The sequence below is a fragment of the Burkholderia latens genome, assembly GCF_902499045.1.
In the GTDB taxonomy this organism is placed as follows: Bacteria; Pseudomonadota; Gammaproteobacteria; order Burkholderiales; family Burkholderiaceae; genus Burkholderia; species Burkholderia latens.
On record NZ_CABVPL010000054.1, the window covers coordinates 1 to 55,011 of the forward strand.

The window sequence follows — 55,011 nt, forward strand, 5'->3', positions numbered from 1 at the left end:
TAAAGGATGGAAAGACCGATGAAACATGCGACATCTGTATTTAGCTGGCGCTACGACGTCTGAATCCGGGTATGACAAATGATTGTAGTAGCTAGATTGAAATGTCCGCTTTTGGCTACATAGAAATGTCCGCTTTCGGGCCGCGTAAGCTGTTCGTCCGCCGGGTGTCCGGCGCCGGAGGCTGCGATGGCTGCAACGGAGCGGATCACGATGACGATGCGCGAGCTGGACAGGTTCAAGGTCATTCAGGACGTGGCCGACGGCAAGCTCAAGCCGTGGCGTGCAGCGGAACGGCTGGAGTTGACGACACGGCAGATTCGCCGGCTGGTCGCCCGGCTGCGGGAGCACGGCCCGGCGGGATTGGTGTCGGGACATCGGGCAAAGCCTGGCAACCGCCGTCTGGACCCAGGCGCCGCCGACCGGGCGCTGTCGATCATCCGCGATCGTTACGCCGATTTTGGGCCGACGCTGGCCTGCGAGAAGCTGTGGGAATGCCACGGCATCCGGCTGGCCAAGGAGACCGTCCGGAAGCTGATGACAGACGCTGGCTTGTGGATTCCGCGTCGGCAACGACCGCCGAAGATCTACCAGCCGCGAGCGCGCCGGGCCTGCCTCGGCGAATTGATCCAGATCGACGGCTGCGACCATCGGTGGTTCGAGGAACGGGCGCCGGCCCGCACGCTGCTGGTGTACGTCGACGACGCGACAAGCCTGTTGATGCATCTGGCGACCGAATCGGACTTCAGCAACCCCACTCCGCGCTATGTGCGAACGCAGGATCGGGCGCGTTTTCATAGCAACGAGTTTCGGTAAATAACAAAGCTATTGTGATAAGAAAAGTTATCCGGATGTCTCCAGTTCAAAGCGAAAATCGCTGCATAAAACCAGCGCGGCGTTCGAAGTGTTCCGTTCGTCCGACGACTTATACGGTCAACCGGCCGTAATCGACGCCGCATCCGGCTGTTCGCCGCGGGCTGGGCGACCGGGCCGGACACGTGCGCCCGGCCTTTTCCCAACGTCAGCTGCCGGCCGACGCGGCCGTGATCCTGATCGTGATCGCCGAAATCCGTCCGGCGTAACCGGATGGCCGTCGCCTATTGGAGCGCCGGCCACGACGCCGTCACGACGTGCGGCTACCCTGCCCGCGGCCGGCATTTCCGCTACACGCCATCTTTCGACGTGTGACGGATAGATCGAGCGTGCGCCTTGTCCGGCAAGGCTGAGCACGATCCAGATACATTGAAATACAAAATATCGCATGCGATTTAATCGAATACGCTTGACGAAAGAGTTCGCGTCGACCAAACTGCGTCGCATGCGATCGAATCGCATCTGATAGAAACCTTCCTACCTGACGGAGTGAACGATGAGCAAGATCGACAAAGTGCTGTACACGGGCAAGACGCATACGACTTCCGGCGGCCGCGACGGTGCGGCGCGCAGTTCGGATGGCCGCCTGGACATTCAACTGTCGTCGCCGGGCAGCGCCGGCACGGGCACGAATCCGGAGCAACTGTTCGCGGCCGGCTGGTCGGCCTGCTTCATCGGCGCGATGCAGCTTGCGGCGCGCGCGGCGAAGGTCACGCTGCCGGCCGATCTCGCGGTCGACGCCGAAGTGGACCTCGGCACGGGCGGCAACGCGTACTTCCTGCAGGCTCGCCTGAACGTGAGCGTGCCGGGCCTGGAGCGCGACGTCGCACAGCACATCGTCGACACCGCGCATCAGACCTGCCCGTATTCGAAGGCGACGCGCGGCAACATCGACGTCGAGATCCGCATCGTCTGAATGCCGTATCGGGCGGCCTGGCGCCGCCTTCCCGAATGTTGCGCCCCTTTTCTGTCGAGGTGAATGATGAAAACCCAACTGATCGCTGCCCTTCTCGTTGCCGTGTCTGCCGCTGTTGCCGCGCCGGCCTTTGCCGGCAGTGAAACCACCGTGACGCGTGCGCAGGTGCGTGCGGAACTCGTCCAACTGCAGCAAGCCGGCTACGTTCCGGGGCGTGCGAACGATCCGCACTATCCGGACGACCTGCAGGCCGCGCTCACGCGCATCCGCACGAACGACGCCGTCGCGGCCGATATGGCGACGTCCGGTTATGGCAACGACGCGGCAGCCTCCACGCAGTCGGGCCACCGTCCTGCCACGCGCATCGCCGAGCGCTCGATCTACTTCGGTCATTGAGCGCCGCGCCGACGCCGATTGACGGCGTGCGGTACGCAACCCTGAATGCTTTCCTTTCCATCTGAGGTGAATGATGAAGACCCAACTGATTGCAGCACTGCTCGTCGCCGTATCGGCGTCCGTTACCGCACCGGCCTTCGCCGCCGAAAGCACCGTGACGCGCGCACAGGTGCGCGCGGAGCTGGCCGCGCTCCAGCGGGCCGGCTATCTGCCGAATCGCCCGAACGACCCGAACTATCCGGACAACCTGCAGGCCGCGCTGAAGCGCGTTCGCGACGGCGGCACGGTAGTGGCCGATACCGAGGTATCCGGCTACGGCAGCAACGTCGACGGCGCAACGCAATCCGGCAGCCGCGCCGGGATCCGCATGGCCGAGCGCTCGATCTATTTCGGCCATTGAGCCCTGTCCCGGCGCCGCCGCTCCGGTCCGCCAAATAAAGCGCATGCGATTTAATCGCATGCGCTTTTTGTTTGCGTGCCACACGTATCGGCGATCGCGTCTATGCTGTGCGGCGGATGGTGTTCAGCCAAGGAGCAGGCAATGCGGGAAGCGACGACGGGGCCCGGGGACAGCGGATCGCATCCGCTCGACAACGCGATCTGGCATGCACTCGCCGGCGAACAGCATCGTTTCGCGCTCGGCAACGAACACGCGCGGCGGTTTCCTCCGGCGCTCGCGCCGTTTGCCGGCCTTGCAGACCGCAGCCCGGCCGCGTTCGACGCGTTGCGCGAACTGATCGGCGCACATGGGCCGGCGGCGCTGGTCACGCCGGACGAACTCCCGACGCCGCCGCGTTTGTCCGCGGTCTGGCGGGCGGTGCTGCACCAGATGATCTGGCAGGGAACGCTCGACGATGCGCAGGCACGCGCGTTCGAGCATGTGCGGCTCACGGAAGCGAACGTGCCGGAGATGCTCGAACTGATCGCAACGACGGAGCCGGGCCCGTTCGGCCCGCGCACGGTCGAGTTCGGCGGCTTTATCGGCGTACGCCGGCAAGGCCGGCTCGTGGCGATGGCCGGTCAGCGGCTGAGGGCCGGCGGCCATACCGAGATCAGCGCGGTGTGCGTCGATACCGCGTTTCGCGGTCAGGGGCTCGCGGCAGGACTCATCCGGGCGCTGATCGCGACGATCCGCGCGCGCGGGGAAACGCCGTTCCTGCACGTGCTCACGTCGAATCACGTCGCGATCGACCGCTATCGCGCACTCGGTTTCGTGTTGCGCCGCGACATGCATCTGCTGGCGCTGGGGCGCGAGGATGCCGGCGCTGGTCGGCCGCACGGCGGCCCGTGACGGGCGTGCCAAAGCCATGCGGCGGTGCTGTCGGCAACGAAGGCAAAAAACGGGAAGGGACTGAAGTCGCGGACACGACCTACGACGACCCCGTCGCCGCCCCGATATCGACGCTGCGCCTACTCGGCTACTCGTCGATCGAATCGAGCAGGTTGCCGCGCAGCGTGACGATCGCCTTCTGCATTTTCGCGAATTCGTCGGGCTTGAGCCCGGTGGCTTCGACGAGATTCATGTCGAGCCCCTTCTCGCGCACGCGGCGACCGCTTTTCGTCAGGCTCACGCGCACCTGGCGCTCGTCCGACGGATCGCGGTGCCGCTCCAGATAGCCCATCGCCTCGAGTTTCTTCAGGATCGGCGTCAGCGTGTTCGATTCGAGGAACAGCTTCTCGCCGAGCTGCCCGACCGTCTGGCTGCCCTCCTCCCACAGCGCAATGATCGTGATGTATTGCGTGTACGTGAGGCCGAGCTCCTCGAGGATCGGCTTGTATGCCTTGCCGAACGCGAGGTTCGTCGAGTAGATCGCAAAACACAGGAACTCGGACAGCTTCGGCGTGGCCGGCGATTGCGCTTCGGTCGGTTTCATCAGCATTCCTCCATCGACCCCGGATCGGCCGCAGATGAACGCATTATATATCGCGTGCGATCTTATCGGAAGCATGATTATCGTTTCCGATCAACACCATGGGCTGCACGTGACGCCGACTCCTCGTTATTCACGTTCAGCCGCGACGGTCGCCGTCCCGGCCGCGGCGCTCGCCATTGCGCTGCTGGCTGACCGACAGCAGCGAACATTGCACCGGGTGCGCGATTTCGGTCGCGAGGCCGCCGGCTGCGAACAGCAGGATCATCAGCCAGCGTTTCATGCGTCCTCCACGACGGAAAGGCTCGCGCCGTCGGCGACCGACGCATCGAGCGCGTATGGATCGACGCCATCGAGGCAGCCGAGATTGACGCGCCAGCACGCGGGATCCTTGCGCGTCTGATGAAACGGATAGATGCCGCACCGGCTGCAGAAATAGTGACGGGCCGTGTGCGTGTTGAAACGGTAGGTCGTCAGCGTGTCCTCGCCTGCGACGATCTTCAGGTCGGCGGCGGCGAACATCGGGCTCATCAGCGCGCCGCGACGGCGGCACATGCTGCAGTTGCAGCGGGTCGCCGGGGTGAGCGCGGTGCGCACCTCGAATTTGACGGCCCCGCAATGGCAGGACCCGGTGAACCATGTAGCAGACATGTCGTGCTCCTCGAGAGATCATGCCTGCTTTATAGCGGGTTCGGCCCGGCGCCACGTATCGCACTGTATCCGCGCGGTGCGCGGATAAGGAGCGTTGCAATTTTCGGGCCGGGCGATGCGCGCGGCGCCGGTCCGTAATCAGTCCAGCGCGCGCTGCAACCGCGCGATGGCCGCCCGCGTCTCGTGCTCGAGCGCCGCGACGAGTTCGGCCGCCGGCAGCGGCCGGACGAGCGGCGCCGCCTGCCCGGCCCATTGCGCGCCGTAGCCGAACTCCCCTTTCGCCTTCGCGGCCGCATGCAGCGCCTTGCCCGCGTCATACGCGATCGGATAGGCCGGCGTGGCCGGTGCGTGCGGATCGTCGCCGAGCGCGGTCAGCCGGTTAGCAAGACCGCGCGCGAGCCGGCCCGAGATCGCGGTCGTGAACGTGGTGCGGCGCGCTGCGTCGCCGAGGATCGCGCGGCGGTAGCCGTCGTCGATCGACGTTTCCGGACACGCGACGAACGCCGTGCCGAGCTGCGCGGCCTGCGCGCCGAGCGCGAGCGCCGCGGCGATGCCGTCGCCGTCCATGATCCCGCCGGTCGCGATCACCGGGAGCGGGAATTCGCGCACGAGCAGGCGCGTCAGCGCGAACGTGCCGAGCCGGTCGTCGTGTGCCGTCGAATCGAATACGCCGCGGTGGCCGCCTGCCTCGATGCCCTGCGCGACGATCGCGTCGACGCCGGCGGCGGCGATCTGCCGGGCTTCGTCGGGATGTGTCGCGGTCGCGAACAGCGTGATCCCGGCGCGCTTGAGCATCGCGATCGCATCGTCGGACGGCAACCCGAAATGAAAGCTGACGACGGCCGGCTTTTCGTCGATCAGCATCGCGAGCATCGCATCGTCTTCGACGAAGCTCGTGTAGATCTCCGACAGCGACGCGGGCGGCGTCGCGCCGTATTCGCGGAACGCGGGTGCGAGCCAGTCGAGCCACGCGCGCTCGACGGCGGCGTCCGCGCGCGCGGGCTGGTGGCAGAACACATTGATGTTGAACGGCCGGTCGGTGAGCGCGCGCGTGTCGCGGATCATCTTGCGCGCGCCGTCGGCGTTCGTCGCGCCGACGCCGAGCGAGCCGAGCCCGCCGGCGTTCGACACGGCGGCCGCCAGCGCGGGTGTGCTCACGCCGGCCATCGGCGCCTGGATGATCGGGGTGCGGATGCCGAGCGTGCGCAACAGCGTCCGGTTGTCGGTCGGTCGGTTCATGTCGTTGCCTCCTGCAACGTCCGGGATAGGGTCACCGCGGCCGGCCGGCCGCCGCAGCGGCTGCGGCCGGCACGCGCGCGGTCGTGCTCATTGTGCCGTCGCGGCGGCAGCGACGTCGACCGCGAGCGCGACCAGCAGCGCGGCGGCGCCAACCGCGAACAGCGTTTCGTAACGGCCGCCGCTCGATGCGAACAGATACGACAGGCCGTAGGCGGCGACCGCCTGCATGATCGCGAAGCTCGTCGTCGCGCTGCGCCAGGCACGTTTCGCGACCGACGGATGATGCGCGAGCAGCTCGTTCACACGGCCGAGCGCGAGCGGCACGATGCCGGGCGTGAACGCGCCGACCAGCACGCTCGATACGATCAGCGCGGCCGGTCCCATCCCAAGCAGCGGCAGCACGACCGCGACGGCCTCGATCGCGAACGCGATGCGCAGCGCGCGGCCGAAGCCCGCGCGATCGGCCAGATGTCCGCATGCAAGCGGCCCGACGATCGCGCCGAGGCCGTACAGCACCCAGAACTGCGCGCCCGCGTCGACGCCCTTGCCGAGTCCGCGTGCGACGTAGTCGACGAGAAAGATCATGTGCGGGACGAGCCCGACCGCGTTGAGCCCGTATTCGACGTACAGCGCGCGCAGGCCGCGGGTCGGCACATTGCGGATATGTTCGGCACGCGGCGCGACAGCCGCAGGCGACGCATCGTCGGCCGGCCAGCCGCGCCATGCGACGGCGGTCAGCAACAGCGACACCACCGCGAGGCCCAGCCACGTCACGGTGAGGCCCTGCCGCAGCAGAATCGGCACGATCGTGCCCGACGCCGCGATGCCGAGGCCGATCCCGGTGAAGATGCCGCCGCTCGCGAAACCGCGGCGCGCCGGCGGCACGTGCGCGAGGATCGCGGGCGCGGCGAGCACCATCAGCGCACCGCCCGACAGGCCGGACGCGAAGCGCCACACGAAGAACCACAGGAATGACACGGGCGCCGCGCACGCGACGAACGCGAGCGTCGCGAGCAGCATCATCGCGCGCAGCACGGCGGTCGCGCCGGTGCGGCGCGCGAGCCAGCCGGCGACGAGCGCGCCGGCCAGATAGCCGCCGAGGTTCGCCGCGCCGAGATAGGCGGCCGTCGACGCGGGAAACCAGTGCGCGCCGATGATCGCGGGCAGCAGCGGCGTGTACGCAAAACGCGCGAGGCCGATGCCGATCAGGCTCGCGCTGGCGCCGGACACCGTGCCGCGCCACACGTTGAACGCGGGCGCGTGCGGCCGGTCGAGAACCACTTGTTGCATGAGAACCTCCATTCGCTGCGCGGACGCACGTACGTCCGTCGATCGAACGAAGTCTAGATTGAACCGGAAGTCGGGAGAATCCACGCAATGCGGAAGTCATTCTTCCGCATTGCGATTCAATCCTGATCGGTGATGGCGGCCAGTCGCGCGAAGTGTTCGCGCAATCGCGGCGCGGCGAAATCGACGAACGTGCGCACCTTCGGCACCGACAGCCGGCCGTAAGGCGTGACGAGGTGGATCGGCAGCGGCGCATGCTCGCTGTCGCGCAGCACGATTTGCAGCGCGCCGTCGCGGATCTGCTCGGCGACGTGATACGAGAAGAGCCGCGTGACGCCGTGCCCGGCGAGCGCCGACGCCAGCGCGCCGCGGATCGTGTTGACGATGAGGCGCGGCGCGAACTGCACGACCTGCGGCAGCGCCGACTGCCCGGACGGCGGGAAGCTCCACGAATCGAGCCCGAAGTGCGTCATCGAGATGATCCGGTGCTGCGCGAGATCGGCCGGCGCGACGATCGGCGGATGGGCCGCGAGATAGCCGGGGGAAGCGACGACGACGCGCCGCACCGCGCCGACCGGAATCGCGACGAGCGTCGAATCGCTCAGGTGCGCGATGCGCAGCGCGACGTCGATCCCTTCGTCGACCAGGCTCACGGGACGGTCGAGCAGTTGCAGGCGAATCGACACGGCCGGATGGCGGTCGATGAATTCGTCGATCAGCGCGCGCAGCACGTCCTCGCCCGCGGCAACCGGTGCGGTGATCGTCAGCAGCCCGCGCGGCGCGGAGTGCTCGTCGGCGATCAGCATGTCGGCTTCCTCGAGATCCGCGAGGATGCGACGGCACGCGGCGGCGTAGCGCTCGCCGGCTTCGCTCAGGCGAATCGTGCGGGTGGTCCGGTACAGCAGCGCGGTGCCCGTATGTTCCTCGAGAAACGCGATCGCGCGGCTGACTGCCGCCGGCGAGCGGCCGAGACGGCGGCTCGCGCCCGCGAGACTGCCCTCGTCCAGCGTGGCGACGAACACCTTCATCGCATCGATTCGGTCCATGGCGTGTGAGTGGGCGCGAGTGGTCGTGTCATTGGGGCGGGAAACGCAGCGAGCAGTCTACCGTACGCGCACGCCGGTGCCTGACCGGCGGTGCCGCGGCGCTTCGTGAAATACTTCGGCCATGCGCCGTTACGGAGCCCCCTGCGATGACTGACAAGCCTGCCGACCCGCCGTTTCGTTGCGTCGTCGCGCGTCGCGCGCTGACATGCGTCGCCGCGTTGCTGATCGCCGCGCCGGCGAGCGCCGGTTCCGCAGACGATTTGCCGCGCGCGCCGCAACGCATCCTGTTCGTCGGCGACAGCCTCACGCATGGCCGTTACACGCCCGTGCGTTCGTACGGCGCGATGCGCGCCGGCAGCGGCGCGCGCGGCGACACCGCCCAGGTAGTTGACGAAAACTTCGGACAGACCGGCGCGCGCGCGGAACGCGAGCCGGGCCCGTGGGGCGGAATTCCGGGCATCTTCGCGCGCTTCGCCGTCGAAGCCGGGCTCGACTACGACGTTCATCTCGAAGCGATGTCGGCGACGAGTCTCGCGAAACATGCCCGCGTCGCGTCGGACGTGATCGACCGGCCCGTCTGGGACGCGGTCGTGCTGCAGGAACTGAGCGCAACGCCGCTGCCGTTCGCACTCACGCACAGCCGCGCCAGCGATCCGGCCGGTTTCTGTACGAGCGTCGCGAAGCTCGCGCGCGGCATTCGCGCCGCGGCGCCGCGAGCGCGCATCTACCTGTACGAGACCTGGCCGAGCGCCGATCGCGCGAAAGCGCTCGCCGGCGAGCCCGGCAGCGACGGTTTCCGCGTGCGCTACCTCGATCGCCTCGCCGACATCGCCGCCGCGTATCGCGATGCATTCGAACGCGCACGCCGGACCGATCCGTCGATCGTCGCCGTCGCGCCGGTCGGCCGTGCGTGGCAGCGGGCGTGGGCAGCCGGTGTCGCCGATCCCGATCCGTATGCGCCGTCCGGCGCGCCGCTGCTGTGGTACGGGATGCACGCGCACGGCGACCCGCCGATGACGCGGCCCGATTATCTGCATCCGAGCGTGTTCGGCGCTTACCTCAGCGCGCTCGTGCTGTTCCAGCAGATCGCGGGCGTCGATGTGCGCACGTTCGGCCCGCGCGAGCGGGCAGCCGCGCGGCTCGGCATCGCGCCGCAGATGGCCGAGCGATTGCAGGCCGTTGCGTCGGATACGGTCCGGCACGAGCGAGGTGCGGCCAACGGCGCCGATGCCGGCTCAGGCGCGGCGCCGCAGGCCGGACATTCCGGTCCTTGCGCGCAGTAACGACGGGCGCGCGATTCGTCACGTCGCCGAGCAGATGCAGGCAGACAACGCGCGTCGCGGCCCCGCTCGGCCACCGTGGGATGCCGGCCAGCCCGGCTGACCCCGACGACGCCACACGCCGTCTCCACCGCCGGTCGCGCGCGACGTCGCGCCCCATCGTTTTGCCCGCCGTGACGCTCCCGCATCGGCCGACGCGTCGTCCAACGCCCTTCCGGCGGGCATTCCACAGCCTTTCTGCTCGGGAAAGGAGGCTTGAAGCATCCGCAATTATCGCGGCGCGCGAATTCGCCGACCATGTTTCGCACGATCGGCGCCGCCCGCGCCTGCGGCCGCTTCGCGGACGTTGCGGGCGTCGCCGTCGCATCGCGCGACCGCGCCCGTGACGGCGGCCGCGAACGGCCGGGCATCGCGCCACGGCAATTCGATAATCTGGAGACACGATGAACAGCCAATCCCTCGATCTTGGCGGCGCGGCGGGCCGGCCCGCGTCCGCGCTACCGGCTTCCGCACGCCCCGAAGCCGAGCCGCCCACCGTTGCCGCCCGCGGCGTCACACTCGGCGAATTCATGGACGACCTGCCGGTCGGTGCACTGCACCGGTTCGTCGTCTGGGTGATCGGCATCGGGTTGTTCTTCGACATGTACGAGATCTTCCTCGTCAGCACGATCGGCTCCGCACTGCAGAACGAATACGGGCTGAGCCGGCAAAGCCCCGATTTCAAGCTGCTGCTCGCATCGGCCTTCATCGGGATGTTCGTCGGCGCGATGTGTCTCGGCAGCCTCGCCGACAGGATCGGCCGTCGCAAGGCGTTCCTGATGACGCTCGTGTGGTACAGCGCGTTCTCGCTGATCGGCGCGTTCTCCGTGAGCGCCGACATGCTGGTTGCGTGCCGGTTCCTGACGGGGATCGGCGTCGGCGCGATCTATCCGGTCGCCGACAGCTTCCTGTCCGAAATCCTGCCGAAGGACAAGCGCGGGCGGCTCGCCGCGTGGGACTACACGACTTCGTACGTCGCGGTGCCGCTGGTCGGCTTCCTGGCGCTGTGGCTGAATCCGCTGCATGTCGCGGGCGTGGCCGGCTGGCGCATCATTCTCGCGATCGGCAGCCTCGGCGCCGTGTACGTGCTGCTGGTCCAGCACCGGTTGCCGGAAAGCCCGCGCTGGCTGCTCGCGCAGGGCCGCACCGCGGACGCGCATGCGGCCGCGCAGCGCTTTGCGGACGGCGCCGGCGTGCGCGTGCCCGGGCAGTTCGCCGCGTCGGCCGAGCCGCAGCGGCCGTCGGGCTTCGGCGAACGCATCGCGCTGCTGCGCCGCCGGCCTTACGGCGCGCGCTACCTGATGCTGGTGGTGTTCCACCTGCTCCAGGGGTTCGGCTACTACGGCTTCGGCACGCTCGCGGGCACGGTCGTCAAGAGCCGCGGCTTCGACGTGACGGACAGCACGCTGTTCATCGCACTGTCGTTCATCGGCTATCCGATCGGCTCGCTGCTGTCGATTCCGCTGCTGAACTGGATCGAGCGCCGCACGCTCGTGATCGCGTCGATCCTGTCGATCGCCGCGTTCGGGCTGTGCTTCGCGTATTCGGGCAATACGGTGCTGATCGTGTGTTTCGGCTTTCTGACGACCTGCGCGTCGAACGTGTTCAGCAACGCGTATCACGTGTATCAGGCGGAAATTTTCCCGGCGCGCGTGCGCTCGACCGCGATCGGCAGCACGTACGCGCTGTCGCGCATCGTCAGCGGCGCGCTGCCGTTCGTGCTGCTGCCGGTGCTGGTCCAACACGGCGCGGGGGCGATGTTCGGCGTGATCTCGGTTGCGCTCGGCATCGTCGCCGTCACGCTGCGCGTGCTCGGGCCGCTGACCACGCGGCGCAGCCAGGACGACATCAATCCGGTATGACGCTTCGGTATGACGCATCGGCCGGCGCGCGGCTTGCGAGTGCGCGCGTCGTGCTCTGCGCGCGAGGAACGCATTCAGCGCATACAGCGCATTCAGCCCGTTCAGCGCGCCGACATGAAATCGAACAGCTTCGCGATGTCGGTGGTCAGCACTGCGCCGGCCTTCACGCCGACCCACAGCGTGCGCGTCGCCCACGCGTCGTCGAGCTTCACGACGCCGAGCCGGGCCGCGCGCTCGCCCGTCACCGCATCGCGCGGCAGCACACCGATCCCGAGCCCGGCCTCGATCATACGGCTCACGCCGTCGAAATTCGATACCTGGATGCGCAGCTTCAGCGAGCGCTCGGCCGCGAATGCGGCATCCGTCATTCGAACGAGCAGCGAGCTGCCGTCGCTCAGGCCGACGTAGTCTTCATCGAGCGTATCCGCGAAGCGGATGCTGTCGTGCGCGGCGAAGCGATGGCCGCGCGGTACGAGCAGCACGAGCTCGTCGCGCCGGTACAGCCGGCGTTCGATGCCGGGCGCGGGCACGTTGTCCGCGAACACGCCGAGATCGGCCTTGCCTGACGCGAGCGCATCGACGATCTCGTGGCTCAGCCGCTCCTCGAGACTGATCTTGATGCCCGGATTGTCGGTGAGGAACGCGGCGAGATCGGCCGGCAGGAACTGCACGATCGCGGACGTGTTCGTCCAGACGTGAATGTGGCCGCGCACGCCGGCGACGTAATCGCTCATCTCGTGCGCCATCCGGTTGACCTGCTCGATCACCTTCGCCGCATGGTCGAGCAGCGCGCGGCCCGCGGGCGTCAGCTCGACGCCGCGCGCGTGACGGACGAACAGCGCGCTGCCGGTCACGCTCTCGAGTTCGGCGATCCGCTTGCTGACCGCCGACAGCGTCAGCTGGCCGTGTTCGGCCGCCTTGGTCAGGCTGCCGTGCTCGGCGACGAGCGCGAACACGCGCAGCGATTGCAGATCGAAATGAAGCGGGTTCACCATGATGAAGGTCCTGGGGATGGCCATGCGCCGGGGATGGCCATGCGCCGGGGATGGCGATGGGGCGCGAGCGGACGGCGCCGGATCGGCCTGATGCCGATCATACGCGCGGCCGCTCGACTGGCGTACACGCGCAATACGATGCGCGACCGCGCAAAGTGGCGTGTTCAGCGCGGCGGCCGAGCACGCGAAGCGTGCACGACGGCCGCCGCGCCGCGCAATGCAACGCGACGCAACTCAGATCAGCTCGGCGATCTCGATCAGGTTGAGGTCGGGATCGCGCACGTACACCGAGCGGATCTTCTGCGTCGCGCCGGTGCGCTCGACCGGCCCCTCGACGATCGGCCAGCCAACGCGCTGCAGATGCGCGATCACGTCGCCGAGCGGCACAGAAGCGATGAAGCACAGATCGAGCGCGCCGGGCACCGGCACGTGCGCCTTCGGTTCGAACTCCGCGCCGCGCACATGCAGATTGATCTTCTGGTTGCCGAAGCGGAACGCGAGCCGGCCCGCGCCGAAGGTGTCGAGCTGCATCTGCAGCACTTCCGTATAGAAGTGCTTGGTCCGCTCCGGATCGACGCAGGTCAGCACGAGGTGGTCGAGATGGTCAATCAGCGCCATGCGATTCGCTCCTGTTCACGAGAAAGTGCGCTGCGCCGGCATGCCGCCGCCTTCGGCGCGCGGCGGCGGATGAAGGTCCGAGCGGCGCCCGGCCTTCAGGATCTGGCTCGGCACGTCGTGCCCGATCAGCGCAGGCAGCCGTGCGGCCGCGGCGAGCACGGCCGCAAGATCGATGCCCGTGTCGTAGCCGTCGAGCGCGAGCATGTGCACGAGCTCCTCGGTGCATGCGTTGCCCGTCGCGCCCGGCGCGTACGGACAGCCGCCGAGGCCGCCGAGCGAGGCGTCGAAGCGGTCGATGCCGGCGTCGAGCGCGGCGAGCGTGTTCGCGAGCGCCATCCCGCGCGTGTTGTGAAAGTGCAGCGTGAGCTGGAGCGTGCCGAAGCGCTCGCGCGCGCGTTCGGCGAGGTCGCGCACCTGCGACGGATACGCCATCCCGGTCGTGTCGCACAGTGTGAAGCCGTGCACGCCGAGATCCGCGAAGCGCTGCATCCACGCGAGCACGGTTTCCGCGTGCACGTCGCCTTCCATCGGACAGCCCAGCGCGGTCGACAGCGACACGTTGATCGCGACGCCGGTGCCGCGCACCGCGTCGATCACGTCGCGCAGCTGCGCGAACGACTGTTCGCGCGTCATCCGCAGGTTCGCGCGATTGTGGCTCTCGCTCATCGACATCACGAGGTTTGCTTCGTCGACGCCGCACGACAACGCGCGCTCGGCGCCGCGCACGTTCGGCACGAGCGCCGTATAGACGACGCCCGGCGCGCGCACGATCCCGTGCATCACGGCCTCCGCGTCGCGCAATGCGGGAATCGCCTTCGGCGACGTGAAGGACGTGACCTCGATCTTCGCGTAGCCGCACGCGCTCAGTGCGTCGACGAGCGCGATCTTGTCGTCGGTATCGACGAACGCCGCTTCATTCTGGAAACCGTCGCGCGTCGCGACTTCGTGGATGTGGATCCGCCTCGTCTGCTGTTTCATGTCGTCCCCTTCGTGCTCGCCTCAGATCACGCCGCGCGCGTGCCAGTCGGCGCGGGTGGCCGCGTCGATGCCGATCGATTCGAGCACCGCGCCGGTGTCGGCGCCGAGTGCCGGCGCCGGACGCTCGATGGCGCCCGGCGTCGCGCCGAGCTTCGGCACGATGCCCGGCACGAGCACGGGCGTGCCGTCGGGCAGCGCGGCATCGACGATCATGTCGCGCGCGCGGTAATGCGGGTCGGCCGCGATGTCCGCGACGTCGTAGATGCGCCCGGACGGAATGCGCGCGTCGTTCAGCGCGGCCAGCACGTCGTCGAGGTCGTGCCGCGCGCTCCATTCGCCGATCGCCGCATCGATGCGCGCGACCTGCGCGACACGCCCGTCGTTGTGCGCAAGCGCCGGGTCGTTGCCGAGATCGGGACGCCCGATCAACTCCATCAGGCGGCGGAAGATGCTGTCGCCGTTGCCGGCGATCAGCGCGTACTTCCCGTCGCGACAGCGGTACGCGTTGGTCGGCGCGATGCCTGGCAGGCTGCTGCCGGCCGGTTCGCGCACCGCGCCGAACGCCGAGTATTCGGGCAGCAGGCTTTCCATCATGTTGAAGACCGATTCGTACAGCGCGACGTCGACGACCTGCCCGTTGCCGCCCTGCTGCTCGCGATGCCGCAGCGCGAGCAGGATGCCGATCACGCCGTGCAGCGCAGACAGCGAATCGCCGAGCGACACGCCGACGCGCACCGGCGTGCGGCCCGGTTCGCCGGTCAGATGCCGCAGGCCGCCCATCGCCTCGGCGATCACGCCGAAGCCGGGCCGGTCGCGATACGGGCCGGTCTGGCCGAAACCCGACACGCGCAGCATCACGAGGCGCGGATTGATGCCGGACAGCACGTCCCAGCCGAGCCCCCAGCCCTCGAGCGTGCCGGGGCGAAAATTCTCGATCAGCACGTCGGTTTCGGCGACGAGGCGGCGCACGACGTCCTGCCCTTCGGGCGTGCGCAGGTCGAGTGCGACCGACCGCTTGTTGCGCGACTGCACGGCCCACCAGACCGACGTGCCGTCGTGCAGCAGCCGCCATTTGCGCAGCGGGTCGCCTACACCCGGCGGCTCGACCTTGATCACGTCCGCGCCGAACTCGGCGAGCATCCGGCCCGCGAACGGCCCGGCGATCAATTGGCCAAGCTCCAGTACGCGGATGCCGTCCAGCGGTCTCGTCATGACTGTCTCCGATGAATGAATCGTGGTGTCGATGACGGCGATCATGACGGCGTTCGCATCACGCGAAAATCGATCGATGCTCAACCAGCCTTTCCCGGACGGAAAGGCAACGCGTGCGCAACGATGATGAGAGGCGGCGGGAATGCCGCGCCGCGGTATTCGCGATCGCGACGCCTTTCCGAGCGGGAAAGCGCGCTCGCGCGACGAGCAAACCGGCGGATGCGCGCGCCCGGCCGCATCGTTGCCGTTGGCGCCCGCCGGGCGCCCGTCGCCGAGCCCCGCGATGTTTTCTGCTCGTCGCCCGCGAAGAGGTCCGCGTCGCCGATGCGCGCGGCCACTTCGTGCGCCCCCGTCCGTTCGAAGGTGCGGACCGCGTGCGGAAACGAGCCATTCGGCACGGGCTGCGCCGACAACGTCGCACGGTCGAGAAACACGATCGGGAAGACGTGAGCGGGCGGCGGCACGCGGGCCCGCAACGCGTCCAGGCATGACGGCGCGCCGACGCGACAACACGCTGCGGGCAAGACGCCACAGCGGAATGGAAGAACAGGAGGAAACGGTATTCGGGCGATGCGCAACCGTAACCGGTGCGCGCCCCGCGCGGGCGGCCGTCGGCCGCCCACGGGTGGGAATCAGCGGTGAGTGATCGGCGCGCCGGCAGGACTCAGTAAGCGGACATCTCGACGCAAGGATCGACCTTGGACGGCGAACAGATGGCCGAGTACTTGGCGCTTTCGCGCATCAGCGCTTCGCCTTCGTGCAGTGCGATCTTGATTTCCGGGTGACGCTCGTACGCGAGGAACGCGGAGCACACGACGGCAGACATCACGACCAGGGAAAACACAAATTTTTCAAGGGATTGGAAACGTTCGGGCATGATTCGACCTTTCTTCTACCCGCGCATTATATCTCGATTAAGGGTTTTCCCTATATTCGAGCCAACATACCGAAGATTGCGTCGATCGCCAGCCGGGCGATGTTTGCGCCCTTTTTTGCGTTAATCCGCGCTTAAGCGCCGATCGAACAAGATGGCTTCATCGTTTGCGGCGCACGCCGTGCCGGTGGTCTGGGCCCGTTCGGCGGTTCGAACATGAAACCTGCCCTTTTCGTCGTCGTTCTCGCCGGCGCGCCGTCGGCGCCTGTCGTGTCGTTCGCGCAGTCGAACGCGGCCCCGTCCACGCGTGCCGAAGTCGTCGCGCAACTGGGTCAGCTCGAACGGGCCGGCTACCAGCCGTTGAAGAATCGGTATCCGGACGATATCCGCGCCGCCGAAGCGCGGCTCGAGCGCGCGTCGGGCATCGGCGCGGATGCCGGCGCAGCAAGCGCGTCCGGGCGCCCGGCGGCCGCCGCGCCGGGCGGCGGCACGGCCGCCACACGCGGTCGCTGACTGGCGCGGGATCCGCGCAGTCGCGCTACCCGGGCGGCGGTGCGGGCGGCAATCGTCATCGAAAACGTGCGCTCAACGGAACGCGCGTGATCGCGCATACGTATCGTGCCGTAGCGCGTTTCGCAAAAGAAAGGACGACGCAGCCCGTCGTCGGCGCGTCACTGAGGCGCCGACGCGCTCTTTGCCGCATTCCCCGGCCACGCGTTGCCGATCTTGTCGATCAGCGACTTGGCCGCGCCGGTCGCGATGGCGGCGTCGACGCCCGACGTCTGCCACGAGCCGTCGGCCGCCTGCACGAACGTGAGGTTCGCGCGCGACGGCGCGTAGTCGGTATTGCGCCACGTGACCACGACGTCGCACGTGTACGTGCGTTCGCGGGTCTTCCTGCAGTCGCCGTCGGGTTTCGCCGAGATCACGTCGGCCGACACGGGCAGCGGCTGGCCGAACAGCGCGTTCAGGCCGCCGTGGTTTTCCGCGTCGAGCGCGCGGCGCACCGCGGCATCGACGTCGCTCGATCCGGGCCCGTCGTGGATCAGGTTACAGGCGGCGAGCAGCGTGGCGGCACAGCCGAGCGTCAGCAGCGTTTGAAGCTTCATGGAATCCGTGAATCGGTGAACGTCGGGCGGCATGCGGCGACGCCTGTGAACGCATCGCCGAGCCGGTACGCCGCGTAGTCTGCAACGTCCACGCGCCGTTCGCGGTATCCATTTGTAACCAATTGCACCCCGGCGCGGGCGCGCCGGGTAGCGCCTACTGCCGCTCCTGCTTCACGCGGCTGACGAGCTGCGTCGGGCTCACGAACTGCAGCGCGATCACGACCCACACGAGCGTGATGGCCATGTAGATCATCGCCATCGCATCGATCGATTGCGGTGCGCGCACGCCGGTCGAGAACACCGCGTAATACAGCGCGACGACGAGCGTCTGCGTGCTCGGGCCCGCAGTGAAGAAGGTCAGCTCGAACATCCCGATCGTACGCACGAGCACGAGCAGCCCCGCCGCGAGCATGCCGGGCACCAGCAGCGGCAGCAGCACGTAGCGGAAATAGCGCCACGTGTTCGCGCCGAAAATCCGCGCGGCGGCTTCGAGATTCGGATCGATCTGCTCGATGAACGGCGTCATCACGAGGATCACGAACGGCAGCGCCGGCACGAGGTTCGCGAGAATCACGCCCGGCAGCGTGCCCGCGAGCCCGACCTTGTACATCACGGTCGCCATCGGAATCCCGTACGTGACGGGCGGCACCATCAGCGGCAGCAGGAACACCAGCAGCGCCAAGCGCTTGCCGCGGAACTGCACGCGCGCAAGCGCATACGCGGCCGGCACGCCGAGCGCGACCGACAGCAGCACGACGGCGCCGACCACCTCGACCGTCACCCACAGTACGCTCGCGAGCTGGAAGTCTTCCCACGCTTTCGCATACCAGTGCAGCGTGAAGCCCTGCGGCAGCGGTGTGCCGAACCAGCGCGTCGCGATCGAGTTCACCGCGACGGTGGCGATCAGCAGCATCACATTCAGCAGGAAGAACGCCATCAGCCCCCACACGAGCGCCTTCCACGCACGGTCGGCGAGATTGCCGCGCATCTTCCGCGGCTTCATCGCGTTGACGGGCTGCACGCCGGGCGGGCTGTGCTTCGGCGGCCATGCCGGCGCCGCATGATTGTCGGTCGCCATCAGCCCTTGCCTCCCGTGACCGGACCGGTATAGAAGAAGCGGCGCGCGCCGAGCATCGACGCGACCACCAGCAGCTGCACGAAGCCCATCACGATCGCGATCGCCGACGCGAGCGAATAGTCGTAACTCTCGAACGCGGCTTCGGCGGCCGCGATCGAGATCACGCGCGTCGGCCCGGCCGGCGCGCCGAGCAGTACGGCGGACGGAAACACCGAGAACGCCTGCACGAACGACAGGCACGCGGCCATCGTGAGCCCCGGCACGAGCAGCGGCAGGTAGATCTGCCGGAACTGCTGCCACGGATTCGCGCCGAGCGTCGCCGCGGCGCGAGCGAGCGTCGGGTCGATGCCGCTGATGTACGACAGCATCAGCAGGAATGCGAACGGAAAGCCCGACACGATCAGCGACAGCAGCACGCCCCAGTAGTTGTGCGTGAGGCGCACTTCGTCCGTGTACAGATGCAGCCCCTGCAGCGCCTGCGGAAACCAGCCGTTCGGGCCGAAATACGTGAGCATCCCGTCGGCGACGAGCACCGTGCCGAGCGTGACCGGAATCACGAGCAGCGTCGTGACGAATTTCTGGTACGGCGAATTTCGGCGCAACGCGAACGCGACGGGCACCGAGATCCCGACGTTGATCAGCGTCGCCGGCACCGCGAGCTTCAGCGTGACGACCACGGTCGGCCACATCGCGGTGTCGGTGAAGAACTGCACGTAGTTCGCGAGCGCGCCGCCGCCGTTCATCGGCTGGAACGACAGCACGAGGCCGTACGCGAACGGATAGATGAACAGCGCGACGATGAACGCGAGCGCGGGCGTGACGAGCCACGCCTTCGCGTCGCGCGGCGCGCCGCCGGTTGCGAGCGTGCTCATGCGGCCTCCGAACCGGACGCCGCCGCGCGTGCCGGGTTGCGCGGGCCGTTCATCGCGCGTCTCCCGCATAGACCAGCGTGCGCGCCGGCGCCACGCGCAGCTGCAACGCGTCGCCTTCCGCGAATTCGCCGGCCACGCGCGCCCAGATCGCGCCGAACGGCGTGATCGCGCGGATCAGCGAGTCGCGGCCGCCGTATTCGACCGTCTCGATGGTCGCGTCGAACGCATTGTCGGCGCCGGGTTCCGCGCGCTCGATATCGTCGGGGCGCAGCGCGACCAGCACGTCCTTGCCGTCGAAGCCGGCCATCGGCACGCCGGTGATGCGCACCCCGGCCGCGCCGACGTGCACGTAGTCGCCGGCCATTCCTTCGAGCGTGAACGGCAGCACGTTGCGATAGCCCATGAAGCGCGCGACGTGCAGGTTGTGCGGGCGCGTGTACACGTCCTTCGGCGACGCGACCTGCTGCACGACGCCCTCCTTCATCACGACGATCCGGTCGGCCATCGACAGCGCCTCGTCCTGATCGTGCGTGACGTAGATCGTCGCGCGTTCGAGCTGCGTGTGGATGCGGCGGATCTCCGCGCGCATCTCGATGCGCAGCTTCGTGTCGAGGTTCGACAGCGGCTCGTCCATCAGCACCAGCGGCGGCTCGATCACGATCGCGCGCGCGATCGCGACGCGCTGCTGCTGACCGCCCGACAACTGCCCCGGCAGCTTGCTCTCGTGACCGACGAGCTGCACCAGTTCGAGCGCCTGCTGCGCGCGCCGCCGCGTTTCCTGTTTCGGCACGCCGCGCATCTTCAGCCCGAAGCCGACGTTGTCGAGCACCGACATGTGCGGAAACAGCGCGTAGTTCTGGAACACCATCCCGAAGCCGCGGCGCTCGGGCGGCAGCACGTCGATGCGCGTGTCGTCGAGCCAGATGCCGCCGCTCGTGAGCGGCTGCAGCCCGGCGATGCAGTTCAGCGCGGTCGACTTGCCGCAGCCCGACGGGCCGAGCAGCGCGATGAACTCGCCGCGCCGGATGTCGAGATCGAGCCCGTTCAGTGCGGCGACCTGCGCGCCTTCCGCGTTGGTGAAGCTGCGGCACACGCCGTCGAGCCGCAACCGTTCGAAACTGTGCTTCATTGCGCGAACTCCGTCGGCGCGGGCGCGCGAGCGCCCGGGGATTCATGCGTCATTTCGACTTCTGCGAACCGATCTCGCGGTCCCACTTCTGGAATGCGGCGACCATCGCCTGCGCGTTGAGCGGCTGCACGTGCGGACGATCCGCGAGCAGTTTCGCGTACTCGGCGCGGCCGAATTTCCTGATCACTTCCTGGCTGTGCGCGGGTGCCATCTCGAGCGTCACGCCCTTCACCGCCGGGCCCGGGTAGAAATAGCCGTCGTCGTAGGTCATCGCCTGCTGCGCCGGTTCGAGCAGGAAATTCATCAGCTTGAACAGCACGTCGAGCTTGTCCTTCGGCACGCCTTTCGGGATCACCATGTAGTGTGCGTCGTTGACCCACGTCATGTTGTCGAACGCCTGGATCCGGAAGTCGGCCGGCACGATGCCAAGCGCGCGCGGGTTCAGGTCCCAGCCGGTGACGGTCACGGTCATGTCGCGCGTGCCTTCGCCGAGCTCCTTCATCACCGCCGACGTGCCGCCGGGGTAGTACGGCACGCATTCGTTCAGCTGCTTCAGGAACGCCCAGGTCTTGTCCCAGCCGTTGATCGGGTCCTGCGGGTTCTTGTCGCCGAGCACGTACGGCAGCCCCATCAGGAACGTGCGGCCGGGGCCCGAGTTCGCCGGGCGCGCGTAGATCAGCTTGTTCGGATGCGCCTTGCACCACGCGAGCAGCTGGTCGGGCGTCTTCGGCGGATCGCTGACCTTCGCCGGGTTGTATTCGAGCAGCGGGCCGGCCGGCATGTACGTGACTTCGAGACCGAACCCCTGCGCGAGATCCTGCATCTTGCGCGGGCCCGGCGCGTACTTGTCGAGCACGCCGGGGAACGCGCCCGCGTTGTCCGGCAGCAGCTTCAGCCACAGGTTCTGTTCGATGCCGGCGGCCAGCGCATCGGTGCCGGTCAGCACGAGATCGATGTCCGAGCGTCCGGCCGCCTGCATCGCCTTGATCTTGCCCGGCAGTTGCGGCGCGGGCGCGTTCGTGAACGTGACGTTCGCGACGAGATTCGGGTTCTTTTCCTTGAACGCCTCGATGGCCTTCTGCGTGAGCTGCAGATTGCCCGCGACGTCGACGACGTTCAGCGACACCGGGGCCGCGACGGCGGCCGCGGCCGACACCGTCAGGCCCAGCGCCACGGCGATTGTGCGGACGCGGCGCGCGATCGTGGTTGTATTCATGTCTCCTCGCTTCGGTCGGTGGGTGGGACCTTTCTTTCGGGAAATCATGACGGCGTTATACGATGTCGGTCAACAAAAAACCGCGCCGTGCGGGGCGGGAATTTCCCTAACAAAAACCTTCCGGTCATGCGGGGATTGCATTGTGACCGATCTGGCAGCAGGTTGATGCGCACGTGTGTTAGGACGTCGTATATCGATACGCGTCAAAATGGAATCGGTTTGCCTGGGCTGTCGCGCGGGCGATGCGTTGCCCGGCGAGATCGGCGGTGCGGCGCTCGGCGCGAAGCGAGCCGGTTACGCCGACGAACCGTTGGTCCGCATCTCGTCGCCAAGCGGATTCGGGGGGGGACCGCACCGCAACCACGATGGTCGGCGGAAGCACCATTTCCGCCGCACGCGGTGCGGTATCGCGTGGCGCCGCCGCCGTCTGCAGCGATCGCGGGGATCGGCTACAGTGGGCGTTTTTCGGCGCGCCCCGCGGGCCCGCCGCCGCGATCGCCCCACCGCTGCCGCCGTGTCGGCGGCGCCCGGCGTCGCGGCCGCGGGCCGGCGGAGCGCGGATCCTTCACGTTGACGAGCGAACTTCCATGCCCGATCTGTCTGCTTTCCCGATCACGAAAAAATGGCCGGCCCAGCATCCCGACCGTCTCCAGCTCTATTCGCTGCCGACGCCGAACGGTGTCAAGGTGTCGATCATGCTGGAGGAAACCGGCCTGCCGTACGAGCCGCATCTCGTGCGCTTCGACACGAACGACCAGCTGTCGCCCGAATTCCTGTCGCTGAATCCGAACAACAAGATCCCGGCGATCATCGACCCGAACGGCCCCGACGGCCGGCCGCTGCCGTTGTTCGAATCGGGCGCGATCCTGATCTACCTCGCGGTCAAGACGGGCCAGTTGATTCCGAAGGATCTCGCGGGCCGCTACGAGACGATCCAGTGGGTGATGTTCCAGATGGGCGGCATCGGGCCGATGTTCGGCCAGGTCGGCTTCTTCCACAAATTCGCGGGCCGCGACTATGAGGACAAGCGGCCGCGCGACCGTTACGTCGCCGAATCGAAGCGGCTGCTCGGCGTGCTCGATGCGCATCTCGCGAACCGCAAATGGGTGATGGGCGATACGTACACGATTGCCGACATCGCGATCTTCCCGTGGGTGCGCAATCTGGTCGGCTTCTACGAAGCGGGCGATCTCGTCGGCTTCAGCGAGTTCCGGCATGTCGCGCGGGCGCTGGACGCGTTCGTCGCGCGCCCGGCCGTCGCGCGCGGGCTCAATATTCCGGCGCGAAGCTGATCGGTTACGCGGATCGCACCACGTGTGGCCCGCGACCTGCGATGCCCGCCGCGTTGTGCGGCGGGTTTTGGGATCATCGCGAACTTCCGGGGAACCCTTAGAAGACTGGCGGTGTTCGGCCAAAAACGGTCGTGGACCAACAACGGCAACAAGACATCCGGTAGGCAGGTCGAGTTCCGGCAACGGACACGCACGCTTTCATGGCGATCCATTCTTCCCATCTGGCCGGTGTTTGTTACGACCGGCCCCTCAATTTCCTGAAGATGAGCGGCATTGCGTCAGCATCCAGCCCATCCATGTCAACCAGTCGCAGGGACTTCACCATGTCCAGCGTCGAACGCTTGTACTTCTTGAAATGCGGCGACTGGATATGTGCGTCGTACGCATCGCGGCTCGCATAAATTTCCACAATCTTGATGTGCGTCGGGCTATCCTTTTGAGCCATCGGGAAAATGCACACTACCCCCGGCTCGACGCGCATCGACGCCTCAGCCTCCTCGTTCAAGATGCGCCGATATGCTTCGAGATGCTGATTGAATATCTCGATTTCGGAGATACGGACCAACATTTTTGGCTCCTGCGCATGGACGTTACCGTGCTGCCCCAGCGGCAGTCCCGCACACATCACAACGAGCGCGAAGAGGATAAGACGTCGGCACTCGATGAACGGGGCCTTCATATCTATTTTCGTATTCGATGTTCGTCCAGCGGCGGTACGTTCGACCGCGGCGGCGAGTTCGCAAGCTACCGCCATTGAACGTACCGCCGCTCGCGACATTCAGTTCCGCGGCACTGAAATCGTCGGCGGATGTTCCGGAAGCGGTGGCACGATGCCATCCACCGGATGGGGGACATACGGCGCTTCGAGCGCGGCGATTTCGTCCTGCGTCAGCGAGAAGTCGAGCGCGCCGATGGCGGTTGCCAGATGCTCGGGCTTCGTTGCCCCGATGATCGGCGCGGTGATCGCCGGCTTCGTCAACAGCCACGCCAGTGCGACGTGCGCGCGCGGCACATGGTGTGCCTCGGCGATACGCGCGACGACGTCAACCACCTTCTGGTCCTGGATTTCAGCGTTCCGATACATTTGCAGCGCAAAGGCATCGTTCTGCGTGCGGCGCGTGGTTTCGCTCCAATCGCGCGTCAGCCTGCCGCGCGCCATCGGGCTCCATGGAATGACCCCGACGCCCTGGTCGGCGCAAAGAGGCAACATTTCGCGTTCCTCCTCCCGATAGAGCAGGTTGTACTGCGGTTGCATGGAGATGAAGCGCGTCCAGCCGTTGCGTTCCGCGACGTGCTGCATTTTCGCGAAGCGCCATGCCTCCATCGACGATGCACCGATGTAGCGGGCTTTGCCTGACTTCACTATGTCGTGCAGCGCCTCCATCGTTTCCTCCACAGGCGTGCCGTGGTCGAAACGGTGGATCTGGTAGAGGTCGACGTAATCCATGCCGAGGCGGGTCAGACTGTCGTCGATCGACTGAAGCAGCGCTTTCCGCGAGAGAAACCCGGTATTGGGTGAATTGCGCCACGGAAAGAACGCCTTGGTGGCGACGACGACCTCTTCGCGCCGCGCCATGTCGTTGAGCGCTCGGCCCGTGATCTCCTCGGAGCTTCCGCCCGAATAGATATTGGCAGTGTCGAAGAAGTTGATGCCCGCCTCGAGCGCTTGCCGAAAAAACGGGCGGGAGGCTGCTTCATCGAGGGACCACGGCTGGGGCAGGCGGGCAGGCTCCCCATAGCTCATGCATCCCAGGCAAAGACGAGATACTTTCAGGCCCGTTCGGCCCAGATTGACATATTCCATGTTCACCTTCAAAGGTCTATGGTCACACAACGCCGATAGGCAGACTGCGGCAGGCCCGTGGTTGACGATTTATCCGGCGTCACCGCTACACGACAACCACGGACCGACACCGCGATAGACGCTGCCGAAGCAGTCAAGCGTCGCGCGACGCGAACAGCGACTCCCAGCCGACGAACGGGCCGAGCGGAATGATCTCCCAGTCGATCAGGCCGACCTTGGCCAGCGGAAACTCGGCGAGCGCCTGTCTCGCGGCATCGACCGAATCGCTTTCGGCAATGATGGCGACGCCCGGGCGGTCCTGACGGAACGAGATTTCGCGCACGAAGCCCGTTTTATACAGATGCCACGCATGGCGCACTTCTTCGAGAAGATGGGGCTGATAGGCGTCCGGGCTGGCCCCCGGCAGCGGGACGTCGAGACAAAGCAATTTCATCGTGCGGCTCCTGACATGAACTGGCTGGTCACGTGAGCGACGCGCTCGCCCAGATACGCAGCGGTATCGATATCGCTCTCGATGGGGGTGATGTCCGGTGATGCATCATCCGATTGCGCCATCGCGCCCAGCCATCCGCCGACACGATTCTTCTCCTGCGGCGACTTGCCCGGGAAGATATCGAGTCCGACCCAGATCATCCCGTGCTGGGCGGCAAACAGCGCCATCGTGACGAGGGAATTCAGCTTGTCGCCGTGCATGGCGCCCGAATTCGTGAAGCCTGCGGCAATCTTGTTCCGCCACGACTGGGGAATCCACGCGGGCCGCGTCGAGTCCTCCATCACCTTTTTGAGCCTCGCGCTGACGGTGCCGTTGTAGGTCGGCGAACCGAAGATGATCGCGTCGCTCGCGGCGAGTTTTTCCCAGGGCGTATCGCCATCTGCAACGGCGATCAACTGCGCTTCGGCACCCGGCACGCGACGAACGCCGTCTGCAACGGCTTGGGCCTGTTTCGCGGTGTGGCCATAACCACTGTCATAGAGGATCGTGATGAGCATTGAAGACTCGCAAGCGTCGGACTGAGGGGCGATGCCCACCATTGTCACCAGCGTCACTCATTACGAGAAGTTCTGACAGGGTTGAACCACCCTCAACTGCAAGTTTAGAATCCGGCTGCGCGACGACAGGTCGGCGCGATGTCAGTCATGGAGGAAATGTGGATTCTTCGCAGCGTGTTCGAGCCATCATTTCTCTCGTCCAGGCCGTGGATGCGGGAAGTTTTGCGGCAGCGGCCCGACAATTGGGCGTCACGTCGGCTGCCGTGAGCAAGAACGTGGCGGGCCTCGAAAAAGCATTGGGTGTACGGCTGATGAACCGGACGACCCGCACACTCAAACTCACAGAGGAAGGCGAGGCGTTTTTGCGCCACGCGCGCATCGCACTTGAAACACTGGATGCCGCGATCGATACGGTTTCCGCCCAGCGGGCCGTGCCGGCCGGGCGCGTGCGGATTTCGACGAGTGCCGCCTTCGGGCATAACCACGTGCTTCCGGCGCTGCCCGCGCTGCTCGCTCGCTACCCGGCGCTATCGGTCGAGGTCGATTTCGACGATCGGGTCATCGATATTGTCCGGGACGGCTACGACATTGCGGTAAGAGGCGGCAACATCCCGGATTCCGCGCTCGTGACTCGCCCCATTTGTCGCTTGAATACGGTACTGGTAGCGTCTCCCGACTATCTGGCGAACCATGGCGTGCCCGAGACGCCGGATGCGTTGCACGCGCACCGGCTCATTGCACGGCGATTCCTGAGCGGCCAGGTCGCGCCATGGAACTTCACGGGCGAAGACAAAAGCATCACGACGATCGACCCCTCCGGCAAGGCAATGCTGACACTATCCGCGCCGGAATCGCTGGTGCAGGCGGCGTGCGATAGCGTTGGCATCGCGGAGGTCGGGGTGCATCTTGCGTGGGATCGGTTGCGTTCCGGTGCGCTGAAGGTCATTCTCCACAGGTTTCACCACCCCGGAAGCTATGAGATGGTGATGCAGTATCCACACCGGGCGCTTGTCGCGCCACGAGTGCAAGTTACCGTGAAACATCTGCTGGAAGCGCTAACGGCGGATAGCAAATTGCATGTGCCTACGGATGCCTTGGATATCTATAGCGTGTAGCAGTTGGTCATCGTTCAGTGTTACCTCAGCTTGTACCATCACGCATTGTTCAACGCGATTTCCGCTCCTCACCTTCCGGCGCCCCACCTTCCAGCCCCGCCAGCAGCTTTCCCAGCAGTTCCGACAACTGCGCCTGTTCCGCCGCCGACAACGCAGCCAGCAGCGCGCGCTGATTGTCGATGTGCGCGACAACCGCTTCATCGATCAGCGCCCGCCCGGCAGCCGTCAGCGCGACGAGCGTGCCGCGCCCGTCGGCCGGGTTCGGCCGGCGCTCGACCCAGCCGGCCTTCTGCAACCGGTCGATGCGCGCGGTCATCCCGCCCGACGACATCATCAGTGCGTCGTACAGCGCGGTCGGCGTCAGCGCGTACGGCGCACCGCTGCGCCGCAGCGTCGCAAGCACGTCGAATTCGCCTGGCTGCATGCCGTAGCGCGCGAACAGCGGATTGAGACGATCGCGCGCGATCACGAGCGCGGCCTCCTGCAACCGCCCCATCACCACCATCGACGTTGCGTCGAGATCCGGACGCTCGGTGCGCCATTGCGCGAGCGCATGCTCGGCTCGATCCATTAACCCTCCTCGCTTTACCAGTTATCTTGACGTCGAGACAAATGTGCATTTATCTTGATGTCGAGATACTTTACCTGAAAAACGCGCGGCGCCTCGCGGCCAGCCGCGTATCGATAGAGAGGGCCTTGCGATGAATCGCTTCACTTCCGCGGGATGGCGGCTCGCCGCGATCGTGCTCGTCGGGCTGAACCTGCGGCCGGCGCTCGCCGCGGTTGGGCCGCTGCTCGACATGATCCAGCGCGCGACCGGTATCGGCGACGGCGCGGCCAGCCTGCTGACGACGATCCCGATCCTGCTGATGGGGCTCGGCGCGCTGAGCGCGCGGCGCCTGCAGCGCGTCACCGGAATCGCGGGCGGTGTATGGCTCGGCGTCGCGTTGATCGGGTCGGCCTGCGCGTCGCGCGTCGGTGCGCAGCACGCATGGCTGCTGCTCGCGAGTGCGTGCTGCGTGGGCGTCGGGATCGCGATGGTGCAGGCGCTGTTGCCCGGCTTCGTGAAGGCGCATTTCGCGACGCGCATCGGCGGCGCGATGGGCGTCTATTCGACGTCGATCATGGGCGGTGCGGTGCTCGCGAGCGTCGTCGCGCCGTTCGCCGCGGCGCGCTGGGGCTGGCTCACCGCACTCGCGGGCTGGGCGCTGCCAGCGGCACTCGCCGCGCTGGTCTGGCCGCTGGCCAGCCGTGGCCGCGACGCGCTTGCGGCCGGGGCGGCGTCGGTATCGAATGCACGGCCGTCGCGTTCGCCGCGCGCATGGCGGCTCGCGCTGTTCTTCGGTATCGCGACCGGCGCCTACACGCTCGTGCTCGCGTGGCTGCCGCCGTACTACATGCGGCTCGGCTGGTCACCGACCGCGGCCGGCACCCTGCTCGGCGGCGTGACGCTCGCGGAAGTCGTCGCGGGGCTGACGATTTCCGCGACGATCGACCGCGTGCCCGATCGCCGGCCTGCGCTGCATGCGGCGATCGCGTCGCTGTTCGTCGGCTTGCTGGCAATACTGGCGGCGCCCGACGCACTCGCATTGCCGGCCGCTCTGCTACTCGGCGCCGGGATCGGTGCGCTGTTCCCGCTGTCGCTGATCGTCACGGTCGACCATGCGGCCACGCCGGCCGATGCCGCGTCGCTGACGGGGTTCGTGCAGGGTGTCGGCTATCTGGTGGCAGGCGCGTTTCCGTTCGCGGCCGGCATCGTGCGCCAGCGTCTCGCGGACCTGACGCCCGCGTGGATCGCGATGGCGTGCCTGTGCGTCGTGCTGTTCGTGCTCGCGGCCGGGTTTGCACCGAAGCTGGCGCGGCACGTCGCGCGGGCCTGAGCGACGCCGCGGGCCCCCGGCGCGGACACGGATGCGTCAGACCGCGCTTGCGTACAGCGTCGAATCCGCGAACCCTTCGGCATCGAGCACGCGCCCGATCAGGATCAGCGCGGTGCGCTCGATCTGCGTGCCCTGCACCTTGCCGACGATATCGGCGAGCGTCCCGGTCACGCGTTCCTCGTCGGGCCAGCTCGCACGGTAGATCACCGCGACCGGGCACTCGGGCCCGTAATGCGGCAGCACTTCGTCGACGATCCGCGCGAGATGCCGCACGCCGAGATGGATCGCGAGCGTCGCGCGATGCGCGGCCAGCGAACCGAGCGCTTCACCTTCCGGCATCGTCGTCTTGCCGGCGAAGCGCGTGAGGATCACCGTCTGCGCGATGCCGGGCAGCGTGAGTTCGACACCGAGCGTCGCCGCGCACGCGGCCGTGGCCGTCACGCCCGGCACGATTTCGTATGGAATCCCGAGCGTCTTCAGCCGGCGGATCTGTTCGCCGATCGCACCGTACAACGACGGGTCGCCCGAATGCACGCGCGCGACGTCCTGCCCTTTCGCATGTGCATCGGCGAGCAGCGCGACGATCGCGTCGAGATCGAGCTCGGCCGTATTGACGACCTGCTCCGCGCGATGGCCGTCGAGCACGGCAGACGGCACGAGCGAACCCGCATACAGGATCACCGGGCACGTGCGCACGAGGCGCTGGCCCTTCACCGTGATCAGCTCCGGGTCGCCGGGGCCCGCGCCGATGAAATACACCGTCATCGAAAATTCTCCGTCAATTCATGAGGCGGCCGTTCGTGCGGCGTCACGCGCGCGCAGCCGGATCGAGCGCATCGAGCAGCGCGGCGGCCGAGTCGAACGCGCGATCGGCGTCGGGCAACGGCGGCCGTTTCAGCATCACGACCGGCACCCTGCGCTCGCGCGCGACGTCGAGCTTCGCCTCGGTCGCGGCGCCGCCGCTGTTCTTGCTGACGACGACGTCGATACCCGCGAGCGCGAACAGCGCGCGTTCGCCGTCGAGCGTGAACGGCCCGCGCGCGGCGACGACCTGCGCGCGCGCGTTGCCCGGATGCGGATCGAGACAGCGCACGAGCCAGAACTGGTGCGGCGGGATCGCGTCGAGATGCGCGAGCGGCTCGCGGCCGAGCGTGAACAGCGGCCGCCGGAACGGCGCGAGCGCGGCCTCGATGCCGGCCCAGTCGTCGACCGTCCGCCAGTCGTCGCCGGGCCGCGGCGTCCACGGCGCGCGGCGCAGCGCCCACAGCGGCACGCCCGCGTCGTGCGCGGCCGCCGCGGCATTCGCGCTGATTCGCGCAGCATACGGATGCGTCGCGTCGATCACGAGGCCGATGCCGGCGCTGCGCAGATACGCGGCGAGCCCCGCTGCGCCTCCGAATCCGCCGACGCGCACGTCGCAGCGCAAGTCGTCGGGCACCTTGCCGAGGCCCGCGAGGCTATACACATGGTGCGGGCCGAGCGCGCGCGCGATCTTCAGCGCGTCGCCGGTGCCGCCGAGCAACAGGATGCGCGCGCTCATCGTGCGCGCCCGACGAAGCGGCCCTGCCGGTCGATCGCGAACATCTCGATCGCGACCGACGCCGGCACGATGTCGCGTGCGACCCGCAGCGCATGCGCACACACGATGTCGCCGAGCGCCACGTGTTCCGCGAGCGCGAGCTTCAGCGCTTCCTGGCTGGTGTTCGCCGCGCGCATCGCGGCCTGCAGTGCGTCGTTTGCGCCGGCTTCTCCGGCCCACTGCGCGAGCAGCGGCAGGTCGATGCTCGAATGCCGGCTGTGCAGGTCGAGATGGCCGGCCGCGAGCTTGCTGAGCTTGCCGAAGCCGCCGCACATCGACACGCGCTCGATCGGCGCGCGGCGCAGGTGCTTGAGCACCGCACCGGCGAAATCGCCCATTTCGATCAGCGCCATGTCGGGCAAACCGTAGTGCGCGCGCATCGCATCCTCGCTCGCGTTGCCGGTGCACGCGGCGATGTGCGCGATGCCGTTCGCGCGCGCGACGTCGATGCCCTGGTGGATCGACGCGATATACGCGGAGCACGAGAACGGCCGCACGATGCCGGTCGTGCCGAGGATCGACAACCCGCCGACGATGCCCAGGCGCGGGTTCATCGTCTTCAGCGCGAGCGCCTCGCCGCCGTCGACGCCGATCGTCACGTCGAAGCCGCCCGCATAGCCGCATTCGGCGGCGAGCGCGTCGAGATGCGTGGTCATCATCTGGCGCGGCACCGGATTGATCGCCGGTTCGCCGACCGGCAGCGTGAGCCCCGCGCGCGTGACCGTGCCGACGCCCGGCCCCGCATGAAAGCGCACGCCGGGCGGCTCGGCCAGCGTGACGTGCGCAAAGATCAGCGCGCCGTGCGTGACGTCCGGATCGTCGCCGGCATCCTTGATCGTGCCGGCCTCGGCGCCGTCGGCCGTGGTCCGGCAGAACTCGAGCCGCATCATCACGTGCTGCCCTTTCGGCAACACGATCTCGACCGCATCGTGCGCGTGCCCCGTCAGCAGCAGGCGCGCGGCAGCGAGCGACGTCGCGGTCGCGCAGCTGCCGGTCGTGTAGCCGAAGCGCAGCGGCGCCGGTTGTTCGGGGGTTTCGTCGCGCATCACGCGAAGTCCGCGAAGTTCGTCACGGTGGAATCGGGCTTGCGCACGTCGTACAGCGTGACGGGCAACGGCTGCCGCCACGTGTCGAAGCGGCCGAGCGGCTCGGCATGCGCGAGCGACACGCGCGTGAGCGTGCCGCCGTGCGCATCGCGCCATGCGGCGAGCGCGAGCTCGCCCTGCAGCGTGACCGCGTTCGCGACGAGCCGGCCGCCCGGTTTCAGCGCCGACCAGCACGCGTCGAGCACGCCGGCCGCGGTCGCGCCGCCGCCGATGAAGATCGCGTCGGGCGCCGCAAGGCCCGCGAGCGCATCGGGCGCACGCCCGGCGACGAGTTGCAGGCCCGGCACGCCGAAGGCGTCGCGGTTGTGCTCGATGAAGCGCTGCCGCTCGACGTGCGACTCGATCGCGATCGCCTGGCACGACGGATGCGCGCGCATCCATTCGATGCCGATCGAGCCGCTGCCCGCGCCGACGTCCCACAGCAGTTCGCCGGGTGCGGGCGCGAGGCGCCCGAGCGTCAGCGCGCGCATGTCGCGCTTGGTGAGCTGGCCGTCGTGGCGGTACGCGTCGTCGGGCAAGCCTGGCGTCAGCGCGTGGCGCGACGCATCGGGGCCGGCCTCGCAATCGAGCGCGACGAGATTGAGCGCGGCGGTTTCGTCGACGTTCCAGTCCTGCGCGAGACCGTCGATGCGCCGCTCGAGCGGGCCGCCGAGATGTTCGAACACGCTGATGCGGGTCGGGCCGAAGCCGCGTGCGGCGAGTTCGGCCGCGACCGCCGCCGGCGTGCGGCCGTCGGCGCTCAGCACGAACAGGCGCCGGCCCGGCAGCAGATGGCGCGCGAGCGTCGCGAGCGGACGGCCGACGAGCGAGACGGCGCCGACGTCCTGCAACGCCCAGCCGAGCCGCGCGGCGGCGAGCGACAGCGACGACGGCGCGGGCAGTACGCGCCATTCGTCCGGAGAAAGCGCACGCGCGAGCGTCGCGCCGACGCCGAACAGCATCGGGTCGCCGCTCGCCAGCACGCACACGGGCGCGCCGCGGCGCGCGAGCAGGCCCGACAGGTCGAACGGCGACGGCCACGCCTCGCGCTCGGCCCGCAGCCGCGCGGGCAGCATGTCGAGGTGCCGCTTCGCGCCGACGATCCGCGTCGCGTCGAGCAGCGCGCGTCGTGCGCCGCGCCCGAGCCCCGCGTAACCGTCGTCGCCGATGCCCACTATCGTCAGCCACGCCGTCATGCACCCTTCCCCATCGTCCGGTTCCATCGAGTCGCCGCGCGCCGGCGGTGAAGACGCCGGTGCGGCGGTCCGCATTGCGAAAGTCGGCATGGTACCGTGTTCCACCGCGCGTTTCACCTGCGGGGCCGCTGCGGCCGGGGCGCGTGCTCATGCGTGCACGGCGCCCCGTTCGACGGTCGCGAAGCGCCGGTGAAATCGGGTATCCTACGGCCGTTCGTTCGCCGGTGCCCTTCGGGGCCGAAGAGGGAACACAGGGCGCGCATCGCGCCGCTGTGGCTGCCCCCGCAACTGTAGACAGCGAGCCGATCTCCCCCTCATGCCACTGGTTTCACCGGGAAGGCCGGGAGCAGGCGCCGACCTGTCAGCCAGGAGACCTGCCGGCCTGAAAGTGCGTGCGTGCCAGTCGGCGTCGGGCGGGGTGTACCGATGCGTTGGCCGCGGCGCGACACTGCCCCGGTATCCCGTTGAGATCCGCTTCCGATTCGAATCCAGCCTCGCCTGTCGTGCGCCCGTCGGCTTGTCCGGGGCTCGTGCGCGTCGTCGCGGCCGCCGACGGCGGACTGTGCCGGATCAAGCTGCCCGGCGGCAGCGTCGACGCACGGCAGGCACGCGCGATCGCCGCCGCCGCCCGCGCGTACGGCTCCGGCGCGATCGACGCGACCAATCGCGCGAATCTCCAGCTGCGCGGCATTCGCGACAGCGCGGCCGATGCGCTCGTCGACGCATTGCTCGACGCAGGCCTCGGCCCGCGCACGTACGCAGCCGGCGCCGCCGCCAACCGTGCGGCGCTCGCCGCGAGCGACGACGTCCGCAACCTGATGCTCAGCCCGCTCGCGGGGCGCGATCCCCACGCACTGCTCGACACCCGAACACTCGCCACGCCGTTGCTCGACATGCTCGCGCGCGAGCCGCGCCGCGGCGAGCTGTCGCCGAAATTCTCGATCCAGCTCGACGGCGGCGAATCGGTCGCCGCGCTCGATCATCCGCACGACATCTGGCTCGCCGCATGGCGCCGCGGCGACGGCGCGCTGCGCATGGCCGCGGGCCTGGCCGGCTGCCCGCCGGTCGCGCCGGACGATCGGCCCGCGTCGCTGGACGTCGCGCCGGACCAGGCCGTCGCGCTCGTGCGCGCATTGCTGCTTGCGTTCGTCGATCTGGCGCCCGCCGACGTCACGCGGATGCGTGCGCTGCTCGCGAACGGCGCCGAGCCTGCGCTGCTCGAGCGCGCGCAGCATTACGCGCGCTTCCCGCTCGCAGCCGATCCCGCGCTGGCCGGCTGGCGGCGTGCGCATGCCGACGCCGCGCTGCGCTTCGGCGCGCGGGCGTCGCTCGACGCGGACCGCTGCAGCGTCGGCGCGCAGTTCGTGCTCGGCCGGCTCGATGCGGCGCAGCTGGAACGGCTTGCCGCGCTGGCCGAAGCCGATGGCGACGGCACGCTGGCGATGACGCCGTGGCAAGGCGTGTTCGTGCACGGCGTGCGGCACGCGCGCGCGCCTGCCGTGCTCGACGCGCTGGCGGCGCTCGGTCTCGTGTGCACGCCAGGCGATCCGCTCGCGGCGCTCGTCGCATGCACCGGCAGCGCGGGCTGCGCGAAGTCGCACGCCGACACGAAGCGCGATGCGCTCGCGCTCGCCGCGCGCGTCGGCCAGCCGGTCGACGTGCACCTGAGCGGCTGCGAGCGCCACTGCGCGCTGCCGCATCCCGCGACGCACACGCTCGTCGCGGTGGCGCCCGCGCACTACGACCTTTACCGGCGCGACGCCGGCGCGGGCCTCGGCGCCCCGCTCGCGCGCCATCTGACGATTGACCAGGCCGCGGCCCGACTGACGGGCACGCGGCACAGCCAGGACACCACCGATGCTTGACTACATTCGCGACGGGCAGGAAATCTACCGCCAGTCGTTCGCGACGATCCGCGCCGAGGCCGACCTGTCGCGGATTCCGCCCGATCTCGAGAAACTCGCGGTGCGCGTGATCCACGCGTGCGGGATGGTCGACGTCGTCTACGACCTGCGCTTCTCGGCCGGCGCCGGCACGGCGGGCCGCACCGCGCTCGCGGCCGGCGCGCCGATCCTGTGCGACGCGAAAATGGTCGCCGAAGGCATTACGCGCGCGCGGTTGCCGGCCGGCAATCCCGTGATCTGCACGCTCGGCGAACCGGAAGTGCCCGATCTCGCGCGGCAGCTCGGCAACACGCGCTCGGCCGCGGCGCTCGAACTGTGGCGCCCGCACCTGGCCGACAGCGTCGTCGTGATCGGCAATGCGCCGACCGCGCTGTTCCACCTGCTCGACATGATCGACGCCGGCGCGCCGCGCCCCGCGCTGATCCTCGGTTTCCCGGTCGGCTTCATCGGCGCGGCCGAGTCGAAGGCGGCGCTCGACGCCGACAGCCGCGGCGTGCCGTACGTCGCGCTGCTCGGCCGCCGCGGCGGCAGCGCGATGGCCGCCGCCGCCGTCAACGCACTCGCGACGGAGGTCGAATGACGAGCGCGCGCGGACGTCTGTTCGGGGTCGGCGTCGGCCCCGGCGACCCCGAACTGATGACGATCAAGGCGCTGCGCGTGCTGCAGGCGGCGCCGGTAGTCGCGTATTTCGTCGCGAAGGGCAAGAAAGGCAATGCGTACGGGATCGTCGAGGCGCATCTGGCCGATGCGCAGACGCAGCTGCCGCTCGTCTATCCGGTGACGACCGAGGCGCTGCCGCCGCCGCTCTGCTACGAGACGGTGATCGCCGACTTCTACGACACGGCCGCCGAGATCGTCGCGTCGCATCTCGATGCCGGGCGCGACGTCGCGGTGATCTGCGAAGGCGATCCGTTCTTCTACGGGTCGTACATGTACCTGCACGACCGCCTCGCACCGCGCTACGACACCGAGGTGATCCCCGGCGTGTGCGCGATGCTCGGCGGCACGGCCGTGCTCGGCCAGCCGCTCGTCTATCGGAACCAGAGCCTGTCGGTGCTGTCCGGCGTGCTGCCGGCGGACGAATTGCGCGCGCGGCTCGCGCAGGCCGACGCGGCCGTCGTGATGAAGCTCGGCCGCAACTTCGACAAGGTGCGGCGCGTGCTCGACGAGCTCGGGCTCGCGAAGCGCGCGCTGTACGTCGAGCGCGCGACGATGGCGACGCAGCGGATCGTGCCGCTCGACGAAGTCGATCCGATGGCGTCGCCGTATTTCTCGCTGCTCGTCGTGCCGGGGAAAAAATGGCAAGGATGACGACTCCGCCCGCAATCGTGATTCTCGGCGCCGGCGCGCTCGACACCGCGCGGCGCATCCAGGCGCGCTATCCGGGCGCGCTCGTGCACGGGCTCGCGTCGCGCGTGGACGCCGACGTGCCGTTCGACGAACTCGGCCCGCACCTGCGCGAGCTCTATGCGCGAGGGCTGCCGATCGTCGCGCTGTGCGCGGCCGGCATCGTGATCCGCTGCATCGCGCCCGCACTCGCCGACAAGGGTGTCGAGCCGCCGGTGCTCGCGGTCGCGGAAGACGGCTCGGCCGTCGTGCCGCTCCTCGGCGGGCTGACGGGCGTGAACGCGATCGCGCGCGAAATCGCCGATTGCGTCGGCGTCGCGCCGGCGATCACGACGAGCGGCGAGCTGCGGTTCGGCGCATGCGTGCTCAATCCGCCCGACGGCTACGCGCTCGCCGATCTGCAGCAAGGCAAGCGCTTCGTGTCCGATCTGCTCGCGGGTGCGGCCACGCGCGTCGACGGCTCGGCGCCGTGGCTCGACGACGTCGCGCTGCCGCGCGACGACGCGGCCGCGCATGCGATCCGCGTGACGCCCGACGCATGGCGCGGCGCACGCGACGAACTCGTGATTCATCCGCGCAGCGTCGTCGTCGGCATCGATGCGGGCAGCGTGTCGGCCGATGCGGCGTCATCGCTCGCCGACCGCATCGGCGCACTGCTCGACGCGCATGGCCTCGCGCGGCTCGCGCTCGCCGCGCTCGTCGCGCCGAGCGCGTTGCTCGGCGATCCGCACGTCGAAGCGGCCGCGCGGACGCTCGGCGTGCCGCTGCGGTTCGCCGATGTGGATGCCGATGTAGCCGGCGAACACGTTCGCGCTGCCGCCGCCGATGCCGCCACGCTGCTCGGCGGCACGTTGCGCGTCGCGCACACACTGCGTGCAACCTCCAACGGTCTGGCTTGCGCGGTCGCTTCGCAGCCCGTCGAACCGGCGACGCTCGGCCGCGCGCGCGGCCGCCTGACCGTGCTCGGCCTCGGCCCGGGCGATGCCGCGTGGCTCACGCCCGCCGCGCGCGCCGCGCTGGCTGACGCGACCGACATCCTCGGCTACACCACCTACGTGACGATGGCCGGCCCGTTCCGCGCGGACCAGCGCGTGCACGGCACCGACAATCGCGAGGAGATGCAGCGCGCGCGTCACGCGTTCGAGCTCGCTGCCGAAGGCCGGCGCGTCGCGGTCGTGTCGTCGGGCGATCCCGGTGTGTTCGCCATGGCCGCGGCCGTGCTGGAGGCGCTCGACGAAGCGCGCGATCCGCGCTGGGCCGCGGTCGAACTGCGGATCGAGCCCGGCGTATCGGCGTCGCTCGCGACTGCCGCGCAGGCCGGCGCGCCGCTCGGCCACGATTTCTGCGCGATCTCGCTGTCGGACAACCTGAAGCCGTGGGACGTGATCGAGATGCGGCTGCGGCATGCGGCGCAAGCCGATCTGGTGATGGCGTTCTACAACCCGATCTCGCGTGCACGGCCGTGGCAGCTCGATCGCGCGCTCGACGCCGTGCGTGCGCACCGCGCGCCGGATACGGTCGTCGTGCTCGGCCGCGACATCGGCCGCCCCGGCGCGACACTCACGACGACGACGCTCGGCGCGCTGCGCAGCGAGCAGGTCGACATGCGCACGATGGTGATCGTCGGGTCGTCGACGACGCGGCGTTTCGCGATCGGCGGCGGGCGCGAGTGGGTTTATACGCCGCGGTGGTATCGCTGAGCGGCGCGCTGCGCACGCCTACGCCGCACGCAGACCGCTTCGCCTGACGACCGGCTTCGCGGCCCGCGTCGCCGGTTCGCTGGAACCGGTCGACGCAGGCGGGCGCCGTGTTCGTCGGTATCCATCGTGTGCGGTGCGCCCCACTACGTTCGGCAAGCCGTCGTCAGCCGGAAAAAACGCCCGCCCCGCGTTTCGATCGGCGATCGAATCGGCAAGATCGTTACGTACCGGGAGTCGAATAACGAAAAGAATACCTAAGCGTTCACGATTCGGCGCGAATCCTCCAAGATGGGCACGCCGCCGGGCGGGCATGCGCTGCCGCCCGTCCGCGGCGATACGCGGGCCAGCGTATCCCTCTTCCACTTGGAGAACACAATGAACAACAACGTGTTGCCGCGATTCACCCCGCGCGCGCTCGCCGCGGGCTGCCTGCTCGCGATGGCGAGCGTGTCGCACGGCGCCGGCGTTTATGCGCCGTTCGTCGACGTGACGCTCTACCCGACGCCGCTCGTCGATCGGATCGGCGTCCAGCAAGGTATTCAGCAGTTCACGCTCGCATTCGTGGTCGCGGGCAGCGGCTGTGCGCCGTCGTGGGGCGGCGTGCAGCCGATCGGCAACGGCGCAAGCGGCGACCTGCTCGCGTCGCTGTCCGCGTCGATCGCGAGCTATCGCGCGAAAGGCGGCGAGATCGCCGTGTCGTTCGGCGGCGCGAACGGCACGCCGCTGATGCAGGCCTGCTCGACCGTCCCCGCGTTGAAGACGGCGTACCAGACGGTGATCGACACGTACGGCCTCACGCATGTCGACTTCGACATTGAAGGCGCGTCGCAACAGGACAGCGCCGCCGTCGCGCGCAATTTCCAGGCGGTCGCGCAACTGCAGTCCGATTACGCGGCGAAAGGCAAGGCGCTGCACGTGACGCTGACGCTGCCGACGATGCCGACCGGGCTCACGCAGGACGGCGTGAACGTCGTCAACGCGGCGATCGCGAACAAGGTCGCACTCGACGCGGTGAACCTGATGACGATGGACTACGGCCCCGCGAACATCGACATGGGCGCGGCCGCAATCAGCGCCGCGCAGGCGCTTTACGCGCAGCTCGACACGGCGTTCAAGTCGACCGGCCAGCCGAAGACCGGCGCGCAACTGTGGCAGATGGTCGGCGTCACGCCGATGATCGGGATGAACGACGTGCAGGGCGAAACCTTCACGCTCGCGAATGCGCAGAGCGTGCTGAACGCGGCCGTCAACAACGGCTACGGATTCTTCGGCAACTGGTCGATCGGCCGCGACCAGCCGTGCCCGAACGACGGCGCGTACGTGGCGCCGACCTGCTCGGGCATCGCGCAGCAGCCGTACGCGTTCGCGTCGATCTTCCGCAAGCTCGGCGGCAAGTGGGGCGCGGGCGTCACGCAGGATCCGAACTACGGCGGTGGCTCAGGCGGCGGCACGCCTCAGCCCGGCGCGCCGTGGTCGGCCGGCCAGGTTTATACGGCCGGCGCGATCGTGACTTATCAGGGGACGACGTACCAGGCGCAATGGTGGACGCAGGGCGACGTGCCCGGCCAGGCCGCGGTATGGAAGCCGGTCGGCGGCGGCACGCCGGTGTGGTCGGCAACGACCGCATATCAGGGCGGCACGTGCGTGATCTATCAAAGCACGAAATATTGCGCGAAATGGTGGACGCAAGGCGACAACCCGAGCGCCGGCGGCGTGTGGGTCAAGTCGTGACGTCGTGAAGTCGCGCCGCAGCGGCGCATGATGCGCGGCGGCCGTTCGCGGACGCTGTCCGGCATCCCGGCGAACGGCCGCCCAAGCGAGTGCCGCGCGGCTTCGCGGCCGATGCTACCCCCGCCCCTGCTCCGCCAGCAGCCGCGCTTTCGTCTCGACCAGCAGCGCCGCGTGCGCGTCGCGATGCTGGCGGATCCGCTCGGTCGGCCCGACGATGGACAGCCCGTACCAGTCGCCGTCGAGCATCAGCGCGACCGCGATCGCCGACAACTCGGGCGCGCTCTCGCCGAAGTTCTCCGCCCAGCCGAGTTCGCGAAACCGCGCGGTTTGCGCGACGAGCGCCGGCAGGTCCGGCACGCTCGCGTCGGTGAAGCGCTCGAACGACAACTGCGCGCCGAGCGCCTGCTGCGCATCGTGCCCGAGTTCCGCGAAGATCGCCTTGCCGATCGAGTTCGCATGCAGCGGGCGCAACTCGCCCGGCTGGCGCGTATAGCGGATCGCCTGCTCCGACTCGACGACGTCGAGATACGTGACCGACGTGCCCTGGATCTTGCCGAGCACGGCCGTCTCGCGGCTCGCGTCGCGCAGCGCGACGAGATGCGGATGCACGAGATCGACGACCGGATCGGTCGCGTCGATCGCGGCGGCAACCGTCTGCAGGCGCCGCGTCGGGTAATAGCCACCCCGCTTGCGCACCTCGTACAGATAGCCGCGGCTCACGAGCGTGCGCGCCATCGCGAGGCAGCTCGACGCCGGCACGTTGAGCAGGCGCGCGAGTTCGGTGAGCGGCAGCGGCCGCCGTTCGGCGGCGAACAGCTCGAACAGGTCGAGCGTGCGGGCAACGAGTTTGACGTCCATGACGAGCGCTTGATTCGGAAGGGGAAGCCGCGCGCCGGGAGAGCCGCCGGGCCGCCGGGCCGGTACGGTCAGTACGACTTCGGCAACCCGAGCACCTTCTCCGCGATGTAGCACAGGATCAGTTGCGGGCTCACGGGCGCGAGCCTCGGAATCATACACTCGCGCAGGTAGCGCTCGACATGGTATTCCTTCGCATAGCCCATCCCGCCGTGCGTCGCGATTGCCGTCTGGCACGCCTGAAATGCGGCTTCCGCGCCGAGGTACTTCGCGGCGTTCGCCTCGGCGCCGCACGACTGCCGCGCGTCGTAGCGCGTCGCGGCCTTCATCACCATCAGCCACGCAGCCTCGAGCTGCATCCACGCGTGCGCGAGCGGATGCTGGATCGACTGGTTCTGCCCGATCGGCCGGCCGAACACGACGCGCTCGCACGCATACTGCGTCGCGCGCCGCAGCGCGGCCTGCCCGAGGCCGATCGCCTCCGCCGCGATCAGGATCCGCTCGGGGTTCAGCCCGTGCAGCAGATAGCGGAAGCCGTCGCCTTCGTTGCCGATCAGGTCGTCGCGCGGCACGCGCAAGTTGTCGATGAACAGCATGTTCGAATCGACGGCCTTGCGGCCCATCTTCTCGATCTCGCGCACCTCGACGCGCGAACGGTCGAGATCGGTGTAGAACAGGCTCAGCCCGTCGGTCGGCTTCGTGACCTGATCGAGCGGCGTCGTGCGCGCGATGATCAGCATCTTGTTCGCGACCTGCGCGGTCGAGATCCAGATCTTGCGGCCGCTCAGCACATAGTGATCGCCGTCGCGGCGTGCCTGCGTGGCGAGGTGCGTCGTGTCGAGACCCGCGTCGGGCTCGGTCACTGCGAAGCACGCCTTGTCGCGCCCGGCGATCAGCGGCGGCAGGAAGCGCGCCTTCTGTGCGTCGTTACCGAACACCTGCACCGGGTTCAGCCCGAAGATGTTCATGTGCACGGCCGACGCGCCGGACAGGCCCGCGCCCGATGCACTGATCGTGCGCATCATCAGCGCGGCCTCGGTCATCCCGAGTCCGGCGCCGCCGTATGCCGGGTCCATCGCGATGCCGAGCCAGCCGGCCTCGGCGAGCGCCGCGTGAAAATCGGATGGAAACCCGCCCGCGCGATCGCGTTCGAGCCAGTAGTCGTCGCCGAAGCGTTCGCAGATTTTCTCGATTGCGCTTTCGATCGCGCGCTGGTCGTCGGTCAGATCGAACTGCATGGATTGCTCTCCAGGAAAACGTGAACGGCCGCGCCGTTCTCAAGACAACGCCGGGTTGCTCCGGAGTTTCCGCGTCGAAGAACGCGCCGTTGGCGGGCGGCTCCGTCGCCGGCAACGCGCGAAGCGACCGGTCCGGTTGCCGTCACAACGGAAACACGCCGATCGCGACCGCGGCGAACACCATCAGCACCGTGGCGGCGAACAGGAATGGAATCGTGAATTTCTGGTGCTCGGCGAGCTCGACGCCGGTCAGCCCGACGATCAGGAACGTCGCGGGCGTGAGCGGGCTGACCGGGAAACCGGTCGTCATCTGCCCGAGCAGCGCGGCCTGCGCCATCTGTATCGGCGGCACGCCGAGCAGCTTCGCGCTTTCCGCGAGCACCGGCAGCACGCCGAAGTAGAACGAATCGGGATCGAACAGCAGGCTGAGCGGCATCGACAGCAGGCCGAGCACGAACGGCATGTGGCGCGCATGCTCGACCGGCACGTGCGCGACGACGACCTCGGCCATCGCCTTCAGCATCCCGGTGCCGGACATGATCCCGGTGAACGCGCCGGCCGCGAGCAGCACGCTCGCCATCATCAGCGCGGCCTTCGCATGCGCATCGATTCGTTCGCGCTGCGCGTGCACGTCCGGATAGTTGATGACGAGTGCGGCCACCGTGCCGAGCATGAACATCACCATCGGATCGACGACGCCCGACACCAGCGTGCCGAGCACGACGAGCGTCAGCGCGACGTTGATCCGGAAGCGTCCGGGCCGGCGCAGCGCGCGTTCGGCGTCGGTGAGCTCGCGCGGCGCGATCGCGAGCGCCGCCGCGCCGGCGCGATCGAGCCCGAGCCGCTTCGCCTCGCGCACGCCGAGCACGTACGCGGTGCCGAACACGAACACGAGCCCGATGATCTGTACCGGGATCATCGGCGTGAAGATCGCCGAGCCCGGAATGTGCAATGCCGCGGATGCGCGCAGCATCGGCCCGACCCACGGCAGGAAATTGACGCCGGCGGCCATCGACGCGACGCACGCGAGGATCCGTCGGTCCATCCCGAGCCGCGTGTAAAGCGGCATCATCGCGGGCAGCGTGACGAGAAACGTGACCGCGCCCGAACCGTCGAGATGGATCAACAGCGCGAGCAGCGCCGAGCCCATCACGATGCGCGGCGGATGACACCCGATCACACGCAGCACGCCGGCGATGATCGGGTCGAGCATGCCGGCGTCGGTGAGGATTCCGAAAAATAGAATCGCAAAAACGAACATGCCGGCGATCGGTCCGATGTTCTGCACGCCGTGCACGATGAACTTGCCGGTCGAGAGTCCGAAGCCGGCCGCGAGCGATGCGGCCACCGGCACGACGATCAACGCGACGAGCGGCGACAGCCGCTTCGTGATGATCAGGCCGAACAGCGCGACGATCGCGATCGCGCCGATCCATGCGAGCATGATGTGTCTCCTGTTGCGCGGCCTCGCGCGGTGCGCGGGCCGTCAGGTATCCAAAGGGCGTGCGGTACGCGGTCGTGCGGCCCGGCCCGTGCACGGCCGCGCGCCGCGATGCGGGTCAGTTCGCGCGTTGGCCGCGGTCGTCGTTGTCGGCGTCGTCGCGCGGATCGTCGGCAAACACCTGCGCCGCGTGTTCGTTCAGCGCGGGCGGCGGCCGCCGGTACGTGGCCGGCGTGCGGCCGAGCTTGATCGGCGACGCGATGCCGCGATGCCGGCCGAGTTCCACCTTCATCCGCCGGTGCGCGACGTGCGGATGGTCGAGCGCCGCGTCGAGCCCGAGCACCGGCGCGCACGGCACGCCGCCGCGCATCAGCCGCTCGGCGAGCGCCGCGCCGTCGTGGGCGGCCAGCGCCGCTTCGAGCAGCGCGCGCAGTGCGGCGCGGTTCGCGCTGCGCGCACGGTTGTCGGCGAAGCGCGGATCGTCGAGCCAGTCGCGCGTGCCGAGCACGTCGCAGAGCGCGGCGAACTGGCCGTTGTTGCCGACCGCGAGAAAGATGTCGACGCTCGCGGTCGGAAAGCGATCGTACGGCGTGATGTTCGGATGCGCGTTGCCGGTGCGCACCGGCGCCTTCCCCGAATGAAAGAAGTTCGGCGTATGCGGATGCAGGATCGACAGCGCGCAGTCGAACAGCGTCGACTCGACGAACTGCCCGCGACCGCTCGCGTCGCGTTCGCGCAGCGCCATCAGCACGCCGAGCGCCGCATTCAGCCCGGTTACGAGATCGACGATCGGCACGCCGACGCGCAGCGGCGCACCGCCCGCTTCGCCGTTGACGCTCATCAGCCCGGTCAGCGCCTGCACGGCCGCATCGTAGCCGGGCAGCCCGCCGAGCGGACCGTCCGCGCCGAAGCCCGACACACGGCAATAGACCAGGCGCGGAAAGCGCGCGTGCAGCGCGTCGAAACCGAGCCCCCAGCGCTCCATCGTGCCGATCTTGAAGTTCTCGACGAGCGCGTCGGCATGCTGGAGCAGGCCGAGCAGCCGTTCGCGGTCATCGGGCTTCGTCAGGTCGAGCGCGACGCCGAGCTTGTTGCGGTTCACGCCGAGGAAATACGACGCGGTGTCGCCGTCGAACGGCGGGCCCCACGTGCGCGTCTCGTCGCCGGACGGCGGTTCGACCTTGATCACCTCCGCGCCGTGGTCGGCGAGGATCTGCGTCGCGTACGGGCCGCCCAGCACCCGCGACAGATCGATGATGCGCAACCCCGCCAATGCGCCCTGCTGCTCGTGCTCCGTCATGCGTCTCGCTCCTGACTCCGATTGTTCGGACCGCCGGGCTCACCGGGCCGTCGACGACGACCCGGTGTTCCGGCCTGGAATGCTAATTCTTGTACGTGAATTTATATTCACACCGAGGAATTTCATTGTCAAGCCGGGTATGCCCCGGCGATCATGGGACGCATGCCGCCACGCGCGATGGGTGATCCGGGCAGAGGTCGGCAATGTCGGCCGGCCGGCATATCGCACTGCGGTTCAGCGGCTGCTTTGCCGAACCCGAAAACCGGGCCGGACACGGGAGCCCATACCGCGGCCTGCAATGCCGTGTGCCGCGAACGCCGCAGCGTGTTGCGGATCGCGCCGGGCGCTGCGATCCGGCGCAGGACGAGATGCCGCCGGGACGCCCTCATCCGGAAGCCGGCGGAGACCGCACGGCTGAAGGCACTCGCCGACGGCTCGCTTCGCTCTCGCGGAGCGGCCCGGCGCGCTTACCCGCGCAGCCGCGGCCCCGCCTTGCGTTCGAGCAACGCGACGAGTTCGGGCTGCATGTACGCGTAGCGATCGGGAATGTCGAGGCAGACGATCTTCTTGTGTTTCAGCAGCGCGCCGAATTGGGCGGACAGCTTCGCCTTGTGCGCCCGCTCCATCACGAACACGATTTCGGCCCATTCGAGCTGCGCCGCGCACAAACGCGTGTCCGCGTCGGGCGCGAGGCCCGCCGAATCCGTTTCGACACCCGGCCACGCGGCGAATACCGCCTCGGCAGTCGGGCTGCGCAGCCGATTGCGGCTGCAGATGAACAGCGCGCGCGTCATGCCCGCGCGCGGCGGCCCGATGGCCGGCTCATTCGCTCAGCCCTGCGGAATCGTGCCGGGCCGCACGTACGCGAGCATGTGCGGCACGTAGTCGGCCTTGCCGAGCTCGACGCCGTGATTGCGCAAGATCGCGTACGCGGCGATCGCATGAAAATAGAACTGCGGCAGCGCCCAGTCGCGTGCGTACTGCTCGCCGGTCATGTCGAACGCGGTGCCGTTCGGCAGTTCGAGCGCGATCGGCAGCGCGGCGCCGCCATCGAGCGCGTCCGGGGCGAGTTCACCGAGAAAAGCGATCGTGCCGCCGAGAATGCCCTGCGCATCGCTGAGCGAGCCGGGCTGCGCATCCGCATGCCAGCCGGCTTCCCGCAACGCGAGCAGCGCGTCGGGCAGCGGCTCGCCGCGCAGCCGGTGCACGGGTTCCATCGCCTGGAAGCACGAGAACCGCACCTGGGCGGCGAGCGGATACATGTCGGGCGCGAGCTTCAGCATCAGCAGCGCATCGGGCGTGTCGCCCGCGGCCTGCCGGTGCGCGACGGCCTTGTCGAGCCACGCGGATTGCGCGCGCAGCATCTGCGTGAAGGTTGGAACGAGAAGTTGGGTCAGCGACATTCAGGCCCTCCGATGAGTCGTTCGCACGTCGCGATCAATGACGGCGCGAATTCGTATTCTGCCGCAGCGGACGATTCGACGCGAAACCAGTGACGCATCGACGCGCCGCCCCGCAAGGGCATCAGGGCTTGCCGTGACGCGCGAGAAACCGGTCGAGTTGCGACGCGAACGCCTTGCCGTCGCGTGCGCTGAACGGCGCCGGGCCGCCCGTGTCGATGCCCGCGCTGCGCAACTGGTCCATCATCGCGCGCGTCGACAGCCGTTCCTCGATGTTCTCGCGGCTGAACCAGTTGCCGCGCGGGTCGAGCGCATGCGCGCCCTTGTCGAGCACGGCCGCGGCCAGCGGGATGTCGGCGGTGATCACGAGATCGCCGGCTTCCGCGAGCTCGACGATTCGCGCGTCGGCCACGTCGAAGCCGGCCGGCACCTGCACCGCCTTGATGAACGGCGACGGCGGCGTGCGGAGGAACTGGTTGGCGACCAGCGTCACGCAGATCTCGGCGCGGCGCGCGGCGCGAAACAGCATGTCCTTGATGACGGCGGGACACGCGTCGGCATCGACGAGTACTTGCATGGCAGGCGTTCCAGTAAGCAGAAACGGCGATCATAGCGCAGCGCCGGTGCGTGTTCCGCCGGTGAGCCGGTGAGCCGACGAGTCGATCAGCCAGCCGCGTCCGCGCACAGCGCCGCCGCGGTCATCCATTGCGCGCCCCATGCGTCGGCGAGCCGCTTGCCCTGCCCGATCCGTACAGCCGCGTCGTCGAAGTCGACGAACACGACATGATCGGCATCGGTCGGCTTGGGCGGCGCCTCACGCGTGCGGCCGTCGGACAGCACCCACAGCCAGCGCTGCTTGCCCGGCGCCGGCGCGCGTCTTGCATCGCGCGCAAGCAATTGCGTGGCAGCCGCGATGCCGTCCGCGAGCGGCGTGCCGCCGCCGCCGCCGACCGGTTCGAGCCAGCGCGCATTCCACCAACGCGGCACGGCCGGGCCGAAGCGCTGCGCGGCGCCGTCGCCGCCGAAACAGATCAACGCGGTTTCCATGCGCTCGCGCGCGGCCTGGTCGAAATACGCGACGATCAGCCCTTTCGCGAGCGCGAGCCGCCCGTGCGTCAGCATCGACGCCGAGCAGTCCAGCACGAAGCAATGGAGCGCGTGCGGCGCGCCCGCCTGTTTGCGAAAGCGCAGATGACTCGCGTGCAGCGGCCCGCCGCGCTTCGCGGCGAGCGTTGCCGGCCACGCAACAGCCGTGCCCGCGCGCAGCACCGTACCGGCCACGCGCGCGGCAGCGCCTGGCTGCCATCGAGGACCGCGAACGGCATTCGCGGCGGCGTCCGCTCGATGGCTCAGCGTTTTTTTAACGGCAGCGGCACTACGCCTTTCACGTCGCGCAGCCCGGCAGGTTCGGCCGGCAGATAGCCCCAGTCGCCGTGCGATGCCGCCGCGTCGTTCGTCGCCGAGCCCGCTCGATCGTCGGAATGCCCGCGCAGGTCGGGCGGCGAACGGTCGTCGCGGCCGCGGCCGTGTTCCCCGTCCGGTTGCGACGCGTTCGACGCACTGGACGACGGCGGCGTATGCGCATGGCGCCGATGACGCAGCACCGCATCGGCCACGCATTCGACGTGCGCGACCGTCACCGCGTCGGCGCGCTCGAGCGCCGCGAGCGCGCGCGCGGCGCGCAGCATCACGAGGTCGGCGCGCAGGCCGTCGACGGCGGCGGCGATGCACAGTGCACTCACGCGTGCATGAATCGCATCGCTGAAATCCAGCGACGCCAGCCGCGCGCGCGCCGCATCGATCCGCTCGCGCAGTTCGCGCTGCGCGGCCGCATGGCGCGCGCGGAACGCGGCCGGATCGAGGTCGAACGCGAGCCGCGCCTTCACGATTTGCTCGCGCTGCGCGGCGTCGAAGCAGTTCTCGAGTTCGACCATCAGCCCGAAGCGGTCGAGCAGTTGCGGGCGCAACTCGCCTTCCTCGGGATTCATCGTGCCGACCAGCACGAAGCGTGCGTCGTGCGCGTGCGACACGCCATCGCGCTCGACCACGTTCACGCCGCTCGCGGCGACGTCGAGCAGCGTATCGACGAGGCCGTCCGCGAGCAGGTTCACCTCGTCCACGTACAGCACGCCGCGATGCGCGCGCGCGAGCAGGCCCGGCCGGAAGCGCACGCCGTTGTCGGCGAGCGCATGCGCGAGATCGAGCGTGCCCGTGACCTGCTCGTCGCTCGCGGACAGCGGCAGCGTGACGAATTCGCCCTCGGGCAGCAGTTCCGCGAGCGCGCGCGCGGCGGTCGATTTCGCGGTGCCGCGCGGCCCGCTGACGAGCACGCCGCCGAGCGACGGGTCGATCGCCGCGAGCAGCAGCGCCTGCTGCAGCGGCTGCTGCGCGACGAGCGCCGTGAACGGAAATACCGCGCGAGCGCGATGCGTGGTCTGATCGGTCATCGCCGCCTTCCTTCCTGAAGTTGTTCGCTGTCGAGCCAGACCGCCTCGATCCGCTCGCGATAATCGCCCGGCTGCTGCCACAGCCCGCGCTGCATCGCTTCGACGAAGCGTTCGCAGATGCCGTGCAGCGCGTTCGGATTGTGGCGTTCGAGGAACGCGCGCGTGTCGTCGTCGAACAGGTACGCGTCGGCGACGAGCGCGTACTGGTGATCCGACAGCACGCGCGCGGTCGCGTCATAGCCGTACAGATAGTCGACGGTCGCGGCCATTTCGGCCGCGCCCTTGTAGCCGTGACGCTTCACGCCGTCGAGCCATTTCGGGTTGACGACGCGCGAGCGGATCACGCGCGCGATTTCCTCGCGCAGCGTGCGCATCGCCGGCGCGGCCGGGTTCGCGTGGTCGCCGTGGTAAATGCTCGGCTGCTGCCCGGACAGGTGCCGCACGGCCGCCGTCATCCCGCCCTGGAACTGGTAATAGTCGTTCGAATCGAGGATGTCGTGTTCGCGGCTGTCCTGGTTCTGCACGACGACGTCGATCGTCGCGAGCCGCTTGCCGAACACGTCGGGCGCCGCGTCGCCCGCGCTGTTCTGCGCGTACGCATGGCCGCCCCACTGCCGGTACGCGTCGGCGAGATCGGCGTCGGTCTGCCAGCGGCGCTGGTCGATCAGGTCCTGCAGGCCCGCGCCGTAGCTGCCCGGCCGCGCGCCGAACACGCGCCAGCCGGCGCGGCGCCGCGCTTCGTCGGGCGCCACGCCGTGCTCGATCCATTTCGTGCGTTCGCGCTCGATCCGCGCGCGGATCGGGTTCAGTTCCTCGGGCTCGTCGAGTGCAGCGACGGCCTGCACGGCCGCGTCGAACAGGTGCATCAAGTTCGGGAACGCGTCGCGGAAGAAGCCGGACACGCGCAACGTCACGTCGATGCGCGGCCGGTCGAAGATCTCGATCGGCAGAATCTCGAAGTCCGTCACGCGATGGCTGCCGTGCGCCCACTTCGGCCGCACGCCGATCAGCGCGAACGCCTGCGCGATGTCGTCGCCGCCGGTGCGCATCGTCGCCGTTCCCCAGACCGACAGGCCGATCGCGCGCGGATAGTCGCCGTGATCCTGCAGATGGCGCTCGATCAGCTGCTGCGCGGATTTCAGCCCGAGCGACCACGCGGCCTGCGTCGGCACCGCGCGCGTATCGACCGAATAGAAGTTGCGGCCCGTCGGCAGCACGTCGGGACGGCCGCGCGACGGCGAGCCGCTCGGCCCCGGCGGCACGAAGCGGCCGTCGAGCCCGCGCAGCAGTTGGCGCAGTTCCTCGCTGCCGCACGCGTCGAGCGCGGGCATCAGCGTCGTGCGCACGCGCTCGATCACCGCGAGCGTGTGCGGCCATTCGCCTGGCGGCGCCGTGCCGTTGCCGGCCTCGGCGCAAGCTTCGCCGTCGCGCGCGCACAGCGCATCGAGCCACTGCTGCGCAAGCCGTTCGAGCCGCTCGCGCGTATCGCCCGCATGTCGCCACGGCGACGCGTCGAGCGCCTGCAGCACGCTCGGCCGCGGGCCCGCCCACGGCGCGGCCCAGTCGGCCGCGAGCGGGTCGAACGCGTCGCCGAGCGCGAGATCGCGCGCGAGCGCGCCGATCAGCCCCGCACGCTCGCCCTTGCCGTCGCCGACCGGAAAGCGCGCGAGCGCGAGCAACGTATCGCGCCGCTGGCGATCGGCCGGCGACGCGCCGAACACGTGCAGCCCGTCGCGGATCTGCGCTTCCTTCAATTCGCACAGCCATGCGTCGACACGCGTGAGCAGCGCGTCCTCGTCGCCCGCGTCGCGCGGCGGCGACACGCTGAGTTCGTCATGCAGACGATGCTCGGCGATCGTCGCGAGAATCGTCTTGCGCAGCAGCTTCGCGCGACGCGCATCGACCATCAGCGCTTCGTAATACTCGTCGACCTGCCGTTCGAGATCCTGCAGCGGCCCGTAGTTTTCCGCGCGCGTGAGCGGCGGCATCAGATGATCGATGATCACCGCCTGCGCGCGGCGCTTCGCCTGGCTGCCCTCGCCCGGATCGTTGACGATGAACGGATACAGATGCGGCAGCGGCCCGAGCGTCAGGTCGGGCCAGCATGCATCGGACAGCGCGACGCTCTTGCCCGGCAGCCATTCGAGGTTGCCGTGCTTGCCGAGGTGGATGACCGCGTCGATGCCGAACGCATCGCGCAGCCAGAAATAGAACGCGAGATACGCGTGCGGCGGCACGAGGTCCGCATCGTGGTAGCTCGCATAGTCGTTGTCGTCGCGCGAGCGCGACGGCTGGATGCCGACGAACACGTTGCCCGCGCGCCAGCCGGCAATCGGAAAGCGCCCGTGCCGCAGCGTCGGATCGGCTTCGGGCGGGCCCCAGCGTGCGTTCAGCGCGTCGCGCACGGCGGCCGGCAGCCGCGCGAAATGCGCGACGTAGTCGGCCAGCGCGAAGCTCTGGAACGCCGGGCGCAGTGCGCGCACGGCCGGATCGTTCGTCACGCCTTCGGTGAGCCGCGCGATGAGCGCATCGCCGTCGGCCGGCAGATCGGCGAGCGCATAGCCCGCGTCGCGCAGCGCAGCGAGCACGCGCAGCGCGGACGCCGGCGTATCGAGCCCGACGCCGTTGCCGATTCGCCCTTCGCTGTGCGGATAGTTCGCGAGGATCAGCGCGATCCGCTTGTCGGCATTGTCGAGCGTGCGCAGCCGGCACCAGCCGCGCGCGAGCGCCGCGACGAATGCGATCCGCTCGACGTCCGGCTGGTAGCGCACGACGTCGACTTCGGTGTGCGGACAACGATACGCGAGCCCCTTGAAACTCACCGCGCGCGTGATGATGCGCCCGTCGACTTCCGGCAGCGCGACGTGCATCGCGATGTCGCGCGCATGCAGCCCCTGGTTGTCGGCCGTCCACGCGTCGCGATTGCCGCCGGACAGGATCACCTGCAGCACCGGCGCGTCGCCGGCGAGCACGTCGGGCTCGGGGCTGTCGATCGCGCCGGCCGCGAACGCCGTCGTGTTCAGCACGAGCGCGACGCGCTGCGTGTCGCACAGCCGCGTGATGACTTCGCGGCTCACCGCGTCCTTCAGCGACGTGACGGCGATCGGCAGCGGATTCAGCCCCTCGCGCACGAGCGCCTCGGCCAGCGCGTCGAACACGGCCGTGTTCGCGGCCTGCCAGTGCGCGCGATAGAACAGGATCGCGACGACCGGCGCGCCAGGCGTCCAGCGCGCGCGCCAGTCGTCGACGCTCGCCGGGTCGCGCGCCGGGTGATACAGCGCGGCGGCCGGCAGCGGGCGCGGCGGTTCCGGTTCGTCGCCGAAGCCGAGCGTATGGAACGCGATGCTGCGCAGCAGCGCTTCGGCGTTGTGCATCCCGCCTTCGCGCAGGTAGCGCCACCACAGCCGGCACAGCCCGGGCGCAACCGTGCTCTTCGCGACGAGGTTCGGATCTTCCTGCAGGTCGCCCGAGAACATCGCGAGCTGCTGCTTGCGTTTCGACGCGAGCGACACCGCCTGTTCGATCCCGTACGGCCAGTACGCTTCGCCGCCGAGATGGTCGATCACGACCGTCTTCGCGTGACGCAGCACGTCGTCGACGTAGAAGTCGACCGACGCCGGCTGCCGCAGGAACGTGACGTTCGCGAGCCGCACGCTCGGGAAGCCGGCGGGCAGCTTCGGTACGACGCTCGCGAGCAGTGACAGCGTCGTGTCGGCCGAGCTCAGGATCACGATGTCGGCCGGGCGCTGGTCGATCCGGACGACGCCCTGCGTATCGTCGACGAAGCCGCCCGGCGTGGTGCGCAGCAGATGCATCGCGCGTTACGCCTGCTGCGCCTGTGCCGCGCATGCGGCGTCGAACGCGCGCTGCAACGCGGCTGCGTCGAGATCCTCGCCGATCAGCACGAAACGGCTCGCGCGCGGTTCGCCGTCGTGCCAGCGGCGGTCGAAATAGCTGTCGAAGCGGCGGCCGACGCCCTGGATCACGAGCCGCATCGGCGCATCGGGCAGCGCTGCGAAGCCTTTCGCGCGGTAGATCGTGTGCGTCTCGACGACACGCTCGAGCGCCGCGATCGTCGCGTCGCGCGAGCCCGCGTCGCCCGACACCACGACCGAATCGAAATCGTCGTGATGGTGGTCGTGATCGCCGTCGCCGGCCGAACCGTGATGGTCGTGGCGCAGGTGGATCGTTTCCTCCGACGCCGATCCAAGGCCGAGCAGCATCGCGAGATCGAGTTCGCCGCGCGTCGCGCGCACGATCTTCACCTGCGGCGGGATCTCGTCGCGGATCGCGGCTTCGATGCCGGCGAATTGCGTGTCGGCGACGAGGTCGGCCTTGTTCACGATCACGAGATCGGCGGACGACAGTTGATCGGCAAACAGCTCGTGCAGCGGCGATTCGTGGTCGAGGTTCGGGTCGGCGCGGCGCTGCGCGTCGACCGCCTGCGGATTCTCCGCGAACTGGCCGCTCGCGGCGGCCGGCCCGTCGACGACGGTGACGACGGCGTCGACCGTGAAGCTGTTGCGGATCGTCGGCCAGTTGAACGCCTGCACGAGCGGCTTCGGCAGCGCGAGGCCCGACGTCTCGATCAGCACGTGGTCGATGTCGGCGCGGCGCTCGACGAGCGCCTCCATCACCGGATAGAACTCTTCCTGCACGGTGCAGCACAGGCAGCCGTTCGCGAGTTCGTACAACTGGCCCGACGCTTCGCCCTGCGCGCCGTCGGCGTCTTCGCAGCCGATGCCGCAACCCTTGAGGATTTCGCCGTCGATGCCGAGCTCGCCGAATTCGTTGACGATCACCGCGATGCGGCGGCCTTGCGCGTGCTGCAGGATGTGGCGCATCAGCGTGGTCTTGCCGCTGCCGAGAAAGCCCGTGACGATCGTGACGGGGAGCTTGCGTAGGGTCATGGTCAGTCCTGTGTCGAAGAGGGGGTCAGGCCGAGAGCGTCACGTCGATCTCGTCGTAGCGTTTGAGCCGATAGATCGCGGCCGACACGATCCAGCACGCGAGGAACAGGCCGATCACGACGTAGCCGAGCATCCCGAAATGCGATGCGACCATCGTCGAGAAACCCCAGACGGGGCCCTGCAGCGCGAGCTTGTCGGCGAGCAGCGCGAGCACCTCGATGCCGCCGATCAGCGCGGCGACGAGCACCGACACGAACGTGATCGTCATGTTGTAGTAGATCTTGCGGATCGGCCGCACGTACGCCCAGCGGTACGCGCCCATCATCAGGATGCCGTCGGTCGTGTCGACGAGCGTCATGCCCGCGGTAAACAGCACCGGCAGCGCCATCACCGACCAGAACGACATGCCGCCCTGCACCTGCGTGGCCGAAATGCCGAACAGCGCGATCTCGGTCGCGGTATCGAAGCCGAAGCCGAACAGGAAGCCGACCGGATACAGGTGCCAGCTGCGCGACACGAGGCGGAACAGCGGCCGGAACAGGCGCGCGAGCACGCCGCGCTGGTTCATCAGCATGTCGAGATCGGCATCGACGATCGCCTCGCCGCGGCGGGCCGCGCGAAACGTCCGGTACACGGAGATCAGGATCAGCAGGTTCGCGGCCGCGAGCACCAGCAGGAAGAATGCCGACACGCTCGTGCTGATCACGCCGCCCCAGGTCTTCATGCTCTCGAAGCGCGCGAGCGACGCCGCGGTCAGCGCGACGGCCACCGACATCACGATCACCACGGTCGAATGGCCGAGCGAGAAGAACAGGCCCGCGCCGAGCGGGCTGCGGCCTTCCTGCATCAGCTTGCGCGTGACGTTGTCGATCGCGGCGATATGGTCGGCATCGACCGCGTGGCGCAGCCCGAACACGTACGCGAGCAGCGCGGTGCCGAGCAGCACGGGCTGATCGCGAAACGCGACGAACGCCCAGATCCACGCGGCGACGTTGAATGCGACGAGCAGTGAGTAGATCGCGATGATTTTGCCGCGCAGCCCGGACGGGCTGTCGTTGAACAGGCGGAAGAACGAGTCGAGCATGATGCTCCTTTGCGAACGGTCGACATGGTGAATGCCAACACGGCTGCCGCGTGCCCTGCCCGCGCCGCCTGCCGCTCGCCGCGCCGGCCCGCGCGCGTGCATGCGGCGGGCGGATCGGCGGAGGAAGCGGGAAACGCTCGGGCGTCGGGCGTACTGCGGCCGTGGACGATGCGCCGCCTCCCCGCGGCGCTGAACCCAACGTCCTGGCCGGTATCCGGGCTGACGAACACGCCGCTTCGCCTTCCCGGATGCGCAGGCATCCAGTGGCGGTCGTCCGCATGCGGTACGCATGCGGCGAAGCGGCGCTGCATCGCGCTGTGCGCGACGCGTTCGCTTACCGTTGCGGGGGCAGCACAGGTTGGCTCGACTGCGGTGCAGGCAGGCTCCCTGTTTCCCGTTTAACTGCGCGCGCCGGAGCGGCGCGCGCGAGCACCAAAACGCGTGCGAGTGTAGGCGGCGGCGCGCACAGCGTCAAGGCGGCGGCCCGCGAGCCCTTGCGGGCGCGCATCGCGGCCGGCTTTTCGGTCCGGATGCTCGATCCGTTCGCAGCGACTGCTCCGCGATCGCCTCGTGCAACGCTTCTGCTGTATCGGGATCGCTTCCGCTGTATCCGGAAGTCCGGGATACCAGCCCTGCGCGCGGATCGACCGCCCCGCGCGCAGTGCACGCTGTGCTATCGTATGCGCCGCGTTCGGTGCTCGCGCCCGCCCTCCGGCGAGCGCAGTTAAACGGGAAACAGGAGGCGGACGCCCGCCCGGCCTGTGCTGTCCCCGCAACGGTACGCCGCCCGCGCAATGCGCTTTCGCGCACGCGCCCATGCCGCCCTCGATGCCACTGCCCGACTGCTTCGGGTGGGAAGGCCGCGGCCTGGCAAGCGGCCAGCCCGGATACCGGCCGACGCAAGGGGCGAGCGCCGCGCTCGCCGAACGCCCGGTCCGCGGGGGACGGACTGCGTGCGCATGTCTCCCGTGTTCGCACGGGCCTCGTTCGATCCGCTATGCATCGCCTGCCTGCCGGCCGCCTGCGCGCCGCCCGTTTGCCGCTCCCCCCGTCCTCGACACGGTTCGCGCCGTGCTGCCCGCGATGAGCCGCGCGTGGCTGATCGGCGCGGGGCCCGGCGACGCCGACCTGCTGACGCTCAAGGCCGTGCGCGCGATCGCCGCGGCCGACGTGCT

At 68.7% G+C, this 55,011-nt stretch carries 55 protein-coding genes, 2 pseudogenes and 3 riboswitches (1 of these 60 only partly in view); of the genes and pseudogenes, 19 read left to right on the plus strand and 38 right to left on the minus strand.

The features are described from left to right. Positions 1-186: 186 nt before the first annotated feature. The 6 genes and pseudogenes from BSE24067_RS27105 to BSE24067_RS27125 all read left to right on the plus strand — a co-directional run. Positions 187-768: pseudogene (locus tag BSE24067_RS27105) on the plus strand (helix-turn-helix domain-containing protein); the annotation flags it as partial. A gap of 142 nt (positions 769-910) precedes the next feature. Next, positions 911-1,079: pseudogene (locus BSE24067_RS33150) on the plus strand (RidA family protein); the annotation flags it as partial. A 287-nt stretch (positions 1,080-1,366) separates the two neighbouring features. Further along, positions 1,367-1,786: an organic hydroperoxide resistance protein gene (locus tag BSE24067_RS27110; protein WP_151068034.1), complete on the plus strand. Its 420-nt coding sequence runs from the start codon at positions 1,367-1,369 to the stop codon at positions 1,784-1,786. A gap of 66 nt (positions 1,787-1,852) precedes the next feature. Then, positions 1,853-2,182: a DUF4148 domain-containing protein gene (locus tag BSE24067_RS27115; RefSeq protein WP_151068035.1), complete on the plus strand. Its 330-nt coding sequence runs from the start codon at positions 1,853-1,855 to the stop codon at positions 2,180-2,182. Between the two features lie 70 nt (positions 2,183-2,252). Next, positions 2,253-2,582 (plus strand): DUF4148 domain-containing protein, encoded by a 330-nt coding sequence (locus tag BSE24067_RS27120; RefSeq protein WP_151068032.1) that lies wholly within the window; start codon positions 2,253-2,255, stop codon positions 2,580-2,582. Positions 2,583-2,723: 141 nt separating this feature from the next. Then, positions 2,724-3,473, plus strand: a complete 750-nt coding sequence (locus BSE24067_RS27125; protein ID WP_151068030.1) for a GNAT family N-acetyltransferase — start codon at positions 2,724-2,726, stop codon at positions 3,471-3,473. A 127-nt stretch (positions 3,474-3,600) separates the two neighbouring features. Here the strand turns inward: BSE24067_RS27125 and BSE24067_RS27130 are convergent, their stop codons facing one another. The 6 genes from BSE24067_RS27130 to BSE24067_RS27155 form a co-directional block, all read right to left on the minus strand. Further along, a complete protein-coding gene (locus BSE24067_RS27130) occupies positions 3,601-4,056 on the minus strand; it encodes a MarR family winged helix-turn-helix transcriptional regulator (RefSeq protein ID WP_151068028.1) in 456 nt (151 codons plus the stop codon). Positions 4,057-4,192: 136 nt separating this feature from the next. After that, a complete protein-coding gene (locus BSE24067_RS27135) occupies positions 4,193-4,336 on the minus strand; it encodes a hypothetical protein (RefSeq protein WP_170297552.1) in 144 nt (47 codons plus the stop codon). Next, on the minus strand, positions 4,333-4,704 hold the full coding sequence (locus tag BSE24067_RS27140) for a GFA family protein (protein WP_151068025.1): 372 nt from the start codon (positions 4,702-4,704) through the stop codon (positions 4,333-4,335). The genes BSE24067_RS27135 and BSE24067_RS27140 overlap by 4 nt, the downstream gene beginning before the upstream one ends. A gap of 138 nt (positions 4,705-4,842) precedes the next feature. Then, a complete protein-coding gene (locus BSE24067_RS27145) occupies positions 4,843-5,943 on the minus strand; it encodes an NAD(P)H-dependent flavin oxidoreductase (protein WP_151068023.1) in 1,101 nt (366 codons plus the stop codon). An 87-nt stretch (positions 5,944-6,030) separates the two neighbouring features. Then, on the minus strand, positions 6,031-7,233 hold the full coding sequence (locus tag BSE24067_RS27150) for a YbfB/YjiJ family MFS transporter (protein WP_151068021.1): 1,203 nt from the start codon (positions 7,231-7,233) through the stop codon (positions 6,031-6,033). A gap of 116 nt (positions 7,234-7,349) precedes the next feature. Further along, entirely contained in the window at positions 7,350-8,276 is a 927-nt protein-coding gene (locus tag BSE24067_RS27155) for a LysR family transcriptional regulator (protein WP_151068019.1), read from the minus strand. A 146-nt stretch (positions 8,277-8,422) separates the two neighbouring features. Here BSE24067_RS27155 and BSE24067_RS27160 point away from each other — a divergent pair, with 146 nt between their 5' ends. The 3 genes from BSE24067_RS27160 (at position 8,423) to BSE24067_RS27170 (ending at position 11,457) form a co-directional block, all read left to right on the plus strand. Further along, positions 8,423-9,559: a hypothetical protein gene (locus BSE24067_RS27160; RefSeq protein ID WP_151068017.1), complete on the plus strand. Its 1,137-nt coding sequence runs from the start codon at positions 8,423-8,425 to the stop codon at positions 9,557-9,559. Between the two features lie 252 nt (positions 9,560-9,811). Then, complete coding sequence (locus tag BSE24067_RS27165) at positions 9,812-10,003, plus strand: hypothetical protein (RefSeq protein WP_151068015.1); 192 nt, start codon at positions 9,812-9,814, stop codon at positions 10,001-10,003. Beyond that, positions 10,000-11,457 (plus strand): MFS transporter, encoded by a 1,458-nt coding sequence (locus tag BSE24067_RS27170; RefSeq protein ID WP_151068013.1) that lies wholly within the window; start codon positions 10,000-10,002, stop codon positions 11,455-11,457. The genes BSE24067_RS27165 and BSE24067_RS27170 overlap by 4 nt, the downstream gene beginning before the upstream one ends. A gap of 101 nt (positions 11,458-11,558) precedes the next feature. Here BSE24067_RS27170 and BSE24067_RS27175 read toward each other — a convergent pair whose 3' ends face one another. The 6 genes from BSE24067_RS27175 to BSE24067_RS27200 all read right to left on the minus strand — a co-directional run bounded on the left by BSE24067_RS27175 (position 11,559) and on the right by BSE24067_RS27200 (position 16,137). Continuing rightward, a complete protein-coding gene (locus BSE24067_RS27175) occupies positions 11,559-12,452 on the minus strand; it encodes a LysR family transcriptional regulator (RefSeq protein ID WP_151068011.1) in 894 nt (297 codons plus the stop codon). Positions 12,453-12,686: 234 nt separating this feature from the next. Beyond that, entirely contained in the window at positions 12,687-13,070 is a 384-nt protein-coding gene (locus BSE24067_RS27180) for a VOC family protein (RefSeq protein WP_151068009.1), read from the minus strand. A gap of 15 nt (positions 13,071-13,085) precedes the next feature. Further along, positions 13,086-14,048, minus strand: coding sequence for a hydroxymethylglutaryl-CoA lyase (locus tag BSE24067_RS27185; RefSeq protein WP_151068007.1), 963 nt, complete (start codon positions 14,046-14,048; stop codon positions 13,086-13,088). A 21-nt stretch (positions 14,049-14,069) separates the two neighbouring features. Then, entirely contained in the window at positions 14,070-15,260 is a 1,191-nt protein-coding gene (locus tag BSE24067_RS27190) for a CaiB/BaiF CoA transferase family protein (RefSeq protein ID WP_151068005.1), read from the minus strand. 80 nt (positions 15,261-15,340) lie between these two features. After that, positions 15,341-15,694: a hypothetical protein gene (locus BSE24067_RS27195; protein WP_170297551.1), complete on the minus strand. Its 354-nt coding sequence runs from the start codon at positions 15,692-15,694 to the stop codon at positions 15,341-15,343. Positions 15,695-15,924: 230 nt separating this feature from the next. Then, a complete protein-coding gene (locus BSE24067_RS27200) occupies positions 15,925-16,137 on the minus strand; it encodes a hypothetical protein (protein WP_151068001.1) in 213 nt (70 codons plus the stop codon). 213 nt (positions 16,138-16,350) lie between these two features. On the opposite strand from BSE24067_RS27200, the gene BSE24067_RS27205 reads away from it, so the two are divergent. Continuing rightward, positions 16,351-16,647: a DUF4148 domain-containing protein gene (locus BSE24067_RS27205; RefSeq protein ID WP_174904915.1), complete on the plus strand. Its 297-nt coding sequence runs from the start codon at positions 16,351-16,353 to the stop codon at positions 16,645-16,647. Between the two features lie 158 nt (positions 16,648-16,805). Here BSE24067_RS27205 and BSE24067_RS27210 read toward each other — a convergent pair whose 3' ends face one another. The 5 genes from BSE24067_RS27210 to BSE24067_RS27230 form a co-directional block, all read right to left on the minus strand. Continuing rightward, a complete protein-coding gene (locus BSE24067_RS27210) occupies positions 16,806-17,243 on the minus strand; it encodes a hypothetical protein (protein WP_151067905.1) in 438 nt (145 codons plus the stop codon). 154 nt (positions 17,244-17,397) lie between these two features. Beyond that, positions 17,398-18,321, minus strand: coding sequence for an ABC transporter permease (locus BSE24067_RS27215; RefSeq protein ID WP_151067903.1), 924 nt, complete (start codon positions 18,319-18,321; stop codon positions 17,398-17,400). Continuing rightward, a complete protein-coding gene (locus BSE24067_RS27220; RefSeq protein WP_151067902.1) occupies positions 18,321-19,193 on the minus strand; it encodes an ABC transporter permease in 873 nt (290 codons plus the stop codon). The genes BSE24067_RS27215 and BSE24067_RS27220 overlap by 1 nt, the downstream gene beginning before the upstream one ends. Positions 19,194-19,242: 49 nt before the next feature. Continuing rightward, a complete protein-coding gene (locus tag BSE24067_RS27225; RefSeq protein WP_151067900.1) occupies positions 19,243-20,322 on the minus strand; it encodes an ABC transporter ATP-binding protein in 1,080 nt (359 codons plus the stop codon). A gap of 49 nt (positions 20,323-20,371) precedes the next feature. Continuing rightward, the gene (locus tag BSE24067_RS27230; protein WP_151067898.1) at positions 20,372-21,538 is read right to left on the minus strand and encodes an ABC transporter substrate-binding protein; all 1,167 of its coding nucleotides are present in this window, start codon (positions 21,536-21,538) and stop codon (positions 20,372-20,374) included. Between the two features lie 587 nt (positions 21,539-22,125). Between BSE24067_RS27230 and BSE24067_RS27235 the strand changes: the two genes are divergently transcribed. After that, a complete protein-coding gene (locus BSE24067_RS27235; protein WP_151067897.1) occupies positions 22,126-22,830 on the plus strand; it encodes a glutathione S-transferase N-terminal domain-containing protein in 705 nt (234 codons plus the stop codon). A gap of 235 nt (positions 22,831-23,065) precedes the next feature. Here BSE24067_RS27235 and BSE24067_RS27240 read toward each other — a convergent pair whose 3' ends face one another. From BSE24067_RS27240 to BSE24067_RS27255, 4 genes are all read right to left on the minus strand, one after another. Beyond that, entirely contained in the window at positions 23,066-23,509 is a 444-nt protein-coding gene (locus BSE24067_RS27240; RefSeq protein ID WP_244130411.1) for a putative quinol monooxygenase, read from the minus strand. A gap of 99 nt (positions 23,510-23,608) precedes the next feature. Further along, on the minus strand, positions 23,609-24,634 hold the full coding sequence (locus tag BSE24067_RS27245; RefSeq protein WP_151067895.1) for an aldo/keto reductase: 1,026 nt from the start codon (positions 24,632-24,634) through the stop codon (positions 23,609-23,611). Between the two features lie 133 nt (positions 24,635-24,767). After that, on the minus strand, positions 24,768-25,067 hold the full coding sequence (locus tag BSE24067_RS27250) for a hypothetical protein (RefSeq protein ID WP_006498287.1): 300 nt from the start codon (positions 25,065-25,067) through the stop codon (positions 24,768-24,770). Further along, positions 25,064-25,624: a flavodoxin family protein gene (locus tag BSE24067_RS27255; RefSeq protein WP_006485396.1), complete on the minus strand. Its 561-nt coding sequence runs from the start codon at positions 25,622-25,624 to the stop codon at positions 25,064-25,066. Before BSE24067_RS27255 ends, BSE24067_RS27250 begins: the two co-directional genes overlap by 4 nt. A 158-nt stretch (positions 25,625-25,782) precedes the next feature. Between BSE24067_RS27255 and BSE24067_RS27260 the strand changes: the two genes are divergently transcribed. Continuing rightward, a complete protein-coding gene (locus BSE24067_RS27260) occupies positions 25,783-26,739 on the plus strand; it encodes a LysR family transcriptional regulator (RefSeq protein WP_151067893.1) in 957 nt (318 codons plus the stop codon). Positions 26,740-26,788: 49 nt separating this feature from the next. On the opposite strand, the gene BSE24067_RS27265 is transcribed toward BSE24067_RS27260, so the two are convergent. Continuing rightward, entirely contained in the window at positions 26,789-27,310 is a 522-nt protein-coding gene (locus BSE24067_RS27265; protein ID WP_151067891.1) for a MarR family winged helix-turn-helix transcriptional regulator, read from the minus strand. Positions 27,311-27,440: 130 nt separating this feature from the next. On the opposite strand from BSE24067_RS27265, the gene BSE24067_RS27270 reads away from it, so the two are divergent. After that, complete coding sequence (locus BSE24067_RS27270) at positions 27,441-28,619, plus strand: MFS transporter (protein ID WP_151067889.1); 1,179 nt, start codon at positions 27,441-27,443, stop codon at positions 28,617-28,619. A gap of 36 nt (positions 28,620-28,655) precedes the next feature. Here BSE24067_RS27270 and cobM read toward each other — a convergent pair whose 3' ends face one another. Genes cobM through cbiE form a run of 4 tightly spaced genes read right to left on the minus strand, consistent with a single transcriptional unit; the run spans position 28,656 to position 32,479 of the window. Next, positions 28,656-29,384, minus strand: coding sequence for a precorrin-4 C(11)-methyltransferase (gene cobM, locus BSE24067_RS27275; protein WP_151067887.1), 729 nt, complete (start codon positions 29,382-29,384; stop codon positions 28,656-28,658). A gap of 43 nt (positions 29,385-29,427) precedes the next feature. Then, positions 29,428-30,159, minus strand: a complete 732-nt coding sequence (locus BSE24067_RS27280) for a cobalt-precorrin-6A reductase (RefSeq protein ID WP_151067885.1) — start codon at positions 30,157-30,159, stop codon at positions 29,428-29,430. Continuing rightward, on the minus strand, positions 30,156-31,244 hold the full coding sequence (locus tag BSE24067_RS27285) for a cobalt-precorrin-5B (C(1))-methyltransferase (protein ID WP_151067883.1): 1,089 nt from the start codon (positions 31,242-31,244) through the stop codon (positions 30,156-30,158). The genes BSE24067_RS27280 and BSE24067_RS27285 overlap by 4 nt, the downstream gene beginning before the upstream one ends. After that, complete coding sequence (gene cbiE, locus BSE24067_RS27290) at positions 31,244-32,479, minus strand: precorrin-6y C5,15-methyltransferase (decarboxylating) subunit CbiE (protein ID WP_151067881.1); 1,236 nt, start codon at positions 32,477-32,479, stop codon at positions 31,244-31,246. Before cbiE ends, BSE24067_RS27285 begins: the two co-directional genes overlap by 1 nt. 205 nt (positions 32,480-32,684) lie before the next feature. Next, positions 32,685-32,875: riboswitch (cobalamin riboswitch) on the plus strand. Positions 32,876-32,982: 107 nt separating this feature from the next. Here cbiE and cobG point away from each other — a divergent pair. From cobG to BSE24067_RS27315, 5 genes are all read left to right on the plus strand, one after another. Continuing rightward, on the plus strand, positions 32,983-34,344 hold the full coding sequence (gene cobG / locus BSE24067_RS27295; protein WP_279612892.1) for a precorrin-3B synthase: 1,362 nt from the start codon (positions 32,983-32,985) through the stop codon (positions 34,342-34,344). Beyond that, complete coding sequence (locus tag BSE24067_RS27300; protein WP_151067403.1) at positions 34,337-34,963, plus strand: precorrin-8X methylmutase; 627 nt, start codon at positions 34,337-34,339, stop codon at positions 34,961-34,963. The genes cobG and BSE24067_RS27300 overlap by 8 nt, the downstream gene beginning before the upstream one ends. Next, positions 34,960-35,694, plus strand: coding sequence for a precorrin-2 C(20)-methyltransferase (locus BSE24067_RS27305; protein ID WP_151067401.1), 735 nt, complete (start codon positions 34,960-34,962; stop codon positions 35,692-35,694). The genes BSE24067_RS27300 and BSE24067_RS27305 overlap by 4 nt, the downstream gene beginning before the upstream one ends. Continuing rightward, positions 35,691-37,430, plus strand: a complete 1,740-nt coding sequence (cobJ, locus tag BSE24067_RS27310; RefSeq protein WP_151067399.1) for a precorrin-3B C(17)-methyltransferase — start codon at positions 35,691-35,693, stop codon at positions 37,428-37,430. The genes BSE24067_RS27305 and cobJ overlap by 4 nt, the downstream gene beginning before the upstream one ends. Before the next feature lie 375 nt (positions 37,431-37,805). Then, positions 37,806-39,161 (plus strand): chitinase, encoded by a 1,356-nt coding sequence (locus BSE24067_RS27315; protein ID WP_170297544.1) that lies wholly within the window; start codon positions 37,806-37,808, stop codon positions 39,159-39,161. 114 nt (positions 39,162-39,275) lie between these two features. On the opposite strand, the gene BSE24067_RS27320 is transcribed toward BSE24067_RS27315, so the two are convergent. From BSE24067_RS27320 to BSE24067_RS27375, 12 genes are all read right to left on the minus strand, one after another. Next, a complete protein-coding gene (locus BSE24067_RS27320) occupies positions 39,276-40,019 on the minus strand; it encodes an IclR family transcriptional regulator (RefSeq protein WP_151067395.1) in 744 nt (247 codons plus the stop codon). A 68-nt stretch (positions 40,020-40,087) separates the two neighbouring features. Beyond that, entirely contained in the window at positions 40,088-41,254 is a 1,167-nt protein-coding gene (locus tag BSE24067_RS27325; RefSeq protein WP_151067394.1) for an acyl-CoA dehydrogenase family protein, read from the minus strand. A gap of 142 nt (positions 41,255-41,396) precedes the next feature. Beyond that, positions 41,397-42,698, minus strand: a complete 1,302-nt coding sequence (locus tag BSE24067_RS27330; RefSeq protein WP_151067392.1) for a CitMHS family transporter — start codon at positions 42,696-42,698, stop codon at positions 41,397-41,399. Between the two features lie 115 nt (positions 42,699-42,813). After that, positions 42,814-43,995: a CaiB/BaiF CoA transferase family protein gene (locus BSE24067_RS27335; protein WP_151067390.1), complete on the minus strand. Its 1,182-nt coding sequence runs from the start codon at positions 43,993-43,995 to the stop codon at positions 42,814-42,816. A 467-nt stretch (positions 43,996-44,462) separates the two neighbouring features. After that, a complete protein-coding gene (locus BSE24067_RS27340; RefSeq protein WP_151067388.1) occupies positions 44,463-44,789 on the minus strand; it encodes a low molecular weight protein tyrosine phosphatase family protein in 327 nt (108 codons plus the stop codon). A gap of 36 nt (positions 44,790-44,825) precedes the next feature. Further along, complete coding sequence (locus BSE24067_RS27345; protein WP_151067386.1) at positions 44,826-45,398, minus strand: DUF1993 domain-containing protein; 573 nt, start codon at positions 45,396-45,398, stop codon at positions 44,826-44,828. Between the two features lie 121 nt (positions 45,399-45,519). Next, on the minus strand, positions 45,520-45,972 hold the full coding sequence (locus BSE24067_RS27350) for a YaiI/YqxD family protein (RefSeq protein WP_021160082.1): 453 nt from the start codon (positions 45,970-45,972) through the stop codon (positions 45,520-45,522). An 86-nt stretch (positions 45,973-46,058) separates the two neighbouring features. Beyond that, on the minus strand, positions 46,059-46,676 hold the full coding sequence (locus BSE24067_RS27355) for a vWA domain-containing protein (RefSeq protein ID WP_151067384.1): 618 nt from the start codon (positions 46,674-46,676) through the stop codon (positions 46,059-46,061). 68 nt (positions 46,677-46,744) lie between these two features. Beyond that, complete coding sequence (locus BSE24067_RS27360; protein WP_151067382.1) at positions 46,745-47,842, minus strand: magnesium chelatase ATPase subunit I; 1,098 nt, start codon at positions 47,840-47,842, stop codon at positions 46,745-46,747. Further along, the gene (gene cobN, locus BSE24067_RS27365) at positions 47,839-51,657 is read right to left on the minus strand and encodes a cobaltochelatase subunit CobN (RefSeq protein ID WP_151067380.1); all 3,819 of its coding nucleotides are present in this window, start codon (positions 51,655-51,657) and stop codon (positions 47,839-47,841) included. Before cobN ends, BSE24067_RS27360 begins: the two co-directional genes overlap by 4 nt. A 6-nt stretch (positions 51,658-51,663) precedes the next feature. Next, the gene (gene cobW, locus BSE24067_RS27370; protein ID WP_151067378.1) at positions 51,664-52,752 is read right to left on the minus strand and encodes a cobalamin biosynthesis protein CobW; all 1,089 of its coding nucleotides are present in this window, start codon (positions 52,750-52,752) and stop codon (positions 51,664-51,666) included. Between the two features lie 25 nt (positions 52,753-52,777). Next, on the minus strand, positions 52,778-53,836 hold the full coding sequence (locus tag BSE24067_RS27375; RefSeq protein WP_151067376.1) for a HoxN/HupN/NixA family nickel/cobalt transporter: 1,059 nt from the start codon (positions 53,834-53,836) through the stop codon (positions 52,778-52,780). 188 nt (positions 53,837-54,024) lie between these two features. After that, positions 54,025-54,288, minus strand: a riboswitch (cobalamin riboswitch). Positions 54,289-54,510: 222 nt separating this feature from the next. Continuing rightward, positions 54,511-54,749, plus strand: a riboswitch (cobalamin riboswitch). 170 nt (positions 54,750-54,919) lie between these two features. Between BSE24067_RS27375 and cobA the strand changes: the two genes are divergently transcribed. After that, positions 54,920-55,011 carry the beginning of a uroporphyrinogen-III C-methyltransferase gene (cobA, locus tag BSE24067_RS27380; RefSeq protein WP_151067405.1) on the plus strand. It continues 658 nt past the right edge of the window, so only the first 92 of its 750 coding nucleotides appear in the window; it begins with the start codon at positions 54,920-54,922; its stop codon lies beyond the right edge, outside the window.

What these genes read in the sequence shown, in the direction of transcription:
- BSE24067_RS27110 (WP_151068034.1), top strand. Translation starts at nt 1,367, where the DNA reads ATGAGCAAGATCGACAAAGTGCTGTACACGGGCAAGACGCATACGACT.
- BSE24067_RS27115 (WP_151068035.1), top strand. Translation starts at nt 1,853, where the DNA reads ATGAAAACCCAACTGATCGCTGCCCTTCTCGTTGCCGTGTCTGCCGCT.
- BSE24067_RS27120 (WP_151068032.1), top strand. Translation starts at nt 2,253, where the DNA reads ATGATGAAGACCCAACTGATTGCAGCACTGCTCGTCGCCGTATCGGCG.
- BSE24067_RS27125 (WP_151068030.1), top strand. Translation starts at nt 2,724, where the DNA reads ATGCGGGAAGCGACGACGGGGCCCGGGGACAGCGGATCGCATCCGCTC.
- BSE24067_RS27130 (WP_151068028.1), bottom strand. Translation starts at nt 4,056, where the DNA reads ATGAAACCGACCGAAGCGCAATCGCCGGCCACGCCGAAGCTGTCCGAG.
- BSE24067_RS27135 (WP_170297552.1), bottom strand. Translation starts at nt 4,336, where the DNA reads ATGAAACGCTGGCTGATGATCCTGCTGTTCGCAGCCGGCGGCCTCGCG.
- BSE24067_RS27140 (WP_151068025.1), bottom strand. Translation starts at nt 4,704, where the DNA reads ATGTCTGCTACATGGTTCACCGGGTCCTGCCATTGCGGGGCCGTCAAA.
- BSE24067_RS27145 (WP_151068023.1), bottom strand. Translation starts at nt 5,943, where the DNA reads ATGAACCGACCGACCGACAACCGGACGCTGTTGCGCACGCTCGGCATC.
- BSE24067_RS27150 (WP_151068021.1), bottom strand. Translation starts at nt 7,233, where the DNA reads ATGCAACAAGTGGTTCTCGACCGGCCGCACGCGCCCGCGTTCAACGTG.
- BSE24067_RS27155 (WP_151068019.1), bottom strand. Translation starts at nt 8,276, where the DNA reads ATGGACCGAATCGATGCGATGAAGGTGTTCGTCGCCACGCTGGACGAG.
- BSE24067_RS27160 (WP_151068017.1), top strand. Translation starts at nt 8,423, where the DNA reads ATGACTGACAAGCCTGCCGACCCGCCGTTTCGTTGCGTCGTCGCGCGT.
- BSE24067_RS27170 (WP_151068013.1), top strand. Translation starts at nt 10,000, where the DNA reads ATGAACAGCCAATCCCTCGATCTTGGCGGCGCGGCGGGCCGGCCCGCG.
- BSE24067_RS27175 (WP_151068011.1), bottom strand. Translation starts at nt 12,452, where the DNA reads ATGGTGAACCCGCTTCATTTCGATCTGCAATCGCTGCGCGTGTTCGCG.
- BSE24067_RS27180 (WP_151068009.1), bottom strand. Translation starts at nt 13,070, where the DNA reads ATGGCGCTGATTGACCATCTCGACCACCTCGTGCTGACCTGCGTCGAT.
- BSE24067_RS27185 (WP_151068007.1), bottom strand. Translation starts at nt 14,048, where the DNA reads ATGAAACAGCAGACGAGGCGGATCCACATCCACGAAGTCGCGACGCGC.
- BSE24067_RS27190 (WP_151068005.1), bottom strand. Translation starts at nt 15,260, where the DNA reads ATGACGAGACCGCTGGACGGCATCCGCGTACTGGAGCTTGGCCAATTG.
- BSE24067_RS27200 (WP_151068001.1), bottom strand. Translation starts at nt 16,137, where the DNA reads ATGCCCGAACGTTTCCAATCCCTTGAAAAATTTGTGTTTTCCCTGGTC.
- BSE24067_RS27205 (WP_174904915.1), top strand. Translation starts at nt 16,351, where the DNA reads ATGAAACCTGCCCTTTTCGTCGTCGTTCTCGCCGGCGCGCCGTCGGCG.
- BSE24067_RS27210 (WP_151067905.1), bottom strand. Translation starts at nt 17,243, where the DNA reads ATGAAGCTTCAAACGCTGCTGACGCTCGGCTGTGCCGCCACGCTGCTC.
- BSE24067_RS27215 (WP_151067903.1), bottom strand. Translation starts at nt 18,321, where the DNA reads ATGGCGACCGACAATCATGCGGCGCCGGCATGGCCGCCGAAGCACAGC.
- BSE24067_RS27220 (WP_151067902.1), bottom strand. Translation starts at nt 19,193, where the DNA reads ATGAGCACGCTCGCAACCGGCGGCGCGCCGCGCGACGCGAAGGCGTGG.
- BSE24067_RS27225 (WP_151067900.1), bottom strand. Translation starts at nt 20,322, where the DNA reads ATGAAGCACAGTTTCGAACGGTTGCGGCTCGACGGCGTGTGCCGCAGC.
- BSE24067_RS27230 (WP_151067898.1), bottom strand. Translation starts at nt 21,538, where the DNA reads ATGAATACAACCACGATCGCGCGCCGCGTCCGCACAATCGCCGTGGCG.
- BSE24067_RS27235 (WP_151067897.1), top strand. Translation starts at nt 22,126, where the DNA reads ATGCCCGATCTGTCTGCTTTCCCGATCACGAAAAAATGGCCGGCCCAG.
- BSE24067_RS27240 (WP_244130411.1), bottom strand. Translation starts at nt 23,509, where the DNA reads ATGAAGGCCCCGTTCATCGAGTGCCGACGTCTTATCCTCTTCGCGCTC.
- BSE24067_RS27245 (WP_151067895.1), bottom strand. Translation starts at nt 24,634, where the DNA reads ATGGAATATGTCAATCTGGGCCGAACGGGCCTGAAAGTATCTCGTCTT.
- BSE24067_RS27250 (WP_006498287.1), bottom strand. Translation starts at nt 25,067, where the DNA reads ATGAAATTGCTTTGTCTCGACGTCCCGCTGCCGGGGGCCAGCCCGGAC.
- BSE24067_RS27255 (WP_006485396.1), bottom strand. Translation starts at nt 25,624, where the DNA reads ATGCTCATCACGATCCTCTATGACAGTGGTTATGGCCACACCGCGAAA.
- BSE24067_RS27265 (WP_151067891.1), bottom strand. Translation starts at nt 27,310, where the DNA reads ATGGATCGAGCCGAGCATGCGCTCGCGCAATGGCGCACCGAGCGTCCG.
- BSE24067_RS27270 (WP_151067889.1), top strand. Translation starts at nt 27,441, where the DNA reads ATGAATCGCTTCACTTCCGCGGGATGGCGGCTCGCCGCGATCGTGCTC.
- cobM (WP_151067887.1), bottom strand. Translation starts at nt 29,384, where the DNA reads ATGACGGTGTATTTCATCGGCGCGGGCCCCGGCGACCCGGAGCTGATC.
- BSE24067_RS27280 (WP_151067885.1), bottom strand. Translation starts at nt 30,159, where the DNA reads ATGAGCGCGCGCATCCTGTTGCTCGGCGGCACCGGCGACGCGCTGAAG.
- BSE24067_RS27285 (WP_151067883.1), bottom strand. Translation starts at nt 31,244, where the DNA reads ATGCGCGACGAAACCCCCGAACAACCGGCGCCGCTGCGCTTCGGCTAC.
- cbiE (WP_151067881.1), bottom strand. Translation starts at nt 32,479, where the DNA reads ATGACGGCGTGGCTGACGATAGTGGGCATCGGCGACGACGGTTACGCG.
- BSE24067_RS27300 (WP_151067403.1), top strand. Translation starts at nt 34,337, where the DNA reads ATGCTTGACTACATTCGCGACGGGCAGGAAATCTACCGCCAGTCGTTC.
- BSE24067_RS27305 (WP_151067401.1), top strand. Translation starts at nt 34,960, where the DNA reads ATGACGAGCGCGCGCGGACGTCTGTTCGGGGTCGGCGTCGGCCCCGGC.
- cobJ (WP_151067399.1), top strand. Translation starts at nt 35,691, where the DNA reads ATGACGACTCCGCCCGCAATCGTGATTCTCGGCGCCGGCGCGCTCGAC.
- BSE24067_RS27315 (WP_170297544.1), top strand. Translation starts at nt 37,806, where the DNA reads ATGAACAACAACGTGTTGCCGCGATTCACCCCGCGCGCGCTCGCCGCG.
- BSE24067_RS27320 (WP_151067395.1), bottom strand. Translation starts at nt 40,019, where the DNA reads ATGGACGTCAAACTCGTTGCCCGCACGCTCGACCTGTTCGAGCTGTTC.
- BSE24067_RS27325 (WP_151067394.1), bottom strand. Translation starts at nt 41,254, where the DNA reads ATGCAGTTCGATCTGACCGACGACCAGCGCGCGATCGAAAGCGCAATC.
- BSE24067_RS27330 (WP_151067392.1), bottom strand. Translation starts at nt 42,698, where the DNA reads ATGCTCGCATGGATCGGCGCGATCGCGATCGTCGCGCTGTTCGGCCTG.
- BSE24067_RS27335 (WP_151067390.1), bottom strand. Translation starts at nt 43,995, where the DNA reads ATGACGGAGCACGAGCAGCAGGGCGCATTGGCGGGGTTGCGCATCATC.
- BSE24067_RS27340 (WP_151067388.1), bottom strand. Translation starts at nt 44,789, where the DNA reads ATGACGCGCGCGCTGTTCATCTGCAGCCGCAATCGGCTGCGCAGCCCG.
- BSE24067_RS27345 (WP_151067386.1), bottom strand. Translation starts at nt 45,398, where the DNA reads ATGTCGCTGACCCAACTTCTCGTTCCAACCTTCACGCAGATGCTGCGC.
- BSE24067_RS27350 (WP_021160082.1), bottom strand. Translation starts at nt 45,972, where the DNA reads ATGCAAGTACTCGTCGATGCCGACGCGTGTCCCGCCGTCATCAAGGAC.
- BSE24067_RS27360 (WP_151067382.1), bottom strand. Translation starts at nt 47,842, where the DNA reads ATGACCGATCAGACCACGCATCGCGCTCGCGCGGTATTTCCGTTCACG.
- cobN (WP_151067380.1), bottom strand. Translation starts at nt 51,657, where the DNA reads ATGCATCTGCTGCGCACCACGCCGGGCGGCTTCGTCGACGATACGCAG.
- cobW (WP_151067378.1), bottom strand. Translation starts at nt 52,752, where the DNA reads ATGACCCTACGCAAGCTCCCCGTCACGATCGTCACGGGCTTTCTCGGC.
- BSE24067_RS27375 (WP_151067376.1), bottom strand. Translation starts at nt 53,836, where the DNA reads ATGCTCGACTCGTTCTTCCGCCTGTTCAACGACAGCCCGTCCGGGCTG.